Origin of the sequence: Pseudomonas sp. TWI923, from assembly GCF_039673365.1 — a bacterium.
Lineage (GTDB): Bacteria > Pseudomonadota > Gammaproteobacteria > Pseudomonadales > Pseudomonadaceae > Aquipseudomonas > Aquipseudomonas sichuanensis.
Genome location: NZ_JBDJLM010000034.1, coordinates 1 through 53,918, shown reverse-complemented (window position 1 = coordinate 53,918; position 53,918 = coordinate 1). Strand labels below are relative to the sequence as shown.

45 protein-coding genes and 1 pseudogene are annotated in these 53,918 nt (G+C 63.9%); 13 read left to right on the top strand and 33 right to left on the bottom strand.

The window, feature by feature from the left end; translation table 11 throughout:
- Positions 1–76: 76 nt before the first annotated feature.
- Both ABE459_RS14920 and hrpA read right to left on the bottom strand, forming a co-directional pair.
- Entirely contained in the window at positions 77–1,198 is a 1,122-nt protein-coding gene (locus tag ABE459_RS14920; protein ID WP_323828514.1) for a beta-ketoacyl-ACP synthase III, read from the bottom strand.
- A 217-nt stretch (positions 1,199–1,415) separates the two neighbouring features.
- Positions 1,416–5,321: an ATP-dependent RNA helicase HrpA gene (hrpA, locus tag ABE459_RS14915; RefSeq protein ID WP_323828516.1), complete on the bottom strand. Its 3,906-nt coding sequence runs from the start codon at positions 5,319–5,321 to the stop codon at positions 1,416–1,418.
- A gap of 502 nt (positions 5,322–5,823) precedes the next feature.
- Between hrpA and ABE459_RS14910 the strand changes: the two genes are divergently transcribed.
- The gene (locus ABE459_RS14910; protein WP_323828518.1) at positions 5,824–7,188 is read left to right on the top strand and encodes a glutamine synthetase family protein; all 1,365 of its coding nucleotides are present in this window, start codon (positions 5,824–5,826) and stop codon (positions 7,186–7,188) included.
- A 26-nt stretch (positions 7,189–7,214) separates the two neighbouring features.
- Positions 7,215–8,522, top strand: coding sequence for an FAD-binding oxidoreductase (locus ABE459_RS14905; RefSeq protein ID WP_125465087.1), 1,308 nt, complete (start codon positions 7,215–7,217; stop codon positions 8,520–8,522).
- Between the two features lie 113 nt (positions 8,523–8,635).
- On the opposite strand, the gene fadD1 is transcribed toward ABE459_RS14905, so the two are convergent.
- Both fadD1 and fadD2 read right to left on the bottom strand, forming a co-directional pair.
- Positions 8,636–10,333 carry a long-chain-fatty-acid--CoA ligase FadD1 gene (gene fadD1, locus ABE459_RS14900; protein ID WP_125859601.1) on the bottom strand — a complete coding sequence of 566 codons (1,698 nt, stop codon included), beginning with the start codon at positions 10,331–10,333 and terminating at the stop codon, positions 8,636–8,638.
- 341 nt (positions 10,334–10,674) lie between these two features.
- Positions 10,675–12,363, bottom strand: coding sequence for a long-chain-fatty-acid--CoA ligase FadD2 (gene fadD2, locus ABE459_RS14895; RefSeq protein WP_258704901.1), 1,689 nt, complete (start codon positions 12,361–12,363; stop codon positions 10,675–10,677).
- A gap of 202 nt (positions 12,364–12,565) precedes the next feature.
- Between fadD2 and ABE459_RS14890 the strand changes: the two genes are divergently transcribed.
- Both ABE459_RS14890 and ABE459_RS14885 read left to right on the top strand, forming a co-directional pair.
- Positions 12,566–13,510 carry an alpha/beta hydrolase gene (locus tag ABE459_RS14890; protein ID WP_125465090.1) on the top strand — a complete coding sequence of 315 codons (945 nt, stop codon included), beginning with the start codon at positions 12,566–12,568 and terminating at the stop codon, positions 13,508–13,510.
- Between the two features lie 34 nt (positions 13,511–13,544).
- Positions 13,545–14,015, top strand: a complete 471-nt coding sequence (locus ABE459_RS14885; protein ID WP_125465091.1) for a MaoC family dehydratase — start codon at positions 13,545–13,547, stop codon at positions 14,013–14,015.
- A 223-nt stretch (positions 14,016–14,238) separates the two neighbouring features.
- Here the strand turns inward: ABE459_RS14885 and ABE459_RS14880 are convergent, their stop codons facing one another.
- From ABE459_RS14880 to ABE459_RS14860, 5 genes are all read right to left on the bottom strand, one after another.
- Positions 14,239–15,477 carry an RNA polymerase sigma factor gene (locus ABE459_RS14880; protein ID WP_323828520.1) on the bottom strand — a complete coding sequence of 413 codons (1,239 nt, stop codon included), beginning with the start codon at positions 15,475–15,477 and terminating at the stop codon, positions 14,239–14,241.
- Positions 15,477–15,962 carry an SRPBCC family protein gene (locus ABE459_RS14875; protein ID WP_125465093.1) on the bottom strand — a complete coding sequence of 162 codons (486 nt, stop codon included), beginning with the start codon at positions 15,960–15,962 and terminating at the stop codon, positions 15,477–15,479. Before ABE459_RS14875 ends, ABE459_RS14880 begins: the two co-directional genes overlap by 1 nt.
- 15 nt (positions 15,963–15,977) lie before the next feature.
- A complete protein-coding gene (locus tag ABE459_RS14870; protein WP_323828522.1) occupies positions 15,978–16,322 on the bottom strand; it encodes a YciI family protein in 345 nt (114 codons plus the stop codon).
- A gap of 42 nt (positions 16,323–16,364) precedes the next feature.
- Positions 16,365–16,790, bottom strand: a complete 426-nt coding sequence (locus ABE459_RS14865) for a nuclear transport factor 2 family protein (protein ID WP_258704903.1) — start codon at positions 16,788–16,790, stop codon at positions 16,365–16,367.
- Positions 16,791–16,895: 105 nt separating this feature from the next.
- The gene (locus tag ABE459_RS14860) at positions 16,896–17,369 is read right to left on the bottom strand and encodes a GyrI-like domain-containing protein (protein ID WP_323828524.1); all 474 of its coding nucleotides are present in this window, start codon (positions 17,367–17,369) and stop codon (positions 16,896–16,898) included.
- Between the two features lie 91 nt (positions 17,370–17,460).
- On the opposite strand from ABE459_RS14860, the gene ABE459_RS14855 reads away from it, so the two are divergent.
- Complete coding sequence (locus tag ABE459_RS14855; RefSeq protein ID WP_323828526.1) at positions 17,461–18,288, top strand: AraC family transcriptional regulator; 828 nt, start codon at positions 17,461–17,463, stop codon at positions 18,286–18,288.
- Here the strand turns inward: ABE459_RS14855 and ABE459_RS14850 are convergent.
- From ABE459_RS14850 to ABE459_RS14805, 10 genes and pseudogenes are all read right to left on the bottom strand, one after another.
- A complete protein-coding gene (locus ABE459_RS14850) occupies positions 18,179–18,430 on the bottom strand; it encodes an RHS repeat-associated core domain-containing protein (RefSeq protein WP_346648052.1) in 252 nt (83 codons plus the stop codon). The two genes, ABE459_RS14855 and ABE459_RS14850, sit on opposite strands and share 110 nt — an antisense overlap.
- Before the next feature lie 118 nt (positions 18,431–18,548).
- Positions 18,549–18,887, bottom strand: coding sequence for a hypothetical protein (locus ABE459_RS14845; protein ID WP_346648051.1), 339 nt, complete (start codon positions 18,885–18,887; stop codon positions 18,549–18,551).
- Between the two features lie 126 nt (positions 18,888–19,013).
- A complete protein-coding gene (locus tag ABE459_RS14840) occupies positions 19,014–19,394 on the bottom strand; it encodes a hypothetical protein (RefSeq protein WP_323828530.1) in 381 nt (126 codons plus the stop codon).
- A gap of 5 nt (positions 19,395–19,399) precedes the next feature.
- A pseudogene (locus ABE459_RS14835) lies at positions 19,400–20,167 on the bottom strand (RHS repeat-associated core domain-containing protein); the annotation flags it as partial.
- Positions 20,168–20,206: 39 nt separating this feature from the next.
- Positions 20,207–20,923 carry a hypothetical protein gene (locus tag ABE459_RS14830; protein WP_346648050.1) on the bottom strand — a complete coding sequence of 239 codons (717 nt, stop codon included), beginning with the start codon at positions 20,921–20,923 and terminating at the stop codon, positions 20,207–20,209.
- 55 nt (positions 20,924–20,978) lie between these two features.
- The gene (locus ABE459_RS14825) at positions 20,979–25,802 is read right to left on the bottom strand and encodes an RHS repeat-associated core domain-containing protein (RefSeq protein ID WP_323828535.1); all 4,824 of its coding nucleotides are present in this window, start codon (positions 25,800–25,802) and stop codon (positions 20,979–20,981) included.
- Entirely contained in the window at positions 25,799–26,539 is a 741-nt protein-coding gene (locus ABE459_RS14820) for a DUF4123 domain-containing protein (protein WP_323828538.1), read from the bottom strand. The genes ABE459_RS14825 and ABE459_RS14820 overlap by 4 nt, the downstream gene beginning before the upstream one ends.
- Positions 26,529–28,571, bottom strand: coding sequence for a type VI secretion system tip protein TssI/VgrG (gene tssI / locus ABE459_RS14815; RefSeq protein WP_323828540.1), 2,043 nt, complete (start codon positions 28,569–28,571; stop codon positions 26,529–26,531). The genes ABE459_RS14820 and tssI overlap by 11 nt, the downstream gene beginning before the upstream one ends.
- Positions 28,572–28,892: 321 nt before the next feature.
- Positions 28,893–29,534 (bottom strand): LysE family transporter, encoded by a 642-nt coding sequence (locus tag ABE459_RS14810; protein ID WP_323828542.1) that lies wholly within the window; start codon positions 29,532–29,534, stop codon positions 28,893–28,895.
- A 79-nt stretch (positions 29,535–29,613) separates the two neighbouring features.
- Positions 29,614–30,597 (bottom strand): threonine dehydratase, encoded by a 984-nt coding sequence (locus tag ABE459_RS14805; protein ID WP_323828544.1) that lies wholly within the window; start codon positions 30,595–30,597, stop codon positions 29,614–29,616.
- A 76-nt stretch (positions 30,598–30,673) separates the two neighbouring features.
- Between ABE459_RS14805 and ABE459_RS14800 the strand changes: the two genes are divergently transcribed.
- Positions 30,674–32,038, top strand: coding sequence for a PLP-dependent aminotransferase family protein (locus ABE459_RS14800; RefSeq protein ID WP_323828546.1), 1,365 nt, complete (start codon positions 30,674–30,676; stop codon positions 32,036–32,038).
- Positions 32,039–32,220: 182 nt separating this feature from the next.
- Here ABE459_RS14800 and ABE459_RS14795 read toward each other — a convergent pair whose 3' ends face one another.
- The gene (locus ABE459_RS14795) at positions 32,221–32,478 is read right to left on the bottom strand and encodes a DUF2790 domain-containing protein (RefSeq protein WP_125465102.1); all 258 of its coding nucleotides are present in this window, start codon (positions 32,476–32,478) and stop codon (positions 32,221–32,223) included.
- A gap of 339 nt (positions 32,479–32,817) precedes the next feature.
- Here ABE459_RS14795 and ABE459_RS14790 point away from each other — a divergent pair, with 339 nt between their 5' ends.
- Positions 32,818–33,186: a GNAT family N-acetyltransferase gene (locus tag ABE459_RS14790; RefSeq protein ID WP_258646691.1), complete on the top strand. Its 369-nt coding sequence runs from the start codon at positions 32,818–32,820 to the stop codon at positions 33,184–33,186.
- Here ABE459_RS14790 and def read toward each other — a convergent pair.
- The 3 genes from def to ABE459_RS14775 all read right to left on the bottom strand — a co-directional run bounded on the left by def (position 33,141) and on the right by ABE459_RS14775 (position 34,996).
- Positions 33,141–33,677: a peptide deformylase gene (gene def, locus ABE459_RS14785; RefSeq protein WP_125465103.1), complete on the bottom strand. Its 537-nt coding sequence runs from the start codon at positions 33,675–33,677 to the stop codon at positions 33,141–33,143. The two genes, ABE459_RS14790 and def, sit on opposite strands and share 46 nt — an antisense overlap.
- Positions 33,674–34,633 (bottom strand): YihY/virulence factor BrkB family protein, encoded by a 960-nt coding sequence (locus ABE459_RS14780; RefSeq protein WP_125465104.1) that lies wholly within the window; start codon positions 34,631–34,633, stop codon positions 33,674–33,676. Before ABE459_RS14780 ends, def begins: the two co-directional genes overlap by 4 nt.
- Positions 34,634–34,816: 183 nt before the next feature.
- A complete protein-coding gene (locus ABE459_RS14775; RefSeq protein ID WP_125465105.1) occupies positions 34,817–34,996 on the bottom strand; it encodes a CsbD family protein in 180 nt (59 codons plus the stop codon).
- A 243-nt stretch (positions 34,997–35,239) separates the two neighbouring features.
- Between ABE459_RS14775 and ABE459_RS14770 the strand changes: the two genes are divergently transcribed.
- On the top strand, positions 35,240–36,712 hold the full coding sequence (locus ABE459_RS14770) for a right-handed parallel beta-helix repeat-containing protein (RefSeq protein ID WP_323828548.1): 1,473 nt from the start codon (positions 35,240–35,242) through the stop codon (positions 36,710–36,712).
- Positions 36,713–36,823: 111 nt separating this feature from the next.
- Entirely contained in the window at positions 36,824–37,054 is a 231-nt protein-coding gene (locus ABE459_RS14765; protein ID WP_125466238.1) for a YheU family protein, read from the top strand.
- Between the two features lie 14 nt (positions 37,055–37,068).
- Here ABE459_RS14765 and csrA read toward each other — a convergent pair whose 3' ends face one another.
- Both csrA and ABE459_RS14755 read right to left on the bottom strand, forming a co-directional pair.
- Positions 37,069–37,251 (bottom strand): carbon storage regulator CsrA, encoded by a 183-nt coding sequence (gene csrA / locus ABE459_RS14760; RefSeq protein ID WP_125465107.1) that lies wholly within the window; start codon positions 37,249–37,251, stop codon positions 37,069–37,071.
- 310 nt (positions 37,252–37,561) lie between these two features.
- Entirely contained in the window at positions 37,562–38,377 is an 816-nt protein-coding gene (locus ABE459_RS14755) for an SDR family oxidoreductase (RefSeq protein WP_258704910.1), read from the bottom strand.
- Positions 38,378–38,606: 229 nt separating this feature from the next.
- On the opposite strand from ABE459_RS14755, the gene ABE459_RS14750 reads away from it, so the two are divergent.
- Positions 38,607–38,759, top strand: coding sequence for a DUF3309 family protein (locus ABE459_RS14750; protein ID WP_110996334.1), 153 nt, complete (start codon positions 38,607–38,609; stop codon positions 38,757–38,759).
- A 1-nt stretch (position 38,760) separates the two neighbouring features.
- Here ABE459_RS14750 and ABE459_RS14745 read toward each other — a convergent pair whose 3' ends face one another.
- From ABE459_RS14745 to ABE459_RS14720, 6 genes are all read right to left on the bottom strand, one after another.
- A complete protein-coding gene (locus ABE459_RS14745; protein ID WP_125465109.1) occupies positions 38,761–39,969 on the bottom strand; it encodes an EAL domain-containing response regulator in 1,209 nt (402 codons plus the stop codon).
- Between the two features lie 17 nt (positions 39,970–39,986).
- The gene (locus ABE459_RS14740) at positions 39,987–43,553 is read right to left on the bottom strand and encodes a transporter substrate-binding domain-containing protein (protein ID WP_323828551.1); all 3,567 of its coding nucleotides are present in this window, start codon (positions 43,551–43,553) and stop codon (positions 39,987–39,989) included.
- A gap of 46 nt (positions 43,554–43,599) precedes the next feature.
- Positions 43,600–44,226 (bottom strand): response regulator transcription factor, encoded by a 627-nt coding sequence (locus ABE459_RS14735; RefSeq protein WP_125465111.1) that lies wholly within the window; start codon positions 44,224–44,226, stop codon positions 43,600–43,602.
- Between the two features lie 227 nt (positions 44,227–44,453).
- Positions 44,454–46,118, bottom strand: coding sequence for a cation acetate symporter (locus ABE459_RS14730; RefSeq protein WP_125465112.1), 1,665 nt, complete (start codon positions 46,116–46,118; stop codon positions 44,454–44,456).
- A complete protein-coding gene (locus ABE459_RS14725; RefSeq protein WP_323828553.1) occupies positions 46,115–46,426 on the bottom strand; it encodes a DUF485 domain-containing protein in 312 nt (103 codons plus the stop codon). Before ABE459_RS14725 ends, ABE459_RS14730 begins: the two co-directional genes overlap by 4 nt.
- Positions 46,427–46,664: 238 nt before the next feature.
- A complete protein-coding gene (locus ABE459_RS14720) occupies positions 46,665–47,525 on the bottom strand; it encodes a glycine betaine ABC transporter substrate-binding protein (protein ID WP_125465113.1) in 861 nt (286 codons plus the stop codon).
- Between the two features lie 299 nt (positions 47,526–47,824).
- On the opposite strand from ABE459_RS14720, the gene ABE459_RS14715 reads away from it, so the two are divergent.
- Positions 47,825–49,372 carry a beta (1-6) glucans synthase gene (locus ABE459_RS14715; protein ID WP_323830185.1) on the top strand — a complete coding sequence of 516 codons (1,548 nt, stop codon included), beginning with the start codon at positions 47,825–47,827 and terminating at the stop codon, positions 49,370–49,372.
- Between the two features lie 170 nt (positions 49,373–49,542).
- On the opposite strand, the gene moaB is transcribed toward ABE459_RS14715, so the two are convergent.
- Positions 49,543–50,082, bottom strand: a complete 540-nt coding sequence (moaB, locus tag ABE459_RS14710) for a molybdenum cofactor biosynthesis protein B (protein WP_125859625.1) — start codon at positions 50,080–50,082, stop codon at positions 49,543–49,545.
- Between the two features lie 182 nt (positions 50,083–50,264).
- Here moaB and ABE459_RS14705 point away from each other — a divergent pair, with 182 nt between their 5' ends.
- On the top strand, positions 50,265–51,152 hold the full coding sequence (locus ABE459_RS14705; protein ID WP_258704914.1) for a LysR family transcriptional regulator: 888 nt from the start codon (positions 50,265–50,267) through the stop codon (positions 51,150–51,152).
- On the opposite strand, the gene ABE459_RS14700 is transcribed toward ABE459_RS14705, so the two are convergent.
- Complete coding sequence (locus tag ABE459_RS14700) at positions 51,140–51,919, bottom strand: AraC family transcriptional regulator (protein ID WP_125465117.1); 780 nt, start codon at positions 51,917–51,919, stop codon at positions 51,140–51,142. The two genes, ABE459_RS14705 and ABE459_RS14700, sit on opposite strands and share 13 nt — an antisense overlap.
- 314 nt (positions 51,920–52,233) lie before the next feature.
- On the opposite strand from ABE459_RS14700, the gene ABE459_RS14695 reads away from it, so the two are divergent.
- A complete protein-coding gene (locus ABE459_RS14695) occupies positions 52,234–53,850 on the top strand; it encodes an APC family permease (protein ID WP_323830186.1) in 1,617 nt (538 codons plus the stop codon).
- The last annotated feature ends 68 nt before the right edge of the window (positions 53,851–53,918 follow it).

Below are 53,918 nucleotides of genomic sequence, written 5' to 3'. Positions count from 1 at the left end.
GGCTACCACAGGGGAAACATTTATCCTGTGGGAGCCGGCTTGCCGGCGATAGGGCCGATACAGGCGAACCCGCAGATCAGCGCTTGCGCAGAATCACGCTACCGATCGAATACCCCGCGCCAAACGAACTCAACACACCCAACGAGCCCGCAGCCAGGTCATCCTGGTACAGATGGAAGGCGATCACCGAGCCCGCCGAACTGGTGTTGGCATAACGGTCCAGAATCACCGGCGCCTCTTCCTCGGCCACCTCACGCCCCAACAGCTTCTTGACGATCAGGTGGTTCATGCTCAGGTTGGCCTGGTGCAGCCAGAAGCGCTTGACGTCGTTGGGCTGCAGATCGTTCTCTTCAAGGTGCTGGCCGACGATCTCGGCCACCTTCGGGCACACCTCACGGAACACCTTGCGGCCTTCCTGGATGAACAGTTTGTCCGCGGCGCCCTCGCCCTCCTCTGCCGCACGGTTGAGGAAACCGAAGTTGTTGCGGATGTTGTTGGAGAATTCGGTCCACAGCTTGCTGCTGACGATCTCGAACTGGTGCTTCGATGTGGCCTGGTCGGCACGCTCGATCAGCACGGCAGTGGCGGCGTCACCGAAGATGAAGTGGCTGTCACGGTCACGGAAGTTCAGGTGGCCGGTGCAGACCTCTGGGTTGACCATCAGCACCGCACGCGCCTGGCCCAGTTGCACGCTGTTGGCGGCGGTCTGGATGCCGAAGGTGGCCGAGGAACAGGCCACGTTCATGTCGAAGGCGAAGCCCTGGATGCCCAGCGCCTGCTGCACTTCGATGGCGATGGCCGGGTACGGGCGCTGCAGGTTGGAACAGGCGACGATCACGCCGTCGACATCGGCGGCAGTGCGACCGGCGCGCTCCAGTGCCTGGCGGGCGGCGGCCACGGCCATTTCGCAAAGCACCGAGGGTTCGTCGTTGCTGCGCTCAGCCAGGCGCGGCTTCATGCGCTGTGGGTCAAGGATGCCGGCCTTGTCCATCACGAAGCGGCTCTTGATGCCCGAGGCCTTCTCGATGAAGGCAGCATCGGACAGCGGCGCTGCCTCGATTTCGCCGCGCTCGATGGCCGCGGCGTTGTCCTGGTTGAACTGCTGCGACCAGGTGTTGAAGGATTCCACCAGTTCTTCGTTGGAAATGCTCTGGGCCGGGGTATACAGGCCGGTGCCGCTGATCACGACGTTGTGCACGGTCGTTCCTCTGGTCAAAGGCCATCGCCATGCGGCGCAGGCCGGGAAAAGGGCAACATAATGGCACCTTGGTACCAATTTACAGACGAGGGCTGCGCCCTCGTTCGCGGGTAAATCCACTCCCACAGCGACTGCATTACCCTGTGGGAGCGGGTTTACCCGCGAACGGCCGCACAGCGGCCGCAAATTCCAGCAAGTTTGCCACAAGTTGCAACGGTTAGGCTTCCACCTGACTCCACTGCTTGCTCAGTCGCTTGTCGGAAACCGGTACTTTCGTTCCCAACTGCTGGGCGAACAACGACACCCGGTACTCCTCCAGCAGCCAGCGGTACATCAGCAACTGCTCGTCACGCTTGCCCTCCTGGGCATGCTTGTCGGCACGGGCCTTGTACTGGGCCCAGCAATTGGCCAGTTCGCCACTCCACACCCGATCCTTCTGCACCTGCGACCCCAGCTTCTCCAGGCGCAGTTCCACCGCCTTGAGATAACGCGGCAACTCCTTGAACCAGACACCCGGCGTCTCACGCACGAACCCCGGATAGACCAGGTTGGCCAGTTGCTGCTTGATGTCGTTCAGCGCCACTGCCTGGCTCAGGTCGATCTTGCCCTTGAAGCGCTTCTGCAGGCCATGCCACAGCTTCAGCACCTCAAGGGTCAGGCGCGCCAGGCGTTCGGCATGCTCGGTCCAGCTGCCGCGCTTGCGCTCGGCCAGTGACGCCAGGCCGGCACCGTCGCGGGGCAAAGGGTCTTCGCCTTCGAGGATGCAACTGTCGAGGCTGGCCAGCAGGATGTCCTCGACCAACGCCTCGACCCGCCCCAGCTCGCGGTACAGCAAGCCCAGTTCAGTCAGCCCCGGCAGCTTGCCGCGCAGGAACTTGGCCGGCTCGGCCAGCTGCTGCAGCAACAGGCGCTGCAGTGCGCGGCGGTGCTGGAACTCGGCTTCGGCCTGGGTGGAGAAACGCCCCTCGCGCACGGTGCCGTTGTCCTCGACCAGCGCCGGGTAGACGGTCATCGACAGCCCGGCGATCTTCTGCTGGGCGGTCTGCGCCACCTGGGTGAAGGCCTTGGCCTGCACCGGCTGCTCGGCCTTCTCGTTGCGCGGCAGAGCCAGCGCCGCCTGGCTGGCGGCGGCGAAGCGCGCGGTCAGCTCGGCCAGGTCACGGCCCTCACCGAGGAACTTGCCCGCGGCGTCGACCACTTCGATGTTCATGCGCAGGTGGCCTTCCACCAGCCCGGCGGCTTCCGCCCAGGCTTCATCGGACACCCGTGCCCCCGTCATGCGCAGCAGTTCCTGCCCCAGGGCCTGCGGCAGGCCGCCCTGGCCGAAGGTCATGCGCGACAGCGCCGCCTTGACGAAGTCCGGCACCGGCACGAAGTTCTTGCGCAAGGCCTTGGGCAGGTTGCGCACCAGGGCAATGCACTTGGCCTCCAGCAGCCCCGGCACCAGCCATTCCAGGCGTTCGCCCGGCAGGTTCGGCAGCAGCGGCGCCGGCACCCGCACGGTGACACCATCGCGCGGGTGGTTGGGCTCGAAGTGATAGCTCAGCGATAGGCGCAGGTCGCCCACCTGCAGGTGGTCCGGGTACTGCGCGGCGGTCACCTCGCTGGCCTCGCGGGCCAGCACATCTTCCTCGCGCATGATCAGCAGGTTGGCATCCTTCTGGCTGGTCATCCGGTACCAGGCGTCGAAGGTCGCGGTCTGGTGAATCTCTTGCGGCAGGCGCGCCTCGTAGAAGGCGTACAGCGTCTCTTCATCGGCAAGGATGTCGCGCCGGCGTGCCTTGGCTTCCAACTCGTCGAGCTGCTCGAGCAGGCGTTTGTTGGCCGCCAGGCACTTGGCCCGCGACTGGATCTCGCCGCCGACCAGCCCCTCGCGGATGAACAGCTCCCGTGACGTGACCGGGTCGATCGGGCCGAAATGCACCGGCCGGCGGCCGACCACGATCAGCCCGTACAGGGTGATCTGCTCGTAAGCCACCACCTGCCCGCGCTTCTTCTCCCAATGGGGCTCGAAGTGGTTCTTCTTGATCAGGTGGGTGGCCAGCGGTTCGATCCAGTCCGGCTCGATCTTGGCCACCATGCGCGCGTACAGCTTGGTGGTTTCCACCAGTTCGGCGGCCATCACCCACTGCGGGCGTTTGCGGCCGATGCCGGACGAGGGATGAATCCAGAAGCGGCGCTGACGCGCGCCCTGATAGTCGCCCTCTTCGGCCTTGTGGCCGATCTGGCTGAGCAGGCCGCTGAGGATCGCCTTGTGCATGCGCGGGTAATCGCACGGGTCTTTGTTCACCGTAAGCTGCAGGTCGCGGCAGATCAGCGCCAGTTGACGATGGGCATCGCGCCACTCGCGCAAACGCAGGTAGTTGAGGAAGTTCTTCCGGCACCAGTTACGCAGCGGGTTGGCGGTCAGCGCCTGGCGTTGTTCCTCGAAACCGCGCCACAGATTGACCAGGGCGGCGAAGTCGGAGTCGACGTCCTTCCACTGGGCATGGGCCTGGTCGGCCGCCTGCTGGCGCTCCGGCGGGCGCTCGCGCGGGTCCTGCACCGACAACGCACTGGCAACGATCAACACCTCTTGCAGGCTGCCCAGGCGTGCGCCTTCGAGCAGCATGCGGCCCAGCCGTGGGTCGATCGGCAGGCGCGCCAGTTGGCGGCCCAGCGGCGTGAGCTGGTTCTCGCGGTTGACCGCCGACAGCTCCTGCAGCAGGTTGAAACCGTCGCTGATGGCCTTGCCATCCGGCGGCTCGATGAACGGGAAGGCGTCGATGGCCCCCAGGCGCAGGTGCAGCATCTGCAGGATCACCGCCGCCAGGTTGGTACGCAGGATCTCCGGGTCGGTGAACGCCGGCCGGCCGTTGAAGTCCTCTTCGCTGTACAGGCGGATGCAGATACCGGGCTCGACCCGGCCGCAGCGGCCTTTACGCTGGTTGGCGCTGGCCTGGGACACCGCCTCGATGGGCAGGCGCTGGACCTTGGCGCGGTAGCTGTAGCGGCTGATGCGCGCGGTGCCGCTGTCGATGACATAGCGGATGCCCGGCACCGTCAGCGAGGTTTCGGCGACGTTGGTCGCCAACACTACGCGGCGGCCGCTGTGGGACTGGAAGATCCGCTGTTGCTCGGCCGGCGACAGGCGCGCATACAGCGGCAGGATCTCGGTATGGCGCAGTTGCGCCTTGCGCAGGATCTCGGCGGCATCACGGATCTCGCGCTCGCCGGGCAGGAACACCAGCACATCGCCCGGGCCCTTGCCCTGGCTGCGTTCGTGCTGGGCAATCTCGTCGAGGGTGGCGAGGATCGCCTGGTCGACCGAGAGGTCGTCCTCGATCTGGTTGCCCTCCTCGTCCTGCTCGCTGGTCAACGGGCGATACCAGGTATCCACCGGGTACGTGCGCCCGGAAACCTCAATGATCGGCGCGCCGTCGAAGTGCTTGGAGAAGCGCTCCAGGTCGATGGTCGCCGAGGTGATGATCAGCTTCAGCTCCGGGCGACGGTGCAGCAGGGTCTTGAGGTAGCCCAGCAGGAAATCGATGTTCAGGCTGCGCTCGTGGGCCTCGTCGACGATGATGGTGTCGTAGCGCTCGAGGAAGCGGTCGTGCTGGGTCTCGGCCAGCAGGATGCCGTCGGTCATCAGTTTGACCAAGGTGTTGGAGTCGCTCTGGTCCTCGAAACGCACCTGGTAACCGACCAGCGCGCCCAGCGGCGTGCCGAGTTCTTCGGCGACCCGCGCCGCCACGCTGCGCGCGGCGATCCGCCGGGGCTGGGTGTGGGCGATCAGGCCATGGCTGCCGCGCCCCAGCTCCAGGCAGATTTTCGGCAACTGGGTGGTCTTGCCCGAACCGGTCTCGCCGGCGATCACCAGCACCTGGTGTTCGGCCAGGGCCTTCTTGATCTCGTCACGCTTGGCCGCAATCGGCAGGCTGTCGTCGTAACGGATGCTCGGCACGCTCTGCTGGCGCGCGGTGACCTGGGCAAAGGAGGCCTGGACCTTCTCCACCCACTGCGCAAGCTTGGCCTCGTCTGGGCGCTTGCGCAGCTCATGCAGTTGCCGCCGCAGGCGATGGCGGTCGGCGATCATGGCGTGGTCGAGGTTGTTCAGCAGTTGGTCGATGGCGTGGTCTGTCATGGGGCTTTTTAATGATGCAGCGGGCGCTGCTTATTCATGATCGGCATTCGAAGGGGCGGGATTGTCGCAGATTTGCCGGTTTTTTGCTGGCAGTAGCGGCCCTATCGCGGGGCAAGCCCGCTCCCACAACAAATCGAAAACCCCGTGGGAGCGGGCTTGCCCCGCGATCAATGTTTAGCCAAATACAAACTGAACGTCGCCATTCACTGCTTTAATCAACCTTACGCGCCATGTGAGTATCCAAGGCATGCTCCCCGACCCGCTCATCGCCCGCCCGCTGCCTCGCCCTTCGCTGCCGAAGGCCAGGGCCCGTGCCGGCGAGAATCCACTGGTGCATGTCATCCTCGCCTTCTGGGCCCTGTGGCACTGCCGCCACGCGCGCCCACCAGATACGTCGCTCGCCACTCACTGACCCGTTGCGGCATCACGCCGACCTTTTCAGTACGACCGACCGAACCATTACGGCGGTCCTGTGCGCCCATGGGCGCGAGCGAATTCCACCATGCACTTTGCACCCGCAGAGCAAGCCAGGCGCTTCCTGGCCGACAACCCCGATATCGACCTGATCGAACTGTTCATCCTCGACGCCAACGGCGTGCCACGCGGCAAGCTGCTGCATCGCGATGAACTGCTGGCGGTGTTCGAAACCGGCCGCCCGCTGCCGAGCACCATCCTCGGCCTTACCCTCAACGGCGACGACGTGGAAAACTCCGGCCTGGTCTGGGATGTCGGCGACATCGACTGCCGCGCCTACCCGCTGGAAGGCAGCCTGGTGCGCCTGCCCTGGCGCCGGGTGCCGACCGCGGCGGTGCAGGTCAGCATGCACCCCAGCGAAGGCATGCCAGCCAGCATCGCCGACCCGCGTCACGTACTGCTGCGCACCATCGATGCGCTCAAGGCCGACGGTTACTACCCGGTGATGGCCTGCGAGCTGGAGTTCTACCTGCTCGACCAGAAGCCTGACGCCCAGGGCCGCCCGCAACCGGCGCTGGACAACGATGGCGGCCGACCGCGCACGACACAGGTCTATGGCCTGCGCGAACTGGAACAGATCGAACCCTTCCTCGCCGACCTCTATGCCGCCTGCAAGGCCCAGGGCATCCCGGCACGCACGGCAATCTCCGAATACGCCCCGGGCCAGGTCGAAATCACCCTGGAACATGGCGATGCGCTGGAGGCGATGGATCAGGCCGTGCGCTATAAACGCCTGGTCAAAGGCGTCGCCCACGCCCACGACATGCAGGCCTGCTTCATGGCCAAGCCGTTCGCCCAGCTGGCCGGCACCGGCATGCACATGCACCTGAGCCTGGCCGATGCCGACGGCAACAACCTGTTCGCCAGCGAGGACAAGGCCGGCACCCCGCTGCTGCGCCAGGCGGTCGCCGGCATGCTGCGCCACCTGCGCGAATCGCTGCTGCTGTTCTGCCCCAACGCCAACTCGTACCGCCGCTTCCAGGCCAACAGCTATGCGCCGCTGGCGCCGACCTGGGGCGTAGACAACCGCACCGTCAGCCTGCGTGTGCCGGGCGGGCCGGCCAACAGCCGGCATGTGGAGCACCGCATCTGTGGCGCCGACGCCAACCCCTACCTGGCCGCCGCGGCGATTCTGGCCGCCAGCCACCAAGGCATTCGTGAGCAGCTCGACCCGGGCGCACCGGTGCAAGGCAACGGCTATGCCCAGGCCACCGAGCACCTGCCCACCGACTGGCTCACCACCCTTGATGCCCTGGAACGTTCGGCGTGGGCCCGGGAAGCCTTCGGCGAGGCCTTCCTGGGTGTGTACCTGAAGGTCAAGCGCGCCGAATACCGCCAGTTCATGGCCGAAGTGGGCGAGCAGGACTGGCGCTGGTACCTGCACCAGGCCTGACAGACGAATTACAACAAGGAACACTCATGAACGCAGCAGTGAACAAGGGGCCGGCCCAGCGCGCGCCGTCCTACTACAGCGCCACCCTCAACGACCACAGCGAATACCCCACCCTCAAGGGCACGGTGCAGGTCGACGTGGCGATCATCGGCGGCGGTTTCACCGGCGTGGCCACCGCAGTGGAACTGGCCGAACGCGGCCTGAAGGTCGCCATCGTCGAGACCAACCGCATCGGCTGGGGCGCCAGCGGGCGTAACGGCGGGCAGGTGACCGGCAGCCTGTCGGGCGACGAGGCCATGCGCACGCAGATGCGTGAACGGCTCGGTGCCGAGGTGGATGACTTCATCTGGCACCTGCGCTGGCGCGGGCACCAGATCATCGAGCAGCGGGTCGAACGCTATGGCATCGCCTGCGACCTCAAGCGCGGCCACCTGCATGCGGCGATGAAACCCTCGCACCTGAACGAACTGCGCGCCTTCGAGGCCGAGGCCCAGCGCCGCGGCATGGGCGACCAGGTGCAATTGCTCGACCGCGCCGCCATGGCCGAGCACCTGCAAAGCCCGCTGTACATCGGCGCGCTGAAGAACCGCCGCAACCTGCACCTGCACCCGCTCAACCTGTGCCTGGGCGAGGCCCGCGCGGCCCACAGCCTGGGCGCACTGATCTTCGAAAACTCCGAGGTCCTGGACATCATCCACGGCCCGCGCCCGGCAGTGGTCACCGCCCACGGCCGGATCGAAGCGCGGCAGGTGATGCTGGCCGGCGATGTCTACCACAAGCTGGAAAAGCGCCAGCTCAAGGGCAAGATTTTCCCGGCCATGGGCGGCATCGTCACCACCGCGCCACTAGGCGAGCTGGCCGCGCAGATCAACCCTCAGGACCTGGCGGTGTACGACTGCCGCTTCGTCCTCGACTACTACCGCCTGACCGCCGACAAGCGCCTGCTGTTCGGCGGTGGCGCCAACTATTCCGGGCGTGATTCGCGGGATATCGAGGCCGAACTGCGCCCGTGCATCGAACGCACCTTCCCGGCGCTCAAGGGCGTGCCGATCGAGTTCCAGTGGAGCTGCGCCATGGGCATCGTGGTCAACCGCATCCCGCAGTTGGGCAAGCTGTCGGACAACGTGTGGTACTGCCAGGGTTATTCCGGGCATGGCATCGCCACCAGCCACATCATGGGCGAGATCATGGCCGAGGCATTGACCGGGACGCTGGAGAAATTCGACACCTTTGCGGCGTGCAAGCACATCAAGGTGCCGATGGGGGACCTGCTGGGGAATCCGCTGTTGGCGGCGGGGATGTGGTACTACCAGATGCTTGAAAAGCTGCGCTGATTTTCACTGGCCCATTCGCGGGTAAACCCGCTCCCACAGGTTCATCGCCGCCTCTGAAAACGGCGCGACTCCTGTGGGAGCGGGTTTACCCGCGAATAAGCCGGTGAAGGCTATCAGGCGATCTTCTTCAGGCCCTGCTTCTTCAGCTCTTCATCACGCAGTTCGCGGCGCAGGATCTTGCCGACGTTGGTGGTCGGCAGTGCATCGCGGAACTCGATGTAGCGCGGCACCTTGTAGCCGGTGACGTTGGCGCGCATGTGCTCCAACACCTGCTCCTTGGTGACGGTCATGCCCGGCTTGACCACGATGAACACCTTGATCACCTCGCCGGATTTTTCGTCCGGCACGCCGATCGCGGCGCACTGCAACACACCCGGCAAGGCGGCGAGCACGTCTTCGAGCTCGTTGGGGTACACGTTGAAACCCGAGACCAGGATCATGTCCTTCTTGCGGTCGACGATGCGCATGTAGCCGTCCGGCTGGATCACGGCGATGTCGCCGGTCTTCAGCCAGCCATTGCTGTCGAGGATCTCGGCGGTGGCCTCCTCACGCTGCCAGTAGCCCTTCATCACCTGCGGGCCCTTGATGCACAGTTCGCCTACTTCGCCCAGCGGCAGTTCCTGACCGTTGTCGTCGATGACCTTGCACAGGGTCGAGGGTACCGGGATGCCGATGGTGCCGACCTGGTTGGCCTCGGACGGGTTGACCGTCGCCACCGGGCTGGTCTCGGTCATGCCGTAACCTTCACAGATGGCGCAGCCGGTCACCGTCCTCCAGCGCTCGGCCACGCTCTGCTGCAGCGCCATGCCACCGGACAAGGTGATCTTCAGCCCCGAGAAATCCAGGTTGCGGAAGGTTTCGTTGTTGCACAGGGCGACGAACAGGGTGTTCAGGCCGACGAAGCCGCTGAACTTCCACTTGCCCAGCTCCTTGACCATGGCCGGCAGGTCGCGCGGGTTGCTGATGAGTATGTTGTGGTTACCGATCAGCATCATGGCCATGCAATGGAAGGTGAAGGCGTAGATGTGGTACAGCGGCAGCGGGGTGATGAGGATCTCGCAGCCTTCGTGCAGGTTCGAGCCCATCAGCGCGCGGCACTGCAGCATGTTGGCGACCAGGTTGCGGTGGGTGAGCATCGCGCCCTTGGCCACGCCGGTGGTGCCGCCGGTGTACTGCAGCACGGCCACATCGTTGGCCTGCGGGTTGGCCTCGGTCACCGCGCCGCCCTTGCCCAGGGCCAGCGCATCGTTGAAGCGCACGGCATTGGGCAGGTTGTAGGCCGGCACCATTTTCTTCACGTACTTGATGACGCTGTTGACCAGCAAGCGCTTGAGCGGTGGCAACAGGTCGGCCACTTCGGTGACAATGACGTGCTTGACCTGGGTCTTCGGCACGACCTTCTCGGCCAGGTGCGCCATGTTGGCCAGGCACACCAGCGCCTTGGCGCCGGAATCGTTGAACTGGTGCTCCAGCTCCCGCGCGGTGTACAGCGGGTTGGTGTTGACCACGATCAGCCCGGCACGCATGGCGCCGAACACGGCGACAGGGTATTGCAGGACGTTGGGCAACTGGACGGCAATGCGATCGCCCGGCTTCAGGTCGGTATGCTGCTGCAGCCAGGCGGCAAAAGCGCCGGACAGCGCATACAGTTCGCCGTAGGTGATGGTCTTGCCCAGGTTGCTAAAGGCAGGTTTGTCGGCAAAGCGTTGGCAGGATTGCTTGAGAACCGCCTGGATATTGGGGAATTCGTCAGGATTGATGTCCGCCGTGACCCCGGCTGGGTACTTATCCTTCCAAAAATGTTCGATCATGGAAGCCCGCTCCTTCAGCAACAGCGAATTCGGTACGCGTCGATGCGCTTATTATTGATATGCGAAGCCGGCTCATTGCAAACCGGATCCTGGGAAAGCGCGCCGAGAGTAACAGCTTTACCAGGGGTCGCCTAGAGGCCGAAACGGGCCTCTCGGTCACAAAAATGACTCAAAGAAATGTACAGGTCATTTTTAGAGTATTTATCCAAAGTGTCGCAATATCGGCTGAAAATGCCGAAATAGAGCCATTACTGCTGTGGGAGCGGGTTCACCCGCGAACTTGGCAGTGGCCCCGCCTACGCTTTCGCGGGTAAACCCGCTCCCACAGGACCTGCAAAGCCTCAGGCGATATCGCGCAGCTCCCGACGCAAGATCTTGCCCACCGGTGTCATCGGCAACGAATCACGCAGCACGATGTGCTTGGGCACCTTGTAGCCGGTGAAGTTGGCCTTGCAGTAAGCCTTGAGCTCGTCAACGCTCAGCCCCCCCGCGCGCGGCACCACGAACAGCTTGACCGCCTCGCCGGATCGTTCGTCCGGTACACCGATGGCCGCACAGCTGGCCACCTGCGGGTGGTTCATCACTACGTCCTCGATTTCGTTGGGGTACACGTTGAAACCCGAGACGATGATCATGTCCTTCTTGCGGTCGACGATACGGGTGAAGCCGTCCGGGTCGATGATCGCAATGTCGCCGGTCTTGAACCAGCCTTCGGCATCCAGCGCCTGGGCCGTGGCTTCCGGTTGCTGCCAGTAGCCCTTCATCACCTGCGGCCCCTTGATGCACAGCTCGCCACGCTCACCCAGCGGCTGCTCGTTACCCTCGTCGTCTATCACCTTGAATGCCGTGCCGACCACCGGGATGCCCACGGTCCCCAACCGCGCCAGTTGGCCGTAAGGGTTGGTACTGGCCACCGGGGAGGTCTCGGTCAGGCCGTAGCCTTCAACGATGCGGCAGCCGGTCAGGGCTTCCCAACGCTCGGCGGTGGCCTTGACCAGTGCCGTACCGCCGGAGTTGGTGACCTTGAGTGCGGAAAAATCCAGGGATTTGAAGCCGGGGTGGTCCATCAAGGCGACGAACAGTGTGTTCAGCCCCAGCAGCGCCGAGAACCGCCACTTGCCCAGTTCCTTGATGAAGCCCGAGATATCGCGGGGGTTGGTGATCAGCACGTTGTGGTTGCCGGTGACCATCATGCACATGCAGTTCGCGGTGAACGCATAGATGTGATACAGCGGCAGCGGCGCGATCATCACCTCCTGGCCTTCCTTGATCAACGGCTGGCCGTCGGGGCCGTGCTGGGCGAAGCAAGCCAATACCTGCAGCATGTTGGCCACCAGGTTGCCGTGGCTGAGCATCGCGCCCTTGGCCAGGCCGGTAGTGCCGCCGGTGTACTGCAGCACGGCGATATCTTCGTGCACTTGCGGCACCGGTTTGTGGGTCAGCCCACGCCCCAGGCGCAACACCTGCTTGAACGACACGGCCTGGGGCAACTGGTAGGCGGGCACCATCTTCTTCAGTTTGTCGACCACGGTATTGATCAACCAGCCCTTGGCGGTAGGCAGCAGATCGCCCATCTTCGCCTCGATCAGATACTCGATGCCGGTGTCGGGCAACACCTCCTGCACGCGGCTGCCGAACATGTTCAGGTAGACCAGCGCGCGGGCCCCGGAGTCCTTGAACTGGTGGCGCATCTCGCGTGCGGTGTACAGCGGGTTGGTGTTGACCACCACCAGCCCGGCACGCAGGGCGCCGAACACGGCGATGGGGTACTGCAGCACGTTGGGCATCTGCACCGCGATGCGGTCGCCCGGTACCAGGTCGGTATGCTGCTGCAGCCAGGCGGCGAAGGCCGCGGAGTGGCGTTCGAGCTCGGCATAGCTGAGCGTCACGCCCAGGTTGCTGAATGCCGGGCGGTCGGCGAAGCGCTTGCAGGAGCGTTCGAAGACATCGACGACGGACGCATAGGCCGTCAAATCCAGTGTGGAAGGCACGCCCGCCGGGCGCTTGTCATTCCAGAAATCGGCTTGCATTTATTGTTGTTCCTCTGCCGGGACCTTCCCTGACCTTGATGCCAGGTGGCAAAAAGGCGTTCTGCCGACGTTAGCAGTTCGGCCCAAGGTGGCAAATACGCCAAGTGCTGCCATTAACATTGTGAATCTTATTTATGCCCTTCCTGCAATTGTGGCCTTTGCGCATACACTGTTCCTCGAACTCCGTGCGCAAGGACCCGCCATGCCCCATGACGCCTTCTGGCTGCCCGCCAGCGAGCATTGCAGCCTGTACGTGCACCAATGGCTGCCGGCCACGCCGGTCAAGGCCGTGGTGTTGCTGGCCCACGGCATGGCCGAGCATGCCGGGCGCTACCAACGCCTGGGGCATGCCCTGAATGACGCCGGTTACGCCCTGTTCGCGCCAGACCTGCGTGGCCACGGGCGTACCGCCGAACTGGGTCACCTCGGCCTGTTCGCCAGCCACAATGGCTGGAATGCCGTGGTCAACGACCTGGGCTTGCTGGCCCAGCACATCGGCCAGCTGTTTCCCGGCACACCGCTGTTCCTGTTCGGCCACAGCATGGGCAGCTATATCGCCCAGGCCTACCTGCTGCACCACAGCGCCAGCCTGCAGGGGGCGATCCTCAGCGGTTCGAACTTCCAGCCTGCAGCGCTCTACCGCAGCGCGCGCCTGATCGCTCGGCTCGAAGCCTGGCGCCAGGGGCCGCTGGGCAAGAGCGCGCTGATCGACTGGCTGTCGTTCGGTGCGTTCAACAAGGCGTTCAAGCCCAACCGAACTGCCTTCGACTGGCTCAGCCGCGACCCGGACGAGGTGGACAAGTACATCGCCGACCCGCTGTGCGGCTTTCGCTGCAGCAACCAACTGTGGCTCGACCTGCTGCAGGGCCTGGCGCAGATCAGCCAGGCCAAGCACCTCGCGCAGATCGATCCGAACCTGCCAGTGCTGGTAATTGGCGGTGAATGTGATCCGGTGAGTGCCGGCAAGCGTCTCACGGTTCTGGCCGACGCCCTGCGCGCGACCGGCAACCGCCACGTGCAGTTGCGCGTCTATCCTGGCGCACGGCACGAAGTGCTCAACGAAACCCATCGCGACGAGGTCTGCGCCGATATCATCGGCTGGCTGGAACAGGCGCTGGCCCTTGGCCGCCCTGTCCGCAGTGAATGATAGGCAGCCTCGCCCGCCCCACAAGGAAGCCCCGATGACCCAGGTCAGCAACACGCCTTACGAAGCCCTCGAAGTCGGCCAGAAAGCTGAGTACCAGAAGTCCGTGGAAGAACGCGACATCCAGCTGTTCGCCGCGATGTCCGGTGACCACAACCCGGTGCACCTCGACGCCGAGTTCGCCGCCAAGAGCATGTTCCGCGAACGCATCGCCCACGGCATGTTCAGCGGTGCGCTGATCAGCGCCGCGGTGGCCTGCACCCTGCCCGGCCCCGGCACCATCTACCTGGGTCAGCAGATGAGCTTCCAGAAGCCGGTAAAGATCGGCGACACCCTGACCGTGCGCCTGGAAGTGCTCGAGAAGCTGCCCAAATTCAAGGTGCGCATCGCCACCAACGTGTACAACCAGAACGACGAGCTGGTGGTCGCCGGTGAGGCCGAGATCCTGGCGCCGCGCAAGCTGCAGACCGTCGAACTGGTGAGCCCGCCGAATTTCGTCGCCAGCTGATCACGGTTTTTTGGGGGCCTTGCAGGCCCCTTTCGCTGGCAAGCCAGCTCCCACATGGATCGTGCCACGCTCATGTGAGAGCAACTGTCTTTGTAGGAGCAACTGTCTTACTCAACTGCTAAAGCTCGCGCGATCCCTGTGGGAGCCGGCTTGCCGGCGATGAGGCCAGTGCGAGTGACACCAGGCAGTTGCCCCACAGAGCACGGGCTTGCGAGGGTTGTGCCTAGCCCAGCTCGCGCAGGCGTCGCTCGATATGCCGCCGTTCCGGCCCCTGCCGAGTCAGCGCCAGTGCCTGCTGCCAGGCACTGCGAGCCTGTTCGATGTTGCCCAACTGCCGATGCAGCTCGGCCCGCGCGGCATGGGCCAGGTGGTAATCACCCAGCTCGCCCCGCCCAAGTATGGCCTCAACGGCCTGCAGTCCCACCTGCGCACCATCCCGACGGGCCAGCGCCGCCGCATGGTTCAGCTCGACCACCGGTGACGGCCAATGCCGTTGCAGCACCTCATACAACCCGACCACCTCATCCCAGTCCGTGGCTTCGGCACTGGGCGCTTCGGCATGCACGGCAGCAATCGCCGCCTGCAGGCTGTAGGGCCCGAACGCCCGGCTACGCAGCGCCTGCTGCACCAACTGGCAACCTTCCTCGATCTGCGCCCGATCCCACAGGCTGCGGTCCTGCTCATCGAGCACCACCAGTTCGCCTTCGGCATCGCTGCGCGCTCGTTGCCGCGAGGCCTGCAGCAACATCAACGCCAGCAGGCCGAGCACTTCGGCATCTGGCAGCAACTGCCCAACCAGACGGCCCAGGCGAATAGCCTCATCGGTCAACGCCTGGGTCACCACGTCTTCACCCGTCGAAGCCGAATAGCCTTCGTTGAACACCAGGTAGATTACCCGCAACACACTTTCCAGACGCTCGGGCAACTCGTTCAGGGCGGGCACCTGGTAGGGGATCCTGGCATCACGGATCTTCGCCTTGGCGCGCACAATACGCTGGGCGATGGTCGTCGGGCTCTGCAGGAAGGCACGGGCAATCTGCTCGGTGGTGAGGTCGCACACCTCGCGCAGGGTCAGCGCCACCTGGGCATCGAAGGCCAGGGACGGGTGGCAGCAGGTGAAGATCAGACGCAGACGATCGTCGGCCAGCAGCTCTTCATCGCCGGGGTCGTGCGCCTCGCCTTCGAGCAGCATGATCAGCTCGGCCTGGGAACGGTCGAAACGAGCACGTCGGCGCAAGGCGTCGATAGCCTTGAAACGCCCGGTCGAAACCAGCCAGGCCCGCGGATTGTCGGGGATGCCGTCGCGCTGCCAACGCTCGACGGCAATGAAGAAGGCATCGTGCATGGCCTCCTCGGCCAGGTCGAAATCCCCCAGCAAGCGGATCAGGGTAGCCAGGATACGCCGCGAGTCGCGGCGATAGACCGCCTCGACCTCCTCGCGTACCTGCGCCGGCGCTTGCATCAGTCCGGCATCCGCTGGGTCACTACCTCCACCAGGCGGTCCAGGCTTTCTCCCCAGCCCTGATGAAAGCCCATTTCTTCATGGGCGAGGCAGTCGGCGGCATTCCAGTGCCAGGCACGCGCGGTATAGCGGGTCTTGCCATGCTCTTCGTCGAAGGTGACCACGGCGGTCATGAAGGCCTTCTCCGACGGCACCCATCCTGGGCGGAAGGCGTCGGTGAAGACCAGCCGGTGCGGTGGGTGGATTTCCAGGAACACGCCCTGATGCGGGTATTCGCTGCCGTCAGGCGCACGCATCAAGGTGCGGAACAGCCCGCCCGCCCACAGTTGCATCTCGCATTCGGGGGTGGTCATGCCGTGCGGCCCCCACCACTGCATCAGCCATTGGGGTTCGGTCCAGGCCCGGAACACCTTGGCCGGCGGGGCATCGATCAGGCGGCTGATGGACAGCTCGTGCGGGGCCTGTAGCGGTTGCGCCAGTGTCATGCTGGTTGTTCTCCTTCAGGGTTGCAGTTCGCGTACGGGCCGCACTTCAACACTGCCAACCCGTGCTGCCGGGATGCCCTTGGCGATGTTCAGCGCCTCGTTGAGGTCGCGGGCATCGACCAGGTAGAAGCCCGCCAGCTGCTCCTTGGTTTCGGCGAACGGGCCGTCGGTGAGGCTCATGTGCCCCCCGCGCACGCGTACCGTGGTGGCCGTCTGCACCGGCTTGAGCGCCTCGGCGGCGAGCATGCGCCCGGAGCCCTGGATGGACTGGGCGTAGGCCATGCATTCGGCGTCTTCGGGGCTGTCGGGCAGGCTGTGCAACAGCCCTTCATCACAGTAGACCAGGCACAGGTATTTCATGATCGTCTCCAGCGTGAGGTGGCGATGGGCGGTCGACAGGCTTCAGGGCTTGAGGTCGAACAGGGCTTTTTGCGTTTCCATGTCGAAAGGTGCCGACCAGTGCTCATGGATGACCTGCCATTGGCCCGCCTGGCGCCGGTACGCCACCGTGACCCGCATGAAGCCGCACTGGCTTTCATCGTCGGAAGGCCCGCAGCGGTTGAGCCAGTGGGCCAGGCCCAGGTCGCCGTCGGCATGCACGGTCAGTTGCGCCACTTCGAATACCATGGGGCCGGTGCAAAAACCCATGCACATTTCCCAGTGCGCGCGGTAGGCGGCCTTGCCCTTGAACTGCAGGGCCTGGATCGCATCGAAGGCGAGGATGTCGTCGGCATAGGGCGCGACGATCCTGTCGACATCGCGATCACGCACGGCCTGGATCCAGTGCTCGATCAGTTGGCGGATTTCATGTTCGGCTGCGCTGTTCATCGATGTTTCCTCCGGACGTTGGGGCGACGGCGTTGATATTGCGTTCACCTTTGGTCGAACGGGGATCGGGCAAATCGACAGCGCCAGGGAGAATTTCCCATCGCCTCAGCGGCGCTCGAGCGGAATCCAGATTTCCATGACGGCCTGTGGGTCGGCAGGGTCGAACCCGGCCGGGTAACGCTCGAACACCGCGGCATTGGCCGAGCGCTCGCCGGAGGCAGGCAGCCACTGCTGGAAAATGCCGTCGAAGGTCGCCTTGATACCCTGCAGGCTGCCGTGGTGTTCGAACACTGCGTAATGCTGCGGCGAGAGCTTCAGGTGAGTGAAGCCGGCGGGCAACCCGGCAGCCGCAGCGACCTCGACGCCGGCCAGATAGTCGAAGCCACCCTGGCCGTCGGGGTTGTAGCACACACCATAACTGTCATGGCCATGGGCGCCGGGCACATGCCCGATATGCGGCCCGAAGCGCTGCCACAGGCGCGGCAGCCCACTGAGATCGGCCATGCTGAAACGCTCGGCGAAGCCAACGAGGGTCAGCGCCCGGCCATCTTCGTAGCGAACGGGGATCGGGTTCATCATCATAGGTCTCGCTGAATTGACTTGGGGGCCATTGCATCGGGCCATGCTGGTTCGATAGCGTAGCCCAGATCCGCCACAGGGAAACGCCCCCATGCCGTTGACCAGCCACCCCCTGCTCGCCTGCGCACAGCTGGAGTTGTCGTGGGTGCACGCGCAGGGCAGCGCCAGTTTTGCTCGCCATACCCACGACGAATACGTGCTGGGTGCCAATTTGCGAGGTGCCGAACAGATATGGCTGGACGGTCGCGAGCTGGCTGTACCCGCCCGCCGCGTAACCTTGTACAACCCATTGGCCGTGCAGGCTTCGACCTTCGGCCCCGACGGCGTGGAATACATCAGCCTGCACCTGGCCACCGACACCCTGCGCCAGGTGATCGGTGACAACAATCTGCGCTCGACCGACCAGCCCCCGGCGTTCGAGCAGGGCATCCTCGAGCACCCCGGCCTGTTTACAGCCCTGCTCGACCTGGCCCGGGCCGACGCTGGCGAGCGCGAGCAGGCATTGCTGTTGCTGGTGGCGCAATTGCTCGAACAACCCACGGCCACGCCCGGCGAGCAGTCGGTCGCTGTCAGTCGCAGCCTGGCCGCGATGAACGCGAGCCTCGACAGCCGCCTGGAGCTTGAGCAACTGGCGGAGCTGGCCGGGCTCAGCAAATACCACTACGCGCGCTGCTTCAAGAAAGCCACCGGCCTTGGGCCGCTGCAGTACCACATGCAACTGCGCCTGATCGAAGCGCGCCGCCGCCTGCGCGCAGGCCAGCACCCGCAGGACGTGGCGCTCGACCTGGGCTTTTATGACCAGAGCCATTTCATCGGTGCCTTCCGACGCGTGCACGGGGTAACCCCGCAGCACTACGCAACCCGTTACAAGGGGGGCGCGGCCGGGATGACGGGTTCACACCATACAAATACCCATTAACCCCACCCGCCAGTCCAATCGGATCCGGCGTCAGGTACCGCCCTGTCTGCGGGTTGTAATAGCGGTGTCGGTTGTAATGCAGCCCGGTTTCTTCATCGTAGTACTGCCCCTGGAAACGCAGGGGATTGTCGGCCTGGTCCACGTCCAGCCGCAGCACGTGGCCGTATATTGCCAATTTTCACGTTCACACACGCCCCTTCACACAGAGTTATCCAAACACAAAAAACTGCCAATTAGCCATAATCACCGCACAGACAAACCTAACGATCACACTTATTCATCACCTCCTCTTTATCCTTACTCACATTCACCTCGCACCAATCAAAAATCATTCCTGCACCCTCAGACATTTTATATACAGCAGACCCCCCTATAAACTCGAACGCCATTCCATTTTCAAAATCAACTAGGTATGCCGGCATATTATCCAAATCTTCATCTCTATGAACGAACACACCAGACATCTCAATACCGACACCCTCAAACTGCAACAAGCAATCAAGCAAAACATCAAGATAGCTCTCTACATATTTTGCCCCCGAATCTCGAAAACCCATTAAGCACGCACTAACAATTTCAGCAGAACCAAATGCAGCCATAAAGCCACCTTGACCAGATCATCAACCCATTAAAAGCCCCTTAATAACATTCTATTTCAGCTCACACCCTCTCACTCGATAGCACTAAGCCTTATCTAGCCGCCTTGCACAGCACAACAACCACTCTCACTTACGCTTCCCCAAGCCACTTTCACCATAAACTGACACCAATTTATTACACGCCTCCAGAACAACTTCCCTATCACGATAAACTTTCCTCTCACACCAATCACGTATAATTTCCGCCCCCTCCGGCATAGTACATACGAAGCTCTTACCCATAAATTCAAAAGCCATACAACCTTCTCGACCAACCAAGTACGATGGAATCATTTGAAAATCCTCATCACACTCCAAGTACACACCAGATTCTTCTACGGCAATACCCTCATAGACCAATAGCTTTCCAAGCATTACACCTATATAGCTATCTGCGTAGCTACTGGAACACTCTCTAAACCCCACCAAGCAATCCCACGCAACAGACTTATCATCTTCCAATTTCATTTCTTCTACCTCATGAATGGATGAAAATTCACCACCACTCCAGAATCGTCTTTATAAACCCTAAACTTTATACCACGGGAAACTGAGCTATAAACCTTCTCACCATTCTTTACTGATTTTTGATAACCTGACACTGCAGCCTCGAGCCCTGCCGCATAAATTTCGTCAGTAGACAAAACACGAGGATCATAAACTGTCTTAGGGTTGCCGAATTCTTTAACCCCCACAACCTCCAACGCCGAATTAAGCTTGTCACGCCCATAAGTAATCTCAAAAATTCCAGGTGGCCCAGCCTTTTCCGACAAAACATGCAGCCCCATCTCATCCACCACCTTCATAAACTCTTCCCTATCATGCGCCCCTTTCACCCCCTGCTTTACAGTGTAACCATCAAATTTTGACAAATGATCTTTTATTCCCCCACTGATAGAGACCCCTTTATAACTACAGGTCTCTGGACAGACTGCCTCCAACCCCAACGGATCCACCCACCCCGTTGGATTCACACCATACAAATACCCATTGACCCCACCCGCCAATCCAATCGGATCCGGCGTTAGATACCGCCCTGTCTGTGGGTTGTAATAACGGTGCCGGTTGTAATGCAGCCCGGTTTCTTCATCGTAGTACTGCCCCTGGAACCGCAGGGGGTTGTCGACGTGGTCCACGTCCAGCCGCAGCACGTGGCCGTAGGCGCGGTAGCGCGCCGACCAGCGGATGCGGCCATTGACGGCGGTCAGCTCCTGGGGAGTGCCAAGGTGGTCGAGGTGGTAGAAATCCGCTCCATATTGGATTACTTAGCTCACAGCCTTTTAAACACAAACTCTAGCATTATCATACTCCTTGTAGAGCGCCACCAACTTATCACACGCAGCCATTACCACTGACCTTTCAGAGCCAACCTCTTCAGAACCGAAATTTTTCCCACACCAATCACGAATATAACAAGCCCCCACAGACATGGAACAGACAACGTACCCCCCCATAAACTCAAACGACATTTGAGCCCCATTAGAATTTAGGTAACCCGGGATATTGTCTGGATCCTCATCGCATTCCAGATACACTCCCGACATACCTACCCCCAACCCATCGAAGTTCAAAAGACCCTCCAGCAAGACCCCAATATGGCTATCCACATGTAAACTGGAGCAAAGATGAAAATCCAATAAGCAGTTTTTCGGAACATCACTACACACAAGATTAGTCATGCCGCCATAAAGCCCCACCAGCTTTCTACAGAGACAAACCACTGACTCCCTTTCAAAAACCACATTTTTATCACACCACTCCTCTATATACTTCGCACCCTCAAGCATGGAGCAAACAACATACTCTCCCATATATTCAAACGACATACAAAACCCATCAGCATCCAAATAGTCTGGAATACTGCGCGGGTCGCTATCACACCCTAGGAAGACCCCCGACATTTCTGTACCAATGCCTTCAAGGCTTAACAGCCGCTCAAGCAGAACACCAATAAAACTTTCACGCTCCAAACTTTTACACAAATTGAAATCAAGCATACAAGCCCCCATCACCCCCAAATCATTCTCGCTAAACATGATGCCCCCAAAAAAATTACTTGATAGACGGATGAAAATTTGACACCGCTTTAGTATTTTTATCCAAGTAAACCCTAAAAGCCATTCCATTGTAGGAAGAATTATAACCAGTTGCACCTTCCGCAACCGCCTCTCGATATTTTAGCAATGCCGCTCTTAGACCATTAAGATAAACCCTATTCGTTGAGTGCTGAAGATCATCATAAAGCGTTTTCGGCGTACGAAACTCCTTAACACCAACCACATTCAGCCTTCTATCCAAGGCATCCCCCTCATAAAACACCTGTGTAATGCCCTTTACATCGCCTGGAGTCTCCGAAATCACGCGCAACCGTTTTTCATCCACCACTCTCATAAACTCACTTCGACTATGCGCTCCTTTAACTCCATGCTTCTGGGTAAAGCCATCAAACTTCTCCATATGCTGTTTTATACCCTTGTTAACCGGCATTCCCCTGTAGGTAAATACTTCCGGACAACACGCCTCCAACCCCAACGGATCCACCCACCCCGTCGGGTTCACACCATACAAATACTCATTAACCCCACCCGCCAGTCCAATCGGATCCGGCGTCAGGTACCGCCCGGTCTGAGGGTTGTAATAGCGGTGCCGGTTGTAATGCAGCCCGGTTTCTTCATCGTAGTACTGCCCCTGGAAGCGCAGGGGGTTGTCGACCTGGTCCACGTCCAGCCGCAGCACGTGGCCGTAGGCGCGGTAGCGCGCCGACCAGCGGATGCGGCCGTTGGCGGCGGTCAGCTCCTGGGGAGTGCCAAGGTGGTCGAGGTGGTAGTGCAGGGCCTCGGCGGGGGTGTCGCCGTCGCGTAGCAGCATCACCATCGGGCGGAAGCTGCCGGGCTCGTACACGTAGCTGCGCCAGCGGCCCTGGCAGTGCTCGGCCAGCAGGCGCTCGCCCTGCCAGATGAAGGCGGTCTCGGTGCCGTCGACGTCCTTGGACACGCGCCGGCCGAAGGCATCGTAGCGGTAGCGGGCCTGGCGGCCGTCGGGCAGCTGGACGCTGGCCAGGCGGTGCTGGCTGTCGTACTGGTAATTGGTGACCAGCTGCTGGCCGTGGCCGCGGCGTTCACTGGCCTGGTTGCCGAAGCGGTCGTAGCTGTAGTGGCAGTCGCCGTGCATCAGCAGGCGGTTGGCCTGCACCTGCACGTCGCGAGGGTCGCCGCGCAGGCCGCTCTGGGCCAGGAGGTTGCCGGCGGGGTCATGGACGAAATACTCGGCCAGTTCGCCGCGCACGCTGGTCAAGCGGTCGAGCGGGTCGTAGTGGTAGCTGCGGGTGCCGCGGCGGGTGTCCTCCAGGCGTGCCAGGTTGCCGCTGTCGTCGTAGTGGTAGCGGCGCATGAACACCGGGCCTTCCTTGCGATCGACCCGTTGGCTTACCAGGCGGCCCTGGCCGTCATGCTGGAACTGGCTGAGCAGCTCGCCCTGCTCGCGGGCCAGTTCCTGGCCGAGGCCATGGCGGTGGGCGGTGAGACGCTGGCCGTCGAGGTCGATGGTTTGCAGGTGGCCACCGGGCTGGTAGCGGTAGTCGAGGCGGCTGCCGTCGGGCAAGCGGCAATGGCTGACCTGGCCCATCACGTCGTAGCCGTAGTGCAGGGTCGCCCAGCCCTGGTGCTCGGTAACCAGGCGGTCGCACAGGTCGTACTCGTAGGCTAGCGGCCAGTGGCCGTCGTCCACCCGCACCAGGCGACCCAGGGCGTCGTACTGGTGGCTGACCTGCTGGCCGTCGGGCAGGGTCTTGACCAGCAGCCGGCCTTGCTTGTCGCGGGTGTAGCGGGTCAACCAGGGCTCGCCGTCGTCGCCCAGCTCGGTCTTTTCAAGCAGTTGGCCATTGAGGTCGTAGCCGTAGCGGGTGACGCGCCCGTCGAAACCGGTTTCTTCGGCGAGCAGGCCGTTGGCGTGGTAGGCCAGGCGGTAGCATTCGTCACGCTCGTTGATGACTTGCGACAGTTGCAGCTGGCCGTTGTCGTAGCGGTAGTGCAGGCAGCTGCCATCGGGGTTGATGCGCCGCGACGGCAGGTGCAGGCCGCCTTCGTATTCGAAGCGGGTCACCCGGCCCTGCTCGTCGCTTTGCGCGGTCACCCGGCCATAGGCGTTGTACTGATAGCGGCGCACACCGCCGCCAGGCAGCGACACTTCGCTCAGGCGCCCGGCCAGGTCCCAGGTGTACTGGGTGGCCGAGGCATTCTCGCGCAGGCGCATCACCAGGCGGCCGAGGGCGTCGTAGCGGTAGCGCCGCGAACCGCCGCCGGGCAAGGCTTCGCTGACCAGTTGCCCAGAGGCGTTCCAGCCCAGCTCGTGCAGGCCGCCGTCGGCCTGGCGGATGGCGACCAGGCGGCCCTGTTCGTCATAGCGGTAGCCGGTGACCTGCCCGCAGGGGTCGGTCTGGCTGACCACATCGCCCTCGGCGTTGCGCTGGTACAACCAACGCGCCTGGCCACGGCGCACCTCGCACACATGGCCGTCGCGATAGTGGTAGTGGGTAGCCTCGCTGTCCTCGGGGCGCACCGACAGCAAGTAGCCGGCGTCGTCGTAGCTGTAGAAGGTTTCGGCACCCAGCGGGTTGCGCTCGCCGATCAGCCGGCCCTTGGCGTCGTAGGTCTTGTGGTGCTCGGCGCCGTCGGCGTCTACCTGGCGCACCAGCCGGGCCTTGTCGTCGTGCTGATAGAACTGCTGGCTGCCATCGGCGTTGTGCACCGTCACGCCGCCCTGGCCGTCCCACTGGTAACGGGCCTCCAGGCCCGGCACGCTGGACCAGTGGCGCACGCAGCGGGCGTGCCGGCCCTCGCCTTCCCACTCCCAGTAGAACGCCGCGCCCCCCGCCAGCTGGCGCTCGAGGATGACGTTGGCGGCGTCATAGCGGTAGCGCTCGCGCTCGTCCAGGCCATTGCCGGCTTCGGTCAGTTGCCCGGCGTCGTTGTAGTGGTAGGTGGCCAGGGTCGCCACCCGTACCCAGGGCGCCTGCTCGAGCCCCTTGCTGTCGTACATCGACTGCCAGAACTGCTGCTCCACCGTCACCAGGCGGCCTTGCTGGTAGCTCAGCAGCAGGCGGTTGCCGGCGCCGTTGTCGATGTGCTGCAAGCGGCCGCTGTGATCGTACGCCAGGCTTACGCGGTTACCGTAGGCATCGCTCAGGGCCATCAGCCGGCCATCGATGAAGTGCAGGTAGCGCGGGCGGGCGCCGGCCTCGGCGATCACCAGCTCGCCGTCGGTCTGGCCCAGGTAGATGGCCGCGCTGCACAGGCTATTGCCGATCACCGGGCGCTGGCTGTCCGGCATCGGGAAGTGGGTGCGGCGGTTTTCGTGGTCGCACCACAGCACGCCCTGGCCGTCGGCCTGCAAGCGGTGGCACAGGCTGTGGCTCCAGCCGGGGCCCAGACCGTGGTCGATTTCAGCCGCACTGGTGCGGTACAGGCGCACCCACTCTACCGGCAGCACGCCGAACAGCTCGGCATCCTTGAGGGTGAGCAGCTCCTCGCCGGTGACCATCGACACCGGGCAGCGATGGGTGGCGGTCTCGTCGGCGCGCTGGGCGGGCTTGTCGCTGGGGGTGCGCGGTTGGCTGGGGGCATCGGGCAGGTCGAGCTCCTGCTCCACCCGCAGCGTGCTGTGGCGCTTGCCACGCACCACCGACACGGCATCGTCCACGGCCAGGTCGATGCCCTGCGCGGCGCTCTTGATTGCCAGCGGTACCTTGGCCGCGCTGTTGACCTCGACACTGCCGCCGGTCAAGAGCGGCTGGGCGCGTTTGGTATGGGTCGCCAGGGCATGCTGGCGGCTGAGGTCGATCAGCCGTTGCAGGCCGTCCAGCAAGCCGTCGGCACCCCGGGCGGCATTGCTGGCGTACTTGAGGCCCTTGGCGGTGAGGCGGAACGCCAGCCCCAGGCCGCCGGACAGCACGATCCCCAACAGCACATCCAGCAACAGCCCGGCATTGAGCATGGCGTAAGCCTGGGCCTGCCACTCGGGCGGGCTCAGGGCCAGCCACTGCAGGATCGCGGTGGCGTAGTAGAACATCAGCAGCTCGTCGTCGAGCATCAGGAAGGCGGTGTGCAGCAGGCTGCCAGCCTGGGCCTTGAGCTTGTCGAAGTCGGCCTCGCTGATGAACTGCAACAGCTGGTCGCGCGCGCCGCCGAGGTTGAACAGCAGCTTGACCAGGGCCTTGAGGTCGTCGAACAGGTTCATCAGCACGCTGCCGACACCCTTGGCCATCGCCTTGTGGATGTCGTTCACGCGCTGCATCGACCCCACCGGCGGCATGCGGTCCCAATGTGGGGCGATACGTTCGGCCCACTCGCCGTCCAGCCAGCCCTTGAGCTGGTCGAGCAGGCTGTCGTACGAGGCGTACAGGGCCTGGACCTCGGCCGGGCTGACCTTGGGGTGGAAGTACAGGCGATAGCGGCGGTTGGCGTGGCAACCGCTGATGGTTGCCTGGCCGTTGGCATTGAGCACCCCTTCGAAGCGTTGCGGGGTCTGGCCCGCCGCCACCTGCTCGACCAGTTGGTAGGGGGTGCCGCCGATGGGCACGAAGGCCAGGCTTTCGAAGCGGTGCACGATATTCAGCACGCCATTGGCCGGGCAGTTGGCGTAGCCGGTGATGCGCCGTTCGCCAAGGCCCTTGGCCTGGCGCATCACCTCGTTGCCAGCACTGTCGGTGAAGCGCAGCTCTTGCTCCAGGTCCAGCGCCCAGCCCAGCAAGAAGCTGTCCTGCAGCGCTTCGAAGGTAGCGAGGCTGTGCTGGCGGAAGGCGGCGATGCGAGCCGGGCCATCGGGCTTGTGGGCGTCGAGATTGTCGAGGAGGAACTTGGCGTAGATGATCAGGCTCATGGCGTGATGTCCTTGTTCACGTGCGCCAGCAACCGTTCCAGGGCCGGCGGGTCGAGCGGAGCACCCAGGGCCAGGCGCGCGACCTTGCAGCGCAGATTGGCCTCGGGGAGGGCGAAGTAAAGGTCGGCATGGGCCTCGCGCAGCCATTGCATGAGGTTGTCCAGCACCGGGCCGGGGTCGTGGTGGTGCAGGCGCTCGAGTAACGCGGCACTCGCCTGCCACCAAGGGAAGGGTTCGATGTTCAGGCGCTGCGCCTGGCTCAGCGGGCGGGCCTGGCCGTTGCACCAGACGCGGCTGAATACCGGCAGCAGCGGCGCCTCGCCTGGCGCGTGGTGATCGAGCAGGGCCAGCAACTGATGGCCGTCCCACAGACGCAGGAACACCGCGGTGCCGTCGGGCAGCTTCACCTGGGTCAGGCTGCGCAGGTAGTCGAACACCAGGGCCGGTGGGTGCGAGGACACCGCCAGCCAGCCCCAGTCAAGGCAGCGCTGGTTACTGCACCAGGTGAGGAAGTCCCCTTGCGGCGCGGCCTTCACCAGGTAAGGCATAGCCTCCAGCCAGCCGGCATAGGGGGTATCTTTCCACAGCGGCTGGGGCACGTGGGAGCCATCGCGCTGCCGGTAGGCGGCCAGCGTATCGGCCTTTGCAAGGCTGCCGAACACCAGGTAAAGCCGCTCACCATCAGCCAGCGGGCTGGCTGCCAGCCAGTCTTGGGGAGTAAGGGATTCAAAGCTCACAGGCACCCTCCTTGCACCGCTCGCACTCCTCGCAGAACGCGGCATTGCGCCGGAAGGTGTCGAGCTGCGCCTGGGTCAGCGGCAGGCCCGAAACCGAGCGTTCGGCCTCAGCCGTGATACCCGGCAGCAGTGGCGCGGCCGGGGTGCCGGCGGCGACCTGGCCGCTGGAGTCGACATACAGCGCGCCCCCCACGGTCACCCCGCCGGCCGCGATCCGCACGAAACCGCCGCCCGCCCGCAGCACCACCTCGCTGCCGGCATCCAGCACCAGGCGCTTGCCGGCCGACAGGTGGATTTCCTGCCCGGCCTCCACCAGCAAGGCCTGGCCCAGGGTGATATGCCGGCTGTTGGCGACGGTCAGGTGGTCGTCGCCGCGCAGCTCGGTCTTGCGGTCGCCGTGCACGGTGCGGTGTTGCTGGGCGTGGTACTCGCTGTGTACATCGGCCAGCACAGTGTCGTGGCGCTCATGGCCAACGTGGCTGCGCTGGTCGTGGCCGATGCGCTGCTCCCAGTCACGCTGGGCGTGGATGTAGATCTGCTCCTGGCCGGCGCGGTCCTCGATACGCAGCTCGTTGTGGCCTTCGGCGGCGGGCGAGCTGCAGGTCTTGAACACGCTGCGGGTCTTGTTGGCGGGCAGTTCATAGGGCGGCTGGTGCTCGGCGTGGTACAGGCAGCCGGTGACCAGCGGCCGGTCGGGGTTGCCGTCGAGGAAGCTCACCAGCACTTCCATGCCCACCCGCGGGATGACCAGCCCGCCGTACTGGTTACCGGCCCACTGGCTGGCGACGCGCAGCCAGCAGCTGGACTTTTCATCCAGCCGGCCATCGCGATCCCAGTGGAACTGCACCTTGATCCGGCCAAGGCGGTCGCAGTGGATCTCCTCCCCTTGCGGGCCGGTCACCCGAGCGGTCTGGGCGCCGTGTACCCGAGGCCGGGGGCTGGGGGCGGGCGGCCGGTAGGGGGTGCCCCAGGGCAAGGCCTTGAAGGTGTTGCGGTAGCCTTGCCAGGCCTCGCCAGCGGCGCTGGCGTCGGCCTCCTCCAGCACTTGGGGCTGATGGCCCTCGTGGGTAACCTCGGCCAACAGCCAGAGCGCGTTCCAGGTTGTGCGTGGATGGTCCTCGAGGGTGAAAAAATGACCGCAGCGCAAGGCCGGCTGGTCGCTCGCGCCTTCGGCTTGCAGGTAGTCGGCACGGTGGCCTTCCAGGGCCCGCTGGCTCAGCTGGCGGCCTCGTTCGCGGTCAGTGAAACACCCCGGATAGCCGTAATCCTCCAGGTCCGGCTGGGGCACGGGCAGCTCGGGTTGATGCTGGGCTTCGAGCAGCAGCTTGGGCTTGAGCGGGTCATAATCGCGCCGGCTGACCCGCCCGGTACGCGCCGCCACCCGCGCGCCGAACTGGCTGACCACCGGCTGCTGCGCGACTTGGCCGCTGTGCGGCGCGAAGGGGGTGGGCCGCGCCAGGCGCGGGAAGGCGCTCTGCTCGTCGCCAAACACCAGCAGGTGGGCGTCGGCGCTGTGCTCGAAGTGGTAGTGCAGCCCCTCCTCCTCGCACAGGCGCTGCACGAAAGCGAGGTCGGTCTCGTCGTACTGGGTGCAGTACTCGCGCTTTTCGTATGGGGTGGGGCCGAGGCGGAACACGTAGGCGTCGGCGAGGATACCGTGAGCCTTGAGCACCCCAGCGATGATCTGCGGCACGTTCTGCTGCTGGAAGATCCGCAGGTTGCGGCAGTGCGCCAGGCTGGCCAGGCGCGGCACCAGCTCCAGCCGGTAATGGGTCAACCGCCGCCCGCTGTCAGCCTGAGCGACGCTGGCGACCTGGCCGTGGAAGCACTGCTCATCGTTGCCGACCCGCAGCGTGGCCAGTTTGTGCAGCAGGCTTTCGAGGTCGAGCGACGGGTCTTCACTGACCAGTTCGAGGTGGAATGAATAGGGGCAACTCAGTGCCTCTGCCCCTTTGAAACGCAAAACCTGCAAGTCCGTTTGAACACCATGAACCTGCAAACTGAAAGAGGGTTGATCGCCAGGGCCGGACATTCACATTCCTTATGACAGGTACGTCCAAAGCGCCCCACTTGCATTCCGTGCAAGTAAGGGGTCGCTCTAGAGCGGTAAATAAGCACCCGAATCATAAGGCAATGAAAATGCGCAAATTTCTGCGCAATCGAACACAAGCGAATGATTTAAAATAGGAATTACGAAATTATTTCAAATCGTTATTTATAAAAACACCGGGATATTTTAACTTCGCTGCATTTATCAATTCGGACGCTTCCTATAGGCACATCGGAAACATCCGAATAATTAAGCAAACGATCAAACAAACTTATAAACACCGCCCGGCACGACCAGGCCGTTTCAGACGGGAACAGCCAGAATGAACTCGCGATACCCAGACAAGATCACGTACACCGCGAAGTAACAGAAGATCGCCGCCGACAGCAGGTACGACCAGGTCAGCAGCCGGTCGCCAAGCAGGCGCCCGCCGTGGCTGGCGATGGTGCACAGTGATACGCACCAGAACAGCCCGGCAGCGAAGAAGCCACCGAGGAACAAGCCCGCATCCAACGCGCTGCCGCCACCGGACCGGGAGATCAGTACACCGCCAACGGCGGCGAACCAAAGGATCGCGGTAGGCGAGGACATGGCCAGGAAGATCCCGCGCAGGAACTCGCGCCAGCCCGACTCGATCACCACCTCGCGGCTGGCCTCCATGTGCCCGCCACGCCAGGCCACCAGCAGCATCTTCACGGCGAACCACACCAGCAACGCCGAACCGCCCAGCCACAGGGTCCAGCGCACGCTTTCGAACTGCAGCAACACGGTCATCCCGGCCAGGGCGGCGATGGCATAGACCAGGTCGCCGACGCAGGTACCCAAGCCCAGCCAGAAGCCCTTGAGAAAACCGCGTTGCATGGCCAGGGTGATCATGGCGATATTGGCCACGCCGATGTCCAGGCACAGGGAGAGGCTGAGGAGGAAACCGTTGGAAAAAGGCATGGCGCACTCGGTGCAGTGAGAAAGTTGGCCAATTGAACATTGGGCGAGGCGCGCCGGTATTGGAAAAAATTGCGCCTGCTCAATTCACGGGGCTCATCGAGGACATCCCATCACCCGCCAACACCCGCGCATAACGCTCACGGTCCACATTCGCCCCGCTCAACACCACCGCCACCCGCTTGCCGGCCTGGCGCCCACACTCTTGCATGAGCGCAGCCAGCGCGGCAGCCCCTGCCCCTTCGGCGGTGTTGTGGGTAGTTTCGTGATACAGGCGCATGGCGCTGGCGATCTCGTCATCGCTCACCCGCACGATACGTGCGGCATGCTCGCGCACCAGCGCAAAGGCCTGCGGATGGGGGACCCGGCAGGCCATGCCGTCGGCAAAAGTGTTGGCGCTGGCGGTGGTGACGATGCGGCCTTGTTCGAAGCTTTGCGCGTAGGCATCCGCCGCGCCGGAGACCACACCGACGATCTCGGTGCGCAGCCCCAGCAGGTTGCGCGCCTGGATCAGCCCGCAAATACCCGAGCCCATGCCGATCGGCACATACACACAATCGAGGTCGGCGACCGCCTCGAACAGCTCCAAGGCGTAAGTGGCAACGCCCTTCACCAGTTCCGGATGGAACGACGGCACCATGGCATAACCACGCACTTCGGCCAGGCGGGCCGCCTCTTCACGCGCCACGTCGAAATCGACGCCGTGCTCCACCAGTTCGGCGCCGAGGGCGCGCATGGCGGCGTTCTTCTCCCGCGAGTTGCCTTCTGGCACCACGATCACCAGGGGCAGGCCAGCCTGGCGTGCCGCCAAGGCCATGCTCTGGCCATGGTTGCCACGGGTGGCGGTGACCAGACCACGCGGCAACACAGCCTGCGCCAGCAGCGAGCGGACATAGACCAGCCCGCCGCGCACCTTGAAAGCGCCGGTGGGCGCGTGGTTCTCATGCTTGACCCACAACTGGCAGCCAAGCCGCTCGGCCAGCAGCGGCCAGGCGTGCTGCGGGGTCGGCGAGACGTGCTGATGGACGTAGGTGGCCGCTTCACGCAGCGCGGGCAGGTCGAACATGACGATCATCCTTCATCGGTACGAGGTTGAACCGATCCTAAGCGCCGGGCATTGTATGGGTCCAAAGTTATATTGCATGGGTGGCAATATCGTGTGGACTCCAACCCTGGCCGATGACGGCCAGCCGCGTTACCTGGCATTGGTGGCAGCCATTGCCGAGGCCATCGAACGCGGTGAACTCAAGGTGGGTGAGCGCCTGCCACCGCAACGTCGGCTGGCCTGGACCCTCGGCCTCAACCCCAGCACCACGCAGCAGGCCTACCGTGAAGCGGCGGCGCGGCACCTGGTGTCCGGCGAGGTGGGGCGTGGCACCTATGTGCTGGCGGGAAGCAAGGAGGCCACGCTGTTCCGTCTCAAGCAACCGGACCACCAGCAGGCGATCATCGACCTGTCGACCAACGTGCCGGTAGCCGACCCGCATAACCTGGACCTGCAACACAGCTTGCAGGCCCTGCTCAGCCAGGGTGAAACCGCCCTGCTTGAACACTACCTGGGCCCCGAGCAATTGCTGCTCGGCCGTGTGCAGGGTGCCCGCTGGCTGGCCAATCGCGGCCTGACCCTGGCGCCGGATGAACTGCTGCTGTGCGGCGGTGCCCAGCAAGGCCTGACGACGATATTGCAGTCGCTGTGCCAGGCCGGTGAACCGGTCATGGTCGAGGCGCTGACCGCCCCAGGCATCAAGGCCGCCTGTCGCCAACTGCGCCTGCCGGTGCACGGCGTGGCACTGGATGAGCAGGGTCTGTGCCCAGAGCAACTGGACCGGGTTGCCCGCGCTAGCGGTGCGCGCATGCTGGTGACCACCCCGACGCTGCACAACCCGACCGCTGCCTGCCCCAGCGACGAACGGCGCCAGGCCCTGGCCGACGTGGTCAGGCGCCACCAACTGCTGGTGATCGAAGATGACGTGTATGGGGCGCTGGCAGACAGCCCGCCGCTGTATCCGTTGCTGGAGGGCCGCGGCATCCTGATCAGCAGCCTGTCCAAGACGGTCGCGGCCGGGCTACGCCTGGGCTGGATCGCTGCCCGCCCGAGATTGCTCGAACAGATCGACCCCCATGCCCAGGCCACCCACTGGCCGGTTTCGCCGCTGAATTTGCACATTGCCTGCCAGTGGATTGCCGACGGCACCGCCGCACGGCGGCTGGCCTGGCAAAGGCAGGAAATCGGCGAGCGTTGGCGTCTGGCGCGGGCGATATTGGGCGATCACCTCGTGGCCGGTGCAGTGCCTTCACCGCATGCCTGGGTTGCCACGCCTGGCGATGCCGAAACGCTGGTGGGGCGCTGCCGCGCGCAGGGTGTCGAGGTGGTCCCGGCGAGTGTGTTCGCGATTGGTACGCAAACGCTGCAGGCGGTGCGGATCAGCCTGTCGGCGGCACTTGGCCGCGCCCAGTTGAAGCAGGGGCTGGAAATTGTTGCCCGGGTGATGGCGCAACACGGGTAAGGGGCCGCTGGGTTGTATTACCTGTTATGTACTCGCAAGTCCTCTGTAGGAGCGGCCTTGTGTCGCGATAGGGCCGCAAAGCGGCCCCGGCGATTTCTGCTTTCACGCTGAAATCCTGGGGCTGCTCTGCAGCCCTTTCGCGACACAAGGCCGCTCCTACAGGCAGACGTGCAAGTTCAGGCTCAACCCTGCTGGCAACCCTCGCCCATGGCACGGTACTGCAGCGTGTGCACCTGCCCTTGATGATCCTCATAGGTCATGGTGGCGGGTACCACTTCACAGACGTTGGGGATGGTCGACAGGTTGATCACGCGCTTGATGTCGAGGTTGGTGGAGTAATCGTACTGCTCGACCACGGGTTGGCTGGCGGCGGGCTTGGCCTCGTCTGCCAGGGCGAACGAGGACATACCGACCAATGCAAGAATCAGTAGGGCTTTCATGGGCAACGACCTTGATGGTTTTCAAGCTGATCGAGTGACTTCTGATGCCGTCAATGGCGCGGAGAAGTTGTCATCGGCGATGCAGATGACACGAAGTACCGATCCCGCTGTGTCGTACTGCTGGGGGGATGAGGAAAATTCTACTCCCCGCCTGGAATAGTTGAACCCCGAAGTAGGACAATCACCCTTGCCGGTTTTGCAACAATCTGCGACAAAGCCAGGCCCTGATTGTTACCCGCCATTGCATTGCCTTTGACCATGCCCACCCTGACCTTCACTCACCTCCCTCACCTGCAACGCCGCCTGCTGGACCATTTCTACCGCCAGCACGGTTCACGCATGCGCGCCGCCGGTGAGGGCGAGCAGTGGGTGGCCCGCGCAGGCGACATGATCGCAGGGATGAACCTGATAAGCGTGACGGGCGGCCGCTGGCTGACCGGGCTGTTCGTCGCGCCGGGCTGGCGTGGCCAGCGGGTGGCAGCACGGCTGATCGAAGCAGGCTTGCAAGGCAGTACTGGCCCCACCTGGCTGTTCTGTGAGCCGCAACTGGCACCCTTCTATGAGCGTCTGGGCTTCAGCGTTACCGAGCAGTTGCCCGAAGCACTGGCCTCGCGCCTGGCCCGCTACCGGCGCAGCAAGCCATTGGTGGCGCTGGTGCGCAATCAGTCCTCGGCCACATCAAGCCCGGGGAATAGCACCTCGGTGTAGCCGAATTTGCTGAAATCCTGGATGCGCGAGGGGTAGAGCCGGCCGATCAGGTGGTCGCATTCATGCTGCACCACCCGGGCATGGAAGCCGTCGGCGAAGCGGTTGATCGGGTTGCCCTGCGGGTCGATGCCCGAATAGCTGATGTGCTTGTAACGTGGCACCACACCCCGCAGCCCCGGCACCGACAGACAGCCTTCCCAACCGTCCTCGACCTCCGTGGCCAGCGGCGTGATCACCGGGTTCAGCAGAATGGTCGTGGGCACCGGCTCGGCGTCCGGGTAGCGCTCGCTGCGCTCGAAACCGAAGATCACCAGTTGCAGGTCGATACCAATCTGCGGCGCCGCGAGCCCCACACCGCCGACATGACGCATGGTCTCGAACATGTCGTCGATCAGCTGTTGCAGTTCGGCGCTGCCGATCATCGCTGCGGGCACGGGCGGGGCGATGCGCAGCAGGCGTTCGTCGCCCATCTTGAGGATGTCACGGATCATCGGGTGCTCGACTCGTGGGGGTGAGGTTCGGGTGTCACCGGGTGTTCATGGCCAAGCACGGTGATGGTTTCCTGCGGATTGTCATGGGCAAAGCCCTTCTCGCCAGGGTTCTTGCCCTCGCTCGACATATGCTCGATCACCGCGTTCATCTCCGCACCCAGCAGCAGCACGGCGGCAGAAATGTAGAAATACAGCAAGAGCACGATGATCGCACCAATGCTGCCGTACATGGCGTTGTAGTCGGCGAAGGTCTTCACGTAATAGGCAAAGCCCAATGACGCGATGATCCACACCACCACCGCCAGCACCGAGCCCGGGGTGATGAAGCGAAATTTCTGCTTCACGTCGGGCATCACAAAATAGATCAGCGCCACCGCCACCATCATCAGGATGATGATCGCCGGCCAGCGCAACACGGTCCAGACGATGACCACCGCCTCCTGCAGGCCTACCTGGGCGGCGATCCACTCCATGACCTGCGGCCCGAGCACCATCAGCGCAGCGGCGGCCAGCAGCATGCCGGCGATGCCGATGGTGTAGATCACCGACAACGGAATCCGCTTCCACAACGGCCGCCCCTCGGGCACGTCATACGCGGCGTTCATCGCGCTCATCATCAGGCGCACGCCCGCCGACGCGGTCCACAGGGCAATCACGATACCCACCGAGAGCAAGCCACCTTTGGATTGCTGCAACTGGTCGATCACCGGGTTGACCTGCTCCAGCGCCTGCGGTGGTAGCACCAGCTCCGACTGCAGGCGCAGCCAGGAGAAGAAGTCCGGCAAATGCAGGAAACCGATCAGGGCGATCAGGAACAGCAGGAAGGGGAACAGCGAGAACAGCATCTGGTAGGCCATAGCAGACGCGTAGGTGGACATCTCGTCGTCAAGGAACTCCTTGACGGTGCGCACCAGCACGCGGTGCAGGGGCAGGCCGCGCAGGTCGGGGAAAATCATAGCGTCTCCTTTCGCCGCTTGATCATCTGAGGGTCTGGCTTACTACAGGGGAAGGCCTGTCAATGCAGACAAGTCTAATAGACCCTGCCGCAGCTGTGGTTGCTCAGTGCGCAGGTTAAGAAAAACGCCACACCCGCCCCCACGTCGTGGGAGCGGGCTTGCCCCGCGATCAGCGCTTCAGGGTCATGGCTTCTTCAACGCATCCTTGGCCTTGCCCACCGCCTGCTGCGCCTCGCCCTTGAGCTCCTGGGCCTTGCCTTCGGCGCGCAGCCGATCGTTGTCGGTCACCTTGCCGACGCCTTGCTTGATGTTGCCCACGGCCTCGTTGGCCAGGCCTTTGGCTTTGTCTTTGGTGCCACTCATAGGATCTCTCCTTGCGCGAAAGACACGGGAAATCGTGCCGACAGTGGGTCGACCCGCGCCCCTTTGCCAGAGTTTCAATCGGTTCGATTGCCGCCAGCCGAACGGTAAACAGCGGGCGAATACCGCACCGATTCACCTGCCACGGCGCCGCGAAGCCGAACGGCTGCCCTAGAATCGCCCCCAGACAGCCCGCCCGATCACGGCGTGGCGCATAACAACAAACAGTCAGTGGAATCCCGCACCATGCGCTTGATGCCTGCGCTGGCAGCCCTGCTGCCACTACTCCCCTTGTCCGCCCACGCCGTCGCGCCTGCCCAAATACAGACGCTGACCGTCAACCGCTATGCCGACGACGGCCAACCCGGCACCCTGCGCTGGGCCATCGAAACCAGCAACCTGAACCCCGGCCACTACCGCATCGATATCGCCGCCGTGGGTAAACCGCCCCATGTGATCCGCCCGAATCGAGCGCTACCGGAAATCAAGGGGCCGGTCAGCATCACCGGCCTGGCCTGGGCCCGCGACGGCCAGTACATCACCCTCGATGGCTCGGGTTATATCAAGGACCAGGGCGTACATACCTGCCCTGGCGCCCTGCCCGGCCAGTACGGCACCAACGTGCGCACCACCACCAACCCTGGCCTGGTGCTGCGCGATACCCAAGGCGTGCACCTGCAGGGCCTGGAAGTGCGCAACTTCTGCATCGGCATCCTGGTCAACCGCGCCAGCCACAACGTCATCGAAGACAACCGGATCGTCGCCAACAAGGGCGGCGCCGGAATCATGCTGACCGGCGACGACGGCGCCGGCAACCCGACCGCCACCACCACGAACAACAACAAGGTCCTGCGCAACCAGCTGATCGACAACGGCGATGGCCTGGAGCTGACCCGTGGCGCGGCCTTCAACCTGGTGGCCGACAACCTGTTCCGCTCCACCCCTGCCAACCCGGAACCCTCCCAGGGCATCGAGATCCTGCTGGGCAACGACAACAGCGTGGTGCGTAACCGCTTCGAAAACTACTCCGACGGCCTGCAGATCAACTGGGGCAAGCGCAACTACCTGGCCGGCAACACCTTCAGCGGCAACTCCATCGGCGTCAGTGTCACCGGCGAGGGCAATATCCTCGACGGCAACCTGATCCACGGCAACCGCATCGGCGTGGCGCTGCGCCCGGAGCCGGAGATCACCGCCACCCGCCTCACCGCCAACCGCATCTGGGGCAACAGCCAGGATATACGCCGCTGCGAGGCCGGGGGCTCGTGCGTGGCCGACCAGCGCACCGGCGCCATCGTGTTCGGCGTGCCGGCCCAGGCCCATGCGCTGTACGTGGGCTCGCGCGGCATCGGCGCGCAGTTGGCGACGCAGGACCAAGCCATCATCTGCGACGGCAAGGGTGAACCCAAACCCTGCCAGCCGCTGCCCAACCATAACCAGCAGCCACCGACACTGCTCGCCCTGCAAGGCAATGTACTGCGCGGCGAGGTGCAGGGGCCGGCATCAAGCCTGCTGCGGGTCGAGCTGTTCGGTAATGCCCAGGCTGAAGCGACCGAGGCCGAGCAGTATCTGGGTGAAGTGCTGGTGAACAGCGATGACAAGGGGCAGGCGCGGTTTGCTCAAGTGCTTGAACAAAGCGAAGGGCTGCAAAGCTTCACCGCGACCGTCACCACCGCTGATGGCGCCACGTCGGCATTGAGCGCCGCACTGCGCCGTTGAAGCCACAGACCTTATCGCCGGCATGCCGACGATAAGGTCACCCCGCGCCCCAGGCAGCCACTGCCGATTTCACGTAGCATGCGCACATACCCACCACCACTGCCCATCGCCATGCTGATCCCCTACGAGCAACTCGAAGCCGACACCCTCACCCGCCTGATCGAGGACTTCGTCACCCGCGACGGCACCGACAACGGCGACGACACGCCACTGGAAACGCGTGTGCTGCGAGTGCGCCAGGCGCTGGCCAGAAAGCAGGCATTCATCCTGTTCGATTTCGAGAGCGAGCAATGCCAACTGCTGGCCCGGCATGATGTGCCGCCGGAACTGCTGGCACCCTAGGCCCCAGGCCTGTTTCAGGCCCGCGCTTTCGCCTGCTGCTCCTTGATCCGCTTGTACACCTCCACCCGGTGCACATCGACATTGCGCGGCGCGCTGATGCCGAAGCGAACCTGGCCATTCTCGACCGACACCACCTGGATGCTGATGTCGTCTCCGATGAAAATCACCTCACCCACTTCACGTCCGATTACCAACATGCTCCGATCCTCCAGCCTTAGGGAAAACCGGAGACTGCCTTGATGGCTTTCTCCTACTCAATCACTCCAGGGTGAAAGAGACCTAGCCTACCAACAGAGGTAAAAGGTCCTACAAAAATGCGGCTCAACCATAATGCCAGCCAGTTAAGCCAATTGGGGCCGCTCTGCGGCCCTTCGCGGGTAAACCCGCTCCCACAGGATTGCGCAAAATCTCAAGCTAGCGCTGTACCTGTGGGAGCGGGTTTACCCGCGAAGGGCTGCAAGGCAGCCCCATTAGTGGCTTTGAAGCGCTGTCTGACTGGCATTAGGCTCAACCAGCACTTTTGCTGGCCTTGGCGCGCATCTTGACCGCCATATCGGCCATTTCGTCATACAGCCGCTGGGGCGCCTGGCACTTGAGCTGCCATGCCTGGCGCCCGGCTTCGTGGGGCAGGATGAGGAACTCGCCGGCGGCTACCTGTGCATGAATGTACTCGGCAATATCGGCAGCACTGATGGGCGAGCCTTCCAGCAACTTACCCACCTGGGCTTTCATTGCCGGGGTCGGGCCACGGAACGAATCAAGCAGGTTGGTCTGGAAGAACGACGGGCAAACCACGTGCACCGCCACCCCGACCTGGCGCAGCTCCACCAGCAGGCTTTCCGACAGCGCCAGCACCCCGGCCTTGGCCACGTTGTAGTTGCTCATCCCCGGCCCCTGCATCAGCGCGGCCATGGAGGCAATGTTGATGATCCGTCCGCGGCTACGTTCGAGCAGCGGCAGGAACGCCTTGCAACCCTTGACCACGCCCATCAGGTTGACTGCGATCTGCCAGTCCCAGTCTTCCAGCGACAGCTCGCTGAAGAAGCCGCCCGAGGCCACCCCCGCGTTGTTGACGATCACGTCGCAGCCACCCAGGCGCTGTTCGCAGGCCTGGGCCAGGGCGGTGAGCTGGCTGTAGTCGCGCACGTCGCAGCGCTGGACAAAACCGTCGCCACCGGCGGCGCGCACTTGCTCCAGTGTCTCGCGCAGGCCTGCCTCGTTGACATCGGCCAAGGCCAGCTGCCAACCCTCGCGGGCCCAGCGCAGGGCAATCTCACGGCCCAGGCCGGAACCGGCCCCGGTGATCATCATTCGCTTGTGCATGGTCGCTGCCTTGTACTGAACAGTGGGAATGCCCGGAGTCTAGCGACAAGCAGGGCTGCGCCGGTGTGGCATCAGGCAGCTGAATGTGGGGGTATCGGGCGACGCCGGGGGGACCGGCCTGCGTGTACCGACAGCCGATTGAATTATTACCGGCGCGCACGGGTCGGAAATTGTGAGCGGCCAGCATTGTTCCGCGGCCCTTGACCCCCAACCACGCAAGGACTCCGCCATGACCACGATCCTCATCATCATCCTGATCCTGCTGCTGATCGGTGGCTTACCGGTCTTCCCCCACTCGCGCAGCTGGGGCTATGGCCCTTCGGGCATCGTCGGCGTGGTGCTGGTGGTGCTGTTGATACTGGTGTTGCTGGGGCATATCTGACCTAACCAGGCGGCACCAAGCGCAGGTCACCGCGCAGGCGCCGCAACAGCGCCTCGCGGTCCAGCGGCAGTGCAAGGTAGTCGCCCTGGGCGCTCTCGCAGCCCATCCCCAGCAAGGCCAGGTGCTGTTCGGCGCTGGATACCCCGACCACCGTCAGGTGCTGCTCGAGGGCCAGCGCCAAGTTCAGGCAATGCTGGACCACAGCACGGCACCGGGCTTCATGGGGCAGGCCACGAATGAAGCGCTCGGCCAGTTTGATCCGGGTGAACGGTAGCTGGCACAACAGCTGGCTGCCGGCCTGGTCGCTGCCGAACTCGGCCAGGCTCAGCTCGCAACCCAGCGCCCGCAGGCGAAGCAAGTTCTCAAGCTCCACCACGGTGATGTGGTAGAGGCTGCGCCCGCTCAGCTCGAAGCACAGGTGACGCACATCGAAGCGCTGCTGGTGCAGCAAGGTACGAATACGCAACACCAGCGAGCGATCCAGCAGTTGCGGCCCCTTCAGGCGCAGGGTAATGCGTAACCGGCGCCCCTCGGCCTGCAGTTCGCTGTGCAGCGCCAGGCCCTGCTCAAGCAGTAACAACGCCAGTTCATCGAGCAAGCCACAACGTTCCACGGCAGGCAGGAAGATCTCCGGCGCCAGCACCCCCATCAACGGATGGTGCCAGAACGGTATCAGGTCAACGCCAGTGATGCGCCCGTCGCGCAAGTCGAAACTGGGTAGGTAGAACGCCGTGAACTGCCCGTCGCGCATGCCGCCGCGCACCCCTTCCTCACCCGGCCAGAACACCGCTGGGCGAGGTGAGGCCGTATCCACCGGCAGCGGATTCGGCAGGCACTGGCGCAGCATCTCCACCGACAAGGGTGGGTCCAGGTCGGCGATGAAACGCATGCCAAGCCGCTCCACCAATTGCTGTACGCCGCGGCGCATGCTCGGGCTCAGGCTGCAGGTCAACAGCACCGCCCCCGCCAACCTGGCCTTGCCCAGTCGATGGAGGAACTCCAGGGTATCCATGCTGCCGTCGCTCCCGCCCGTCAGGGCACACACCGCCAGATCGACCCGTCCTGCCTGCTGCAGGCACAGCAGGGCTTCATTGATATCCTGTGCCTGCAACACCTCGGCACACCCCAGGTAACCAAAGGTCTTCACCGCGATCACCCGCTGGAAGCGGTGCTCTTCGACTACCAGCACCCGCAACCCGTCTACCTCCATGTTCCACCTCTCGCTGCTCAATCCTGGCCGACGTGCCTGTCACGCGCGGCGCTGTTCTGTGTGCTGTAGCGCTGCAACACCCGTTCGAGCTCACTCAGCGCCTGGCAAACGGCCTCCAGTTGCCCGGGCGGGAGCGTGCCACCGGCGCAACTGCGCTCGACCTGCTCGCAGGCTTCGATCACCTTGCGGGCGCGAATGATCCGCGCCCCACCCTTGATCCGGTGAGCCAGCGCAGCAAGTGCCCCCAGATCCTCGTCTTCACCATGGCCGAGCAGTTGGCCAAGGTCTTTGCGGTTGCTGGCCAGCAGGTCATTGAGCAGCGCGTCCAGCGCCTGCTGGTCCCCCCCGGTCAGGCGCTCCAGGCTGCTCAGGTCGAAGCCGTCGTCCACCGCGAAGGGCGCGTCGTCACTCACCCGCGGCATGCCCGCCAGAGCCAAGGCCAGGGCCTTGAGCCCCAACGGTTTGAAATGGCAGGCATCCATGCCGGCCCGCTCGCAGCGCTGACGCTCGCCCACCAGCGCATTGGCAGTCAGCCCCAGCACCCGGCAGGCCCGGCGCCCCTGTCGACGCTCGTGCAGGCGAATCGCCCGGGCCAGGGTGTAGCCATCGAGCACGGGCATGTTGCAGTCGCTGATCACCACATCGAAATTGCCCTGCAACCATGCACGCAAGCCTTGGGCACCATCTTCGGCAACGCTGGCGCGATGGCCCAGGTAGCCCAGCTGGTTGACCAGCAACAGGCGATTGGCCGGATAGTCATCGACCACCAGTACGCGCAAGCTCTCACTCTTCGCCAGCAGGGCGTCGGGCGCCTCCTGCGCCGCCATCGTTTCGCGGGCGTCGACTCGCTCGAGCCGCAGTGCCAGATCGATCCGCGTGCCCACGCCCAGGGTGCTGCGCAGGTGCATGTGCCCGCCCATCAACTCGCACAAGGTACGGCTGATCGACAAGCCCAGGCCCGCCCCGCGCCGTGCCGACTGACGGTTGTTGCTGGCCTGCCAGAAAAGCCCGCCAAGCCGTGACAGCTCCGCCTCGGGAATGCCGATACCGGTGTCCTCCACGGTCAGCTCGACCGCCACCGCACGCGCCTGCACGGTGCTGCGCAGGCTTACCCGGACGCTGCCACGGTGGGTGAACTTGATCGCGTTGCTCAGCAGGTTGGCGAGGATCTGCTTGAAGCGCAGCGGGTCGAGCAGCACCTCCGCGTCCGCCGGCCCCTCCAGTTCCAGCAGCAGCTGCAACCCTTTGCTGCGGGCCTGCTGCTCGAACAACTGCACCGCCTCGGCCACATGCTGTTGCAGACACCCCGGCTGCGGTGCCAGTTGCAGATGGCCAGTTTCGATGCGGGTAACGTCGAGGATGTCGCCGATCAGCCCGAGCAGGCTGCGCGCCGCGTCCGAGGCGACTTCGATCGACAAGCGGTCGAGCACGCCCTGCTCGGCCTTGCGCAAAGCCAGCTCGAGCATGCCCAGCACGGCATTGAGCGGTGTGCGTATCTCGTGGCTCATGGTGGCAAGGAAGTGAGTCTTGGCCTGGTTGGCACTGTCGGCATCGTCCTTGGCCGCCTGCAACTGCGCCTGCAGGTGCTGGCGTTCGGTGACATCGATCCAGCCGGCGATCACCCCTGCCTGGCCATCGCGCAGACCGCGGTAAGGCAGCATCCAGTGTGACAGGGTCCGTTGCACGCCTTCGCCCAGGCTGACCTGCAGGTCTTCGACATGCACCTGGCCGCTGGCCAGCACCTCGCGCCAGGCGCCCTGCCAGGCCAAGGCCTCGCTCTGGCCCAAAGGCTGACCGATGACCGCCGCCTGACTGACCTGCAAGGCCTGCAGGTAGCTGTTGTTGCAGGTCAGCAGGCGGCCGTGCTGGTCGCAGACATAGATCGGATGCGGTGTGCCATCGATCATCACGCGCATGAACGCCAACTGGTCGGCCAGTTCTCGCTCGGCCTGCTCGCGCACCCGCACCAGCCGGCGCAGGTAGCGGACCCAGGCCAGTGCCAGCAGCAGCGACAGGGCGACCGCGGCAAAACCTTGCAGCACCGCCAACCGATAGCGCTGCCAGAAACTGTCGGCAACGATCACCTCGCTGCGCCAACGGCGGGCCAAGGCGTCCATTTCCTGGGGTGACAGGCTGAGCAGCGCCTTGTTGAGGATCGCCTGCAGTTCCAGCGCCCCCCGTGGGCTGGCGAACGCGAAATAGGCCGGCTCCAGGGTTAGGCTGGCACTGATCTTCAGGCGTGTCGGCGCCAGCCGCTCGGTCAACGCCCGGGCACCGATCATGGGCACCAGCGCAGCATCGGCGCGGCCGCTGGCCACGCGCCAGACCGCATCCACCGGCCCGTCGGACTCGACCAGGTGGATGTCCGGATAGTGCTGGCGCAGATACGCCTTGGGATAGCCGCTGCGGGTCACGGCCAGGCGCAGCCCGGTCAGTTGCTCCAGGGTGGATGCCGCCGTGCCGCTGTCGGCAGTGACCAACACCCGCGCCGAACTGGCAAAGCTGCGGCTGAACGTCAGGTGCTGCTCACGTTCATTGCTGGGCGTGACGCCGGCGATCAGGTCGGCCTCGCCCCTGGCGGTACGCTCGATCATGCGCTCCAGGGTCCCGCCGGCCACCAGGTCGAAGGTCAGGCCGGTGCGCCGGCCTATGCGTTGCAACACATCCACCGCCAGCCCGCGCAGACGCCCCTCGCCGTCGCGGTAGCTGATGGGTGGGTATTGATCGTTGAGCAGCACCCGCAACGGCCCCTGGCCCTGTACCCAACTCAGCTCCTTGTCACTCAGTTGCAGCGGACCGCGCTCAACCAGCCCCTGCCCGCCCCAGCGACGACGGATGCGCGCATGCTCCTGCGGCTCGATGCTGGCCAGCACCGAATCGACCAGGCCGTGCAACGGCGTGTCGTGCGGATGCATGGCAAACCCCAGCGGCTGGCTTTCCAGGTCGGGACTGTCGAAGGCTTCCAGCGGCCCGACCAGCCCTTTGCCGATCAGGTACTGACTTTCCAGTGCACCACCCAGGTAAAGGTCGGCCTGGCCAAAGGCCAAGGCACCCAGCGCTGCACGGGTGGAGGGGAATACCTGGACCTGCGCCTGAGGATATCGAGCCAGTATGCTGTCGAGCCTGCGGTAACCTTCGCGCATGGCCACGCGCAAAGGCACATCGGCCGCTGGTTCATCCTCTCGCAGCACCACCACCGGCAGGTCTTGCGCATAGGCATGCGACAACCACAGACCGGCATCGCTGGCCTGCCGGGCAGTGACACTGGCCAGCAGGTCCACTTCACGCGCCCGCAACGCCTCGATGGCGGCATTGAGCGAGGCATACACATGGATTTGCACGGGTAGCTGCAGTTGCCCGGCCAGCAACCCGGCATAGTCGGCGCTGATCCCTTCGTAGTCGCGACCGGTACCGAGGACGTCCAACGGCGGGTTGTCCGGCCTCACCACTGCCAGCCTGAGCTGCTGTCGCTCCCACAGCCAGCGCAACTGCGCTTCATCCGGGGTCAGCCGGGGGCCAGAGAAGGTCGAGCGGCCGTGCAACTGCGGCAGTTGATCGGCAGGCAGAAGAGGTGCGTAACACAACAACACAGCCAGCAGCCCCCTGTGTATCAGCCCCACGCGATGACCACTAGATCAGCAGGTTGCGACGGGCAACGTCGGCCAGTTCTATCACCGAACCGACCCGTAGCTTGTCCAGCAGCCTGGACTTGTAGGTGCTGATGGTCTTGTTGCTGAGCAGCATGGTTTCGCCGATGGCCTTGTTGCTCAGGCCCCGCGACAGGTGCTGGAGAATGATCACTTCCCGGTCGCTGAGGCCGGAAAGGCGCTGCGCTTCGCTGGCATGGATGTCCTGGCGGTTTACCGAGCTCAGCGACACCTCGGGGAAATAGCTGTAGCCCGAGCGCAGGGCCAGCACCGCCTTGCTCAGTTCGCAGAGGTCATCGGACTTCGACACGAAGCCGGCAGCCCCGGCCTTCATGCAGCGCAACGAGAAGCACTCGGCCAACTGCGAGGTGAGCACCAGGATCTTCGGTGGCTGTGGCAGCGCCCGCAACCGCGCCATGACCTGCAGCCCATCCAGGCCAGGCATGATGATGTCGAGGATGACCAGGTCAGGGGTGTGCTCGCGGGCCAGCTGCACGGCATCGACTCCGTTGTCGGCCTGGCCGATGATGTCCAGGCGCTCCTGACGCAACTGCAGGCACACACTGGCGCGGATAAAAGGGTGATCGTCCACCACGAGGGCTTTTTGCATGGCGTTGTCCTCTTCGTTGAGCGGTTTCTTGGCTCGCAGTACGAGTAGACGCGCGAGGCGGCCATTGCGGGCCTTGGGGCACATTGTTCACCCTGCCCCAGGCCCCCGAATGCACGATACGTCCTAAATAAAACAAGAATTTTCCCAAGATCGAGTCGACCTTCCCTGCTTATCACCGCACAAAAAAAACGCCCCGCAAGCGGGGCGTTTTTCACACCAGGGTTGGATCAGTGCGAAACCGCACCACTGGCCCCCAGGCCGGTCTGCGAGCGGACGAACTGCGGGTAGAACAGCGCGCGTTCGTCTTCGGCAGCCTTGGACTTGTCGGTGACCGAGAAGAACCAGATACCGACAAAGGCGATCAGCATCGAGAACAGCGCCGGATACTCGTAGGGGTAGATGGCTTTCTCGTGGCCGAGGATCTGTACCCAGATGGTCGGGCCGAGGATCATCAGGCCCACCGCGCTGATCAGCCCCAGCCAGCCGCCGATCATGGCGCCGCGGGTGGTCAGCTTCTTCCAGTACATCGAGAGCAGCAGCACCGGGAAGTTGCAGCTGGCGGCAATGGAGAACGCCAGGCCGACCATGAAGGCGATGTTCTGCTTCTCGAACAGAATCCCCAGGCCGATCGCCAGCACGCCCAGGGCGATGGTGGTGATCTTCGATACGCGGATCTCGTCCTTGTCGTTGGCCTTGCCCTTGCGCCAGACGCTGGCGTACAGGTCATGGGACACCGCCGAGGCACCGGCCAGGGTCAGGCCGGCAACCACCGCCAGGATGGTGGCGAAGGCCACGGCCGAGATGAAGCCGAGGAAGATGCTGCCACCCACGGCATCGGCCAGGTGCACCGCCGCCATGTTGTTGCCACCCAGCAGGGCGCCGGCGGCGTCCTTGAAGTCCGGGTTGGTGCTGACCAGCAGGATTGCGCCGAAGCCGATGATGAAGGTCAGGATGTAGAAGTAACCGATGAAGCCGGTGGCGTAGAGCACGCTCTTGCGGGCTTCCTTGGCGTCACTGACGGTGAAGAAGCGCATCAGGATGTGCGGCAGGCCGGCGGTACCGAACATCAGCGCCAGGCCCAGCGAGAACGCCGAGATCGGGTCTTTGACCAGGCCGCCCGGGCTCATGATCGCCTCGCCCTTGGCGTGCACCTTGACGGCCTCGGAGAACAGGGTGTTGAAGTCGAAGCCCACGTGCTTCATCACCATCAGCGCCATGAAGCTGGCACCGGACAGCAGCAGCACGGCCTTGATGATCTGTACCCAGGTGGTGGCGAGCATGCCGCCAAACAGCACGTACAGGCACATCAGCACGCCGACCAGGATCACCGCAACATGGTAGTCAAGGCCGAACAGCAGCTCGATCAGCTTGCCGGCACCGACCATCTGCGCGATCAGGTAGAACGCCACCACCACCAGCGAGCCGGAGGCCGACAGGGTGCGGATTTCCTTCTGCCCGAGGCGATAGGAGGCGACGTCGGCGAAGGTGTACTTGCCCAGGTTGCGCAGGCGTTCGGCGATTAGGAACAGGATGATCGGCCAGCCGACCAAAAAGCCGATGGAGTAGATCAGGCCGTCGTAGCCCGAAGTGAACACCAGGGCGGAAATACCCAGGAACGAGGCTGCCGACATGTAGTCGCCGGCAATCGCCAGGCCGTTCTGGAAGCCGGTGATCTTGCCGCCGGCGGCATAGTAGTCGGCGGCAGAGTTGTTGCGCTTGGAGGCCCAGTAGGTGATGCCCAGGGTAAAGGCGACGAAGGCCACGAACATGGCGATCGCGGCAACGTTCAGCGGTTGCTTCTGCACCTCGCCGGTCAGGGCATCGGCTGCCCACACGGCGGGTGCGAAAGCGCCGCAGGCCAGGACGGCCAGGGCTTTGGCATGACGGATCATTGCTTGGCCTCCTCGAGGATTGCCTTGTTCAACTCGTCGAACTCGCCGTTGGCGCGACGCACGTAGATGGCGGTAAGCACGAACGCCGAAAGGATCAGGCCGACGCCCAGGGGGATGCCCCAGGTGATCGACGAGCCGGGGCTGAGCTTGGCACCAAGCAGGTGCGGGCCGTAGGCGATTAGGAGGATGAAGGCGCAGTAGAGGCCGAGCATGACTGCCGAGAGGATCCAGGCGAAACGCTCGCGCTTGGTAACCAGTTCCTTGAAGCGCGGACTGTTCTGTATCGATTGGTAAATGCTGTCGTTCATTGTTTTTGTCCTAGCAGCACAGATGTAGGGAGAACCCGACTCCACTTTATGCTGCCGCTGGACGCCAACCAGACGACCTTAGTCTTAGATGCAAGGGTGTTTTACAGATTTGGTAACAACCCTTGGGGCCGCTGCGCGACCCAATCGCTGGCAAGCCAGCTCCCACAAGGGCTGAGATACCCTGTGGGAGCTGGCTTGCCAGCGATTGGGCTGCACAGCAGCCCCCGGAGTGCGCCGCTTACTTACCGGTCCACTCCTTGACCCGCTCCGGATGCTTGGCCACCCAGTCCTTGGCCGCCGCTTCCGGCTTGGCGCCTTCCTGGATCGCCAGCATCACTTCACCGATCTCATCCTTGGACTGCCACTGGAACTTCTTCAGGAACTCGGCCACTTCCGGGGCCTTGGTGGCCAATTCCTTGCTGCCGATGCTGTTGACCGTTTCGGCGGCGCCATACACACCTTTCGGATCTTCAAGGAACTTGAGCTTCCACTTTGCGAACATCCAGTGCGGCACCCAGCCGGTGACGGCGATGGATTGCTGCTTGGCATAGGAGCGGCCAAGCTCGGCGGTCATCGCCGCGCCGGAGCTGGCGGTCAGTTTGTAGCCGGTCAGGTCGTAGTCCTTGATGGCCTGTTCGGTCTTGAGCATGACCCCGGAGCCTGCGTCGATGCCGACGATCTTCTGCTTGAAGCTCTGGTCGGTCTTGAGGTCTTCGATGCTGTTGGCCTTGACGTACTCGGGGACGATCAGGCCGATCTTGGCGTCCTTGAAGTTGGGGCCGAAGTCGACCACGTTGTCCTTGTTCTTGGCCCAGTACTCGCCATGGGTGACCGGCAGCCAGGCCGACAGCATGGCGTCGAGTTTGCCGGTGGCCACGCCCTGCCACATGATGCCGGTGGCCACGGCCTGCAGTTTCACGTCGTAGCCGAGCTTCTGCCTGATCACTTCGGCGGCCACGTTGGTGGTCGCCACGCTATCGGACCAACCATCCACGTAACCGATGCTGACTTCCTTGGCCATGGCTTGCGCAGTGCTCATGGCCAGTACCACAGCAGTGCCCACGCCCAGGAAACGTCGCATTCTTGTAAAAGTCGCCATCAAAGCATCCCCTCGTCAGGTCTTGGAGATTGCATCATCAACCTGACACAACAGGCGACCTGCTCTGTCAGCGACCTTTAGCGAACGATCAGCGACAGCACTGTGCCATTAGCGCCAGCAGCCCGCGCCGAACTGCGCGATCCTTGCATGCCAAACGCTTGGCGCCGGGCTAATATCACAGGTTCGCCCGCACCGGGCCCATCGCCGGCAAGCCGGCTCCCACAGGGTTCATGCGATTTTCTGTGGGAGCCGGCTTGCCGGCGATGGGCCGCGCAGCGGCCCTGCTCACGAACCCGACGATGGACCGCCCGATGTTCCGCACGACCTACCTGCTCGCCTGCCTGCTCGCCGTCCTCGGCCTGGGCGCCCTCTGGTACGGCCTCGGCAAGCCGGTGCAGCTGCCAGACGCCGCCAGCCCCACCCACAAGTTGCAGTGCGCCTCCTACACGCCATTCGACAAGGACCAGTCGCCGTTCGACCAGCCGTTTCGCCTGCGCCCGGCGCGCATGGACGCCGACCTGGCCTTGCTGGCCGAGCGTTTCCAGTGCATCCGCACTTACTCGATGACCGGCCTTGAGGCCATCCCGGCACTGGCCCGCAAGCACGGCCTGAAGGTAATGCTGGGGGCCTGGGTCAACGCCAACCCGGTGGACACCGACAAGGAAATCGACCTGCTGATCGCCGCCGCCAACGCCAACCCCGACGTGGTCAGCGCAGTGATCGTCGGCAACGAGGCGCTGCTGCGCAAGGAAGTCACCGGCGAGCGCCTGGCCGAGTTGATCAACAAGGTGAAAAGCCAGGTCAAGGTGCCGGTGACCTACGCCGATGTCTGGGAGTTCTGGCTGCAGCACCCGCAGATTGCCCCTGCCGTGGACTTCCTCACCATCCACCTGCTGCCCTACTGGGAGGATGACCCGCGTGGCATCGATGCGGCCCTGGCGCATGTCGCCGACGTGCGCCAGGTGTTCGGCAACCGCTTTGCACCCAAGGACATCCTGATCGGCGAAACCGGCTGGCCAAGCGAGGGCCGCCAGCGCGAGACGGCGGTGCCGAGCCGGGTCAACGAAGCGCGTTTCATCCGTGGTTTCGTCGCCCTGGCCGAGGCCAATGGCTGGCACTACAACCTGATCGAAGCCTTCGACCAACCGTGGAAGCGCGCCAGTGAAGGCGCGGTGGGCGGCTACTGGGGGCTGTACGACGCCGACCGCCAGGACAAGGGCGTGCTCGAAGGGCCGGTGAGCAACCTGGCGCTGTGGCCACAGTGGCTGCTGGCCTCGCTGCTGTTGTTGCTGGCGACCCTGGCCCTGGCCGGGCGCCCGGCGAACGCCCGCGCCGCCTTGCTGCTGCCGCTGGTGGCGGCGCTGGGCGCCGGCAGCCTGGGGCTGTGGGGCGAGCTGATGCGCACCAATGCACGGTTTGCCGGCGAGTGGCTGTGGGCCGTGCTGCTGGCCGGGCTCAACCTGCTGGTGCTGGCCCAGACGGCCTTGGCCCTGGCCCGCCACGATGGCTGGCGGCAGCAGTTGTTCGCCTGGCTTGAAGGGCATGCTGGCAAGTGGCTGCTGGCTGCAGGGTTCGCGGCGGCGGTGAGCATGCTGGCGATGGTGTTCGACCCGCGCTATCGCAGCTTCCCCAGCGCGGCATTGCTGCTGCCGGCGGTGGTTTACCTGCTGCGACCCGTGCGCGCGCCTCGGGCGGAGGTGGCATTGCTGGCGTTCATCGTTGGCGCGGGCGTGGCGCCGCAGTTGTACCAGGAGGGTTTGGCGAACCGACAAGCATGGGGTTGGGCGTTGGTCAGCGTGCTGATGGTCGGGGCGTTGTGGCGCAGTTTGCGTTTGCGCAAGGCCTGAAGATGCCAGTCAGTTAAGCCAATTGGGGTCGCTGCGCGACCCTTCGCGGGTAAACCCGCTCCCACAGGGCCCGCGCAAGTTTCAAGGGCAGTACCTGTCCTGTGGGAGCGGGTTTACCCGCGAAGGGGCGCAAAGCGGCCCCAGCAATCTCAATTAAACAGCCTTACTCATCAACCGCGGCTTTCGCACTGCCCGATCGGCTTCAAATGCGCAACAAAGTTGCACGGCCGGTGCCGAGCATCCAGCTGCTCGGCCAGGATCCCCTCCCACGCCGTCCGGCACGCCCCGGTCGAGCCCGGCAGGCAGCACACCAGAGTGCGGTTGGCCAGCCCGGCCAGCGCCCGGCTCTGCACGGTCGAAGTGCCGATATCGAGGATCGACAGCGCGCGGAACAACTCGCCAAAACCATCGATGCGCTTGTCCAGCAGGCACTCGACCGCTTCGGGTGTACTGTCGCGGCCGGTAAAGCCCGTGCCGCCGGTGATCAGCACCACCTGCACCTGCTCATCGGCAATCCAGGTGGCGACCTGGGCGCGGATCTTGTACAGGTCGTCCTTGAGCAGCTCCCGTGCGATCAGCCGATGGCCGACCTCCACCGCGCGGCTGGCCAGCAGCTCGCCGGAGGTGTCGTTGGCGTAGCTGCGGGTATCGCTGACAGTCAGTACGGCGATGTTCAGTGGCACGAACACCGCATCCGGTTTGACACTCATCAAGTTCTGCTCCGTGATTGGCCTTGCGGCCACGTTAGAGGCAAGCCTCGGACCGCGTCCAATCGATAGGGCGAACCAACCGATCAAGCGCCTCTATCAAGCGGTCACCATTAAAGATTGGCCAGCCCACGCGGAGTTGGTTAAGGTCGCCGAACCCGCCACCCCGCTCGCCAGGCCGCACCATGGACATCAAGCAGCTCAAGTTCCTCATCGCCCTCGACCAGACCCGTCACTTCGGCCAGGCCGCAGCGCTGTGCCATATCACCCAGCCGACCCTGTCGATGCGCCTGCGCAACCTGGAAGACGAGCTGGACCTGGTGCTGGTCAAGCGCGGCCAGCGCTTCGAGGGTTTCACCGAGGCCGGCGAGCGCATCCTGGCCTGGGCCCGCACCCTGCTGGCCGCCCACGACGGCCTGCAGGCCGAGGCCGCCAGCTGCCGTGGCCAGGTGGTCGGCAGCCTGCGCCTGGGCACCGTGCCGCTGGCCAGCTTCAACCCCATGCAACTGCTGCTGCCGCTGCGGGAGAAATACCCCGAGCTGAGCTTCCAGCTGTCGTCGCTGAGCTCCGAGCAGATCATCGACGGCCTGTCGCGCAACCAGCTGGACTTAGGGATCTGCTACCTCGACCAGGTCAATGCCAGCTTCTTCGAAGTGATCGAGCTGAGCACCACCACCATGGGCCTGCTGCACGACACCCGGCACTTTCAGTTCGACGCCGACACCCTGCGCTGGGACGAACTCGGCGAGATTCCGCTTGGCCTGCTGAGCAAGGGCATGCATTACCGCCAGTCACTTGACCTGAGTTTGCGCAGCCGTGGCCTTGAACCCAACTCCGTGCTGGAAAGCGACTCGACCTTCCAGCTGATCCAGGCCATTAATGCGGGCGTGTGCTGCGCGATCATGCCGCTGGATTGCGGCCTGGAAGAGCTGAGCACGCACTTGCGGATCATCCCGGTAGCCGACGCCAGCATCCACAGCCCGGTGGGCCTGTTGCTGCGCCGTAGCGCGCCGCGTTCAGCCATTGCCGAACAGTGTTTCGATGAAGCCAAGGCGCTGTTTCAACCCTCCTGAGCCGTCGCCTGGCGATACTGCCTCGGGGTAAACCCGGTCAGTTGCCGGAACTGGCGGCTGAACGCGCTGTGGTCGGTGTAGCCGCAGCGCAGGGCGACCTCGGTGATCGGCAGGTCCGAATGCAGCAACTGATGGGCGTGCTCCAGGCGGGCTTTATGAATCATCTGCCGAGGCGTCAGGTGGAACACCCGTTTGCAGTAGCGCTCCAGCTGCGCCACTGAAATCCCGGCGATACGGGTCAACTCGCCCATGCTGATCGGCTGGTGAAAATGCGCGCGGATATGCGCGTCCACCGCAGCCAGGCGCTGATAGGCGGGGTGGGTGTCGGCGGCGGATTGCAGATCCACGGAAATACCCACCAGGCCGATGATCCTGCCGGCGGGATCGTAGAGCGGGCGCTTGTGGGTCAGGCACCAGCCCGGTTCGCGGCTGCCGTACAGGTGCAGTTCCAGCTGGTCCTCCAGCACCAACCCTTGCTCCAGCACACGGCGGTCCTGTTCGGTGTAACCGGGGCCGAGCCGGGCCGGGAACACTTCGGCGCTGGTCTTGCCCAGCAGGGGTTGCAGTTGCTTGAGGCCGCAGCGCTGCACCAGGGTGCGGTTGGCCAGCACGTAACGGGCCTGCTCGTCCTTGATGAAGATCGCCGCGTTGGCGATGACGTCGAGCATCGGCAGCAGCCAGACCACCCCGGTGAGCAGCGCCTCCAAGGACTCGGGGCGGTGCTGGTCGAGCTGCTGGTAGAGGGTTGCGAGAGGTTGCTGGGGCATCAGTATCTTCGCTCTTGATTGTTGGCCTCTCGCGGGGCAAGCCCGCCATCTGAAGGGCTTGCGCTCCTACAGGAAATCCGCGTCATCCCGGCACAGCCATTTGCAGCCTATCCAGCCACATCGCCCTTCACCAGCGCTTTCGCGAACTGTGCCGATTTCGTCATCCCCCTTGCCGAAAACCATCAAGAACCCCCGCCTCAATCGGTCCACTCTATGCCCCACGCAAGCCGCCCCATGACCTACAAGAACGCGGCCCGCAAAGCCGCATCGTGACATCAGACCTGCCTATCCAAAACCTACAAAAAGGCGACCCCATGTCAGGCAAATTCAAGAAACAGCTGTCATTGCTGGACCTCACCTTCATCGGCCTCGGCGCCATCTTCGGCTCCGGCTGGCTGTTCGCCGCCAGCCACGTGTCGGCCATCGCCGGCCCGGCCGGGATCCTCTCCTGGTTCCTCGGCGGTTTCGCCGTACTGCTGCTGGGCATCGTCTACTGCGAGCTCGGCGCTGCGCTGCCGCGCGCCGGTGGCGTGGTGCGCTACCCGGTGTATTCCCACGGCCCGTTGCTGGGCTACCTGATGGGCTTCATTACCTTGATTGCCTTCTCCAGCCTGATCGCCATCGAAGTGGTTGCCTCGCGCCAATACGCCGCGGCCTGGTTCCCCAGCCTGACCAAGGCCGGTTCCAGCGACCCGACCGTGCTCGGCTGGCTGGTGCAGTTCGCCCTGCTCGGGCTGTTCTTCGCGCTCAACTACCGCAGCGTGAAGACCTTCGCCAAGGCCAACAATCTGGTCAGCGTGTTCAAGTTCATCGTGCCGTTGCTGGTCATCGGCGTGCTGTTCACCTTCTTCAAACCGGAAAACTTCGAGGTGCAGGGCTTTGCCCCGTTCGGCATGTCCGGCGTGGAAATGGCCGTGTCGGCCGGCGGCATCATCTTTGCCTACCTGGGCCTTACCCCGATCATCTCGGTGGCCAGCGAAGTGAAGAACCCGCAGCGCACCATCCCCATCGCGCTGATCCTCTCGGTCCTGCTGTCCACCGCGATCTACGCCCTGCTGCAACTGGCCTTCCTCGGCAGCGTGCCGACCGAAATGCTGGCCAATGGCTGGGCCGGGGTGACCAAGGAACTGGCCCTGCCCTACCGTGACATCGCCCTGGCCCTGGGCGTCGGCTGGCTGGCCTACCTGGTGGTGGCCGACGCGGTGGTTTCGCCCAGCGGCTGCGGCAACATCTACATGAACGCCACCCCGCGGGTGATCTATGGCTGGGCGCAGACCGGCACCTTCTTCAAGTACTTCACCCGCATCGACGAGCAGTCCGGCATCCCGCGCCCGGCACTGTGGCTGACCTTCGCCCTGTCGGTGTTCTGGACCCTGCCGTTCCCGTCCTGGGAGGCGCTGATCAACGTGGTCTCGGCCGCCCTGGTGCTGAGCTACGCGGTGGCGCCGGTGACCGTCGCCGCCCTGCGCCGCACGGCCCCGGATATGCCGCGCCCGTTCCGGGTCAAGGGCATGGGAGTACTCGGCCCGCTGTCGTTCATCATCGCCGCGCTGATCGTCTACTGGTCGGGCTGGAACACCGTGTCGTGGCTGCTGGCCCTGCAGATCGTGATGTTCGTGCTGTACCTGCTGTGCCGCCGCTTCGTGCCCACCGAGCACCTTTCCATTGGCCAGCAAGTGCGCTCGTCGGCCTGGCTGATCGGCTTCTACGCCGTGACCATCCTGCTGTCGTGGCTGGGCAGCTTTGGCGGGCTGGGGGTGATCGGGCATCCGTTCGACACGGCGGTCGTGGCTGCAGCAGCGCTGGGTATCTATTACTGGGGCGCGGCGACCGGCGTGCCGGCGCAGCTGGTGCGGCTGGATGGGGACGACGAGAGCGAGGCCAGCCATGAGCCCCTGGTCGGTCACCGTCCGGCTGCACTGGCTCCGTGAAGGCTGCTGGCCCTATCGCCGGCAAGCCCGCGCCCCCCCATTAAACACGGTCACAGAGGGGGAGCGCG

What these genes read in the sequence shown, in the direction of transcription:
- moaB (WP_125859625.1), bottom strand. Translation starts at nt 50,082, where the DNA reads ATGAGTGTCAAACCGGATGCGGTGTTCGTGCCACTGAACATCGCCGTA.
- fadD2 (WP_258704901.1), bottom strand. Translation starts at nt 12,363, where the DNA reads ATGCAAGCCGATTTCTGGAATGACAAGCGCCCGGCGGGCGTGCCTTCC.
- ABE459_RS14700 (WP_125465117.1), bottom strand. Translation starts at nt 51,919, where the DNA reads ATGCCCCAGCAACCTCTCGCAACCCTCTACCAGCAGCTCGACCAGCAC.
- ABE459_RS14765 (WP_125466238.1), top strand. Translation starts at nt 36,824, where the DNA reads ATGCTGATCCCCTACGAGCAACTCGAAGCCGACACCCTCACCCGCCTG.
- ABE459_RS14770 (WP_323828548.1), top strand. Translation starts at nt 35,240, where the DNA reads ATGCGCTTGATGCCTGCGCTGGCAGCCCTGCTGCCACTACTCCCCTTG.
- ABE459_RS14695 (WP_323830186.1), top strand. Translation starts at nt 52,234, where the DNA reads ATGTCAGGCAAATTCAAGAAACAGCTGTCATTGCTGGACCTCACCTTC.
- hrpA (WP_323828516.1), bottom strand. Translation starts at nt 5,321, where the DNA reads ATGACAGACCACGCCATCGACCAACTGCTGAACAACCTCGACCACGCC.
- ABE459_RS14715 (WP_323830185.1), top strand. Translation starts at nt 47,825, where the DNA reads ATGGACCGCCCGATGTTCCGCACGACCTACCTGCTCGCCTGCCTGCTC.
- ABE459_RS14865 (WP_258704903.1), bottom strand. Translation starts at nt 16,790, where the DNA reads ATGAACAGCGCAGCCGAACATGAAATCCGCCAACTGATCGAGCACTGG.
- ABE459_RS14825 (WP_323828535.1), bottom strand. Translation starts at nt 25,802, where the DNA reads ATGAGCCTGATCATCTACGCCAAGTTCCTCCTCGACAATCTCGACGCC.
- ABE459_RS14755 (WP_258704910.1), bottom strand. Translation starts at nt 38,377, where the DNA reads ATGCACAAGCGAATGATGATCACCGGGGCCGGTTCCGGCCTGGGCCGT.
- tssI (WP_323828540.1), bottom strand. Translation starts at nt 28,571, where the DNA reads ATGTCCGGCCCTGGCGATCAACCCTCTTTCAGTTTGCAGGTTCATGGT.
- ABE459_RS14885 (WP_125465091.1), top strand. Translation starts at nt 13,545, where the DNA reads ATGACCCAGGTCAGCAACACGCCTTACGAAGCCCTCGAAGTCGGCCAG.
- ABE459_RS14750 (WP_110996334.1), top strand. Translation starts at nt 38,607, where the DNA reads ATGACCACGATCCTCATCATCATCCTGATCCTGCTGCTGATCGGTGGC.
- ABE459_RS14890 (WP_125465090.1), top strand. Translation starts at nt 12,566, where the DNA reads ATGCCCCATGACGCCTTCTGGCTGCCCGCCAGCGAGCATTGCAGCCTG.
- ABE459_RS14855 (WP_323828526.1), top strand. Translation starts at nt 17,461, where the DNA reads ATGCCGTTGACCAGCCACCCCCTGCTCGCCTGCGCACAGCTGGAGTTG.
- ABE459_RS14810 (WP_323828542.1), bottom strand. Translation starts at nt 29,534, where the DNA reads ATGCCTTTTTCCAACGGTTTCCTCCTCAGCCTCTCCCTGTGCCTGGAC.
- ABE459_RS14745 (WP_125465109.1), bottom strand. Translation starts at nt 39,969, where the DNA reads ATGGAGGTAGACGGGTTGCGGGTGCTGGTAGTCGAAGAGCACCGCTTC.
- ABE459_RS14730 (WP_125465112.1), bottom strand. Translation starts at nt 46,118, where the DNA reads ATGATCCGTCATGCCAAAGCCCTGGCCGTCCTGGCCTGCGGCGCTTTC.
- ABE459_RS14845 (WP_346648051.1), bottom strand. Translation starts at nt 18,887, where the DNA reads ATGGCTGCATTTGGTTCTGCTGAAATTGTTAGTGCGTGCTTAATGGGT.
- ABE459_RS14705 (WP_258704914.1), top strand. Translation starts at nt 50,265, where the DNA reads ATGGACATCAAGCAGCTCAAGTTCCTCATCGCCCTCGACCAGACCCGT.
- def (WP_125465103.1), bottom strand. Translation starts at nt 33,677, where the DNA reads ATGATCCGTGACATCCTCAAGATGGGCGACGAACGCCTGCTGCGCATC.
- ABE459_RS14875 (WP_125465093.1), bottom strand. Translation starts at nt 15,962, where the DNA reads ATGACACTGGCGCAACCGCTACAGGCCCCGCACGAGCTGTCCATCAGC.
- ABE459_RS14805 (WP_323828544.1), bottom strand. Translation starts at nt 30,597, where the DNA reads ATGTTCGACCTGCCCGCGCTGCGTGAAGCGGCCACCTACGTCCATCAG.
- ABE459_RS14780 (WP_125465104.1), bottom strand. Translation starts at nt 34,633, where the DNA reads ATGATTTTCCCCGACCTGCGCGGCCTGCCCCTGCACCGCGTGCTGGTG.
- ABE459_RS14860 (WP_323828524.1), bottom strand. Translation starts at nt 17,369, where the DNA reads ATGATGAACCCGATCCCCGTTCGCTACGAAGATGGCCGGGCGCTGACC.
- ABE459_RS14830 (WP_346648050.1), bottom strand. Translation starts at nt 20,923, where the DNA reads ATGCTTGATTTCAATTTGTGTAAAAGTTTGGAGCGTGAAAGTTTTATT.
- ABE459_RS14720 (WP_125465113.1), bottom strand. Translation starts at nt 47,525, where the DNA reads ATGGCGACTTTTACAAGAATGCGACGTTTCCTGGGCGTGGGCACTGCT.
- ABE459_RS14725 (WP_323828553.1), bottom strand. Translation starts at nt 46,426, where the DNA reads ATGAACGACAGCATTTACCAATCGATACAGAACAGTCCGCGCTTCAAG.
- ABE459_RS14795 (WP_125465102.1), bottom strand. Translation starts at nt 32,478, where the DNA reads ATGAAAGCCCTACTGATTCTTGCATTGGTCGGTATGTCCTCGTTCGCC.
- ABE459_RS14880 (WP_323828520.1), bottom strand. Translation starts at nt 15,477, where the DNA reads ATGCAAGCGCCGGCGCAGGTACGCGAGGAGGTCGAGGCGGTCTATCGC.
- ABE459_RS14790 (WP_258646691.1), top strand. Translation starts at nt 32,818, where the DNA reads ATGCGCGCCGCCGGTGAGGGCGAGCAGTGGGTGGCCCGCGCAGGCGAC.
- ABE459_RS14800 (WP_323828546.1), top strand. Translation starts at nt 30,674, where the DNA reads ATGGGTGGCAATATCGTGTGGACTCCAACCCTGGCCGATGACGGCCAG.
- ABE459_RS14905 (WP_125465087.1), top strand. Translation starts at nt 7,215, where the DNA reads ATGAACGCAGCAGTGAACAAGGGGCCGGCCCAGCGCGCGCCGTCCTAC.
- csrA (WP_125465107.1), bottom strand. Translation starts at nt 37,251, where the DNA reads ATGTTGGTAATCGGACGTGAAGTGGGTGAGGTGATTTTCATCGGAGAC.
- ABE459_RS14775 (WP_125465105.1), bottom strand. Translation starts at nt 34,996, where the DNA reads ATGAGTGGCACCAAAGACAAAGCCAAAGGCCTGGCCAACGAGGCCGTG.
- ABE459_RS14910 (WP_323828518.1), top strand. Translation starts at nt 5,824, where the DNA reads ATGCACTTTGCACCCGCAGAGCAAGCCAGGCGCTTCCTGGCCGACAAC.
- fadD1 (WP_125859601.1), bottom strand. Translation starts at nt 10,333, where the DNA reads ATGATCGAACATTTTTGGAAGGATAAGTACCCAGCCGGGGTCACGGCG.
- ABE459_RS14870 (WP_323828522.1), bottom strand. Translation starts at nt 16,322, where the DNA reads ATGAAATACCTGTGCCTGGTCTACTGTGATGAAGGGCTGTTGCACAGC.
- ABE459_RS14840 (WP_323828530.1), bottom strand. Translation starts at nt 19,394, where the DNA reads ATGAAATTGGAAGATGATAAGTCTGTTGCGTGGGATTGCTTGGTGGGG.
- ABE459_RS14735 (WP_125465111.1), bottom strand. Translation starts at nt 44,226, where the DNA reads ATGCAAAAAGCCCTCGTGGTGGACGATCACCCTTTTATCCGCGCCAGT.